The sequence below is a fragment of the Hymenobacter sp. PAMC 26628 genome (assembly GCF_001562275.1).
Classification (GTDB): domain Bacteria; phylum Bacteroidota; class Bacteroidia; order Cytophagales; family Hymenobacteraceae; genus Hymenobacter.
The window spans coordinates 114,161-168,185 of record NZ_CP014304.1 but is presented as its reverse complement, the minus strand read 5'-3'; the positions used below and the strand labels follow the sequence as shown (position 1 = coordinate 168,185).

Genomic DNA, 54,025 nt, shown 5'->3' with positions numbered 1-54,025 from the left:
TTCTTATCAAACGGCGCAATATCGGCTGCTATTAACGCCTCCATTGCCTGCACGTTAAGCAGAAATACACTTCGCTGCTCAAATCCTCGGTTCATTTTTCGAAAGAACAGCAAGCGCTCTAACCGCTTTTTTCGGTCGCTTTCCGGCGCGTCTAGATCACGAGTGACTACTATCAAATTAGGTCTTTGAAAACGATAGTTAGCCCGAATAATATGCTGAAATTTAGGGCTATCTAGCTGCGCACCCGTAATCTCAGGGCTGATAATGACGAAGCGCACCCACTCGTAGCGCTGCCCCAGCAACGCTTGTAGAGAGTCTGTATCGTTGGGCGACTCGCCCAGTAACCCCACCATAAAATTCGATTTTGCCTCCTCGTGCGTCATGAAACTATTCAGCCTCCGTTTCCTCCAGGTACGAATAGCGCCAGTAGTCGCTCAGGAAACCTACTTCTTTCATGTACACATGGGCCTGCTCCTGCTTTTCCTCACTCAGCTTGTGGAATTGAGTGCCCTTTTCGGGGTCGAGCGAACAGATGGTAATGCGGTCTAGCTCGTCGGCTCCCAGCATATCCAACACCTGGGGCGCATGGGTGGTCATAATAATTTGACTTTCACTTGATGCCTCGCGGATGAGCTGTAGTAGCTTATGTAACTGAGAATGGTGAATGCCCAGTTCAGGCTCTTCAAGGAGAATAATTTTCCTTTTGTCATACACCGTGATTTCGTCAGTATTTTTATTTAGCGCAACAACATCTGGCGCAAGGATCTCGGCTAATATGTAAACCAACCGCTTAGTGCCATCTGACAATAGCCCAAATGAAAGCCATTGGCTATTAACCTGGTATTCCAGCACCAGGCCTTTGATACTGTACTGGTCTTGCATCTCCTGGTAATAAACCTGAAAGTATTCAACGCACCGCACGGCTTGTACTGGGGAGTACAAAGGCAAATAATACGTGAGTCTTTCAGTGTAAGCTGCTATCAGCCGCGAAAGCTGGTACCGCACAGCTTCTCCCGTCATCGGCGGCACAGGTACACCTTGAATCGCCGTAAATCCAAGGCGAACTAATCGATAAAGCGCACGAAAAAGCGCTTGCACGAACTGACTGTTGAGGTCATTTATCCGTCTAGGCCCGTCCTTTAGCGTTACTGTTACGCTTCGTTTTTCTAATATTATTTCCGCGCTCTCGTCTAGAATGGGCAACCCTGTCGCAGGCGTACCGTGCCGTATCAAAATTGGCGCATACGAAGCCAGTAAATAGTTAAGTTGCTCCGGCTTTTCTACGTATTGCTTCTCATTGGCTGAAAGGGTATCGATGTGGACTACCGGTTTTACGAGTGCCTTTTGCGGTTCGAAGGTTAGACCATCACCGGCTTGCTCCTCAAACTCAATCTCGGCATCAACCTTCCCTCCGAATATTCCTCCAAATACGACTTTGCACCCCGCGGCGCCAAAATGCTCTTTTTGTTCGTGCAGGTCAGCCAGCTCGCTTAGCAACGTCAAAAACCTAGTTTTTCCCGCCCCGTTTTTTCCAATGATAATATTCAGCCCCGGCTTAAAATCCGCTTGCGCGTCGCGCAAGGGGGGATAGTTTTGTACCCGCGCCTGCTTGAGATAGGGCGACACGTCGGTAGCAAGCGCCTTCACTGATTTAGCCATTAGACAAAGGCAATAGGTTTCAAAGCGAAGGTAGCTCAGTCGTCTACGCCACCACCAAATCCTTCAAGTGCACCAGCATGTCCTGGGTCATCTTCGCCAAATCGAACGCCGGGGCCCAACCCCAGTCGGCGCGGGCGGCTGAGTCGTCGATGCTGGCAGGCCACGAGTCGGCAATGGCCTGGCGGCCGTCGGGTACGTAGCTGACCTGGAAGCCGGGGATTTCCTGCTGGATGGCGGCCGTGATGTCGGCCGGCGCGAAACTCATGGCGCCCAGGTTGTAGCTGGTGCGCACCTTGATGTGGCCGGCCGGGGCGTGCATCAGGTCCAGGGTAGCCTTCAGCGCGTCGGGCATGTACATCATCGGCAGGTAAGTGTCTTCTTTGAGGAAGCACTCGAAATCCTCGCCGGCCACGGCCTTATGGTAAATGTCCACGGCGTAGTCGGTGGTGCCGCCGCCGGGCAGGCTTTTGTAGCCGATGAGGCCGGGGTAGCGCAGGCTGCGCACGTCGAGGCCGTGGTGGCGGTGGTACCACTCGCACCACTGCTCGCCGGCCAGCTTGCTGATGCCGTACACCGTGTTGGGGTTCATAACGGTGGTTTGCGGGGTGTGCTCGCGGGGCGTGTCGGGCCCAAACACGGCGATGGAGCTGGGCCAGTACACCTGCGGCACGCGGTACTGCACGGCCAGGTTCAGCACGTTCAGCAGGCCGTCCATGTTCAGCTTCCAGGCAAACATCGGGTCCTTCTCAGCCGTGGCCGAGAGCAGGGCGGCGAGGTGGTACACCTGCACCGGCCGGTACTGCCGGATGAGGTCTTCCAGGCGGTCCTTGTCCAGCACGTCGAGCAGTTCGAAGGGGCCCCCGGCCAGGGCGTCCGGGTTTTTGGGGGCCCGCACGTCGGCCGCCACCACGTTGTGGGGCGCGTAGCGCTGGCGCAGGGCGGCGGTCAGTTCGAGGCCGAGTTGGCCGCAGGCGCCGATAACGAGCACGGTGCCGGGTAAGGTGGGGGTGTCGCCGGGGGTGGGGGCCATTGGGGTAGAATAAAGAATAGACGGGAGACGTAAATCGGCCGCAAAGATACCGCCGGCCCGCGCCCGTCAGGCAGGTTTGGTTGGCGGGGCCGCGGCCAGGGCCCCCAGCAGGGCCGCCCCGTTGGGACTGCCCCAGCCGGTGCAGGCATCCCAGCCGGCACGGGCGGCGTAGGCGCCGTTGGTGCCCGTGGTGATGTCGTGCAGCAGCCCGTGGCCCGCCAGCGAGCCGTACAGCAGCGGGTTGAGAAACCCGGCGGGCTTGGCCAGCTTTTGGTTGAAAAGCGCCACCAGCCCGGCCCAGAGTGGGGCCACGGCGCTGGTGCCGCCAATTACCAGGTCCTGGCCGTCCACGCGCACCTCGTACCCCGAGGCCGGGTCGGCGTTGCCGGCCACGTCGGGCAGGCCCCGGCCAGGCCGGGCGGCCTTGGCCTTCGTTGGCTTGGGCAGCGGCAGGCTTTTTTGGTAATCGGGCACCGGGAAGTGGGCGCTGATGCCGCCGCCGGTGGCGCTGTTGGGCCCCGCGTTCCACACCACTTCGCTACTAATTTTGGCGCCGGCCGCCGTCAGCTTGGTGCCGCCGCAGGCCAGCGCAAACGGACTGGAGGCCGGAAAATCGGCGTGCGGCTGCCCGTCGGCCACGCCGTCGCCCGAGCCGTTGTCGCCGGCCGCGCAGCACACCGTCACGCCCAGCAGAGCCGCCGCCTGAAACGCCTGGTTGAACTGGTCGAGGGCCCCCGCGGTCCAGGTATTCTCGGGCCCGCCCCAGCTGATGGAGATAACCGTCGGCTGGTTCACCTGGTCGTGCACGGCGGCCGTCACGGCGTCGAGGAAGCCCTGGGTGGTGTTGGGGGCGAAGTACACCGCGAGGCGGGCCCCGGGGGCCACGGCGGCGGCTACTTCGATGTCGAGCATCACCTCGCCGTCGGCGCCCTGGGCGGTGGTGGGCTGGTTGCGGCCGCCGTCGATGCTCACCGTGGCCACAGCCGGCACGGGCAGTTTCAGGCGGGTGAAGTAGGCCGTCAGGTCTTCCGGCCGAAACCCGCCGCCCAACTCGATGAGGCCGATGCACTGGCCGCGCCCGTCAAGCCCGGCCGGGAAGTTGTAGAGCTTGGCCAGCGCTGGCGGCGTGAACGAGGCCCCCGCCACGCGGGCCACCACGGCCCCCGCCGCGGGGCCCCGCACCTGGAAGTGCGCCCGGGCCTGGGGCCGGTCGTCGAGCCCAAACACGCCCTCCACGATGTCGCCCAGGGCCTTAGGTACCGTCAGGGGGCCCGTGCGGCCCCGGTAGCGCCCGGCCGGCGACTCGTACTGGTGCAAAGCCGTGCCGAAGGCGGTTTCCAACGCCGCTACGGGGCCGGCCAGCACCACGCAGCACTGGGCGGCGTCGGCACGCACCACGGCCAGGCCGTGGGCGGCGGCAAAAGCCGTGACGGCGGCCACGTCCTGCGGGGCGGCGCCCATGCGGGCGGCCAGCTCGGCGCGGGTGAGGTAGGTGCGGGCCGCCGGGGCCTGGTCGGCAAAGGCGCTGGGCGAGAGGGCTGCCGGGGCCCCCTGGGGGCGCAGGCGCACGGTCACTTCCAGCGGCTCGTCGGGCGCGATGGGCCGCACGGCGCGGGCCTGGGGCAAAGCCGTGCGCTCACTGCCGCGCACAATCGTTCGGTTTTGGGGGACTTGCATGGCGAAATGAAGGAGAGTGCAGGGTAGCTAGGGCCCCACGCGGCGAAGAAAAAACAACCAGCTGAGGGCGCGCACGCCCCGCCCGGCCCTGGCTCTACGGTATATTTGGCCACATGTTGGCCCTGTTAAATTGGTTTGTTGCCGGATTTATTGCGCTGGGGGCACTCTTTATTTTGGGATATCCCTACGCGCTGCATTTCGAGAGCCAGCGGCTCGACAAACCCGTAGTCGTGTTCACTGCGCGCATCTGGCGAGCAGCCCTCTGGTCGCTGCTGGTGCTTGTTTTCGCGGGTTTTTTGCTGGTAATGGCGGGCCAATTGGCCACCATGCCGGGTGGCCAGCCAGCGGCTACCCTGGGGGCCCTGGTTTTTGCACTGCTTGGTTTCGGACTGGGTTTTATTATTGGACGATTGCACTACACTTACTGGCGGCACGACCGGCACGCCACCCTGTCCATCAGGCCCCGGGAGCGAAGGGCCGAATACCGGAATGATGGCGTTCAATTCGCATTCGCGCTAGCCGACGTGGTGCAGATAACGGAGCACACCACCCGATCCGGAGGTTCAAAAGGTTCACTTTTCAGCCAGTACGGGTACCAGGTTTTCGAACTGCGAGATGGCACTGAATTGCTAGTGACTTGTTTACTCTATTCTTTGTTGGGGCCCCAGGAGCTTATTCCCGCGGCTCAACGCGCCACGGTGCAGCACCGCATCTGCTGGCTGCCCGGCGACGAATTAAATTCTCCAACTTTGTTCTAAAGTTATCCTCATACCCTCCCCGCCCGCATGTACGCCACCCTCCAGCCCGACCTTGAGCAGCAGCTCCAGGAAATCAAAGACAACGGCCTTTTCAAGAAAGAGCGCGTGATTACCTCGCCCCAGGGCGCGGAAATTAACACCCAGGAAGCCGGCGAAGTGCTGAACTTCTGCGCCAACAACTACTTGGGCCTCAGCTCGCACCCCGAAGTAATTCGGGCCGCCAAGCACGCCATCGACACCCATGGCTACGGCATGTCGTCGGTGCGCTTCATCTGCGGCACCCAGGACATCCACAAGGAGCTCGAAGCCAAGCTGGCCGAGTTTCTGGGCACCGAGGACACGATTTTGTACGCCGCGGCCTTCGACGCCAACGGCGGCGTGTTCGAGCCGCTCTTCAACGAGCAGGACGCCATCATTTCCGATGCCCTCAACCACGCCTCCATCATCGACGGCGTGCGCCTATGCAAGGCCCAGCGCTACCGCTACGCGCACAACGACATGGCCGACCTGGAAAAGCAGCTCCAGGACGCCCAGGCCAAGGGCACGCGCCACCGCATCATCGTCACCGACGGCTCGTTTTCGATGGACGGCACCATCGCCCAGCTCGACAAAATCTGCGACCTCGCCGACAAGTACCAGGCCCTGGTGATGGTGGACGAGTGCCACAGCAGCGGCTTTTTGGGCAAAACCGGCCGCGGCACCCACGAAATGCGCGGCGTGATGGGCCGCGTCGACATCATCACCGGCACGCTGGGCAAGGCCCTGGGCGGGGCCATGGGCGGCTTCACCAGCGGCCGCAAAGAGATTGTAGACATGCTGCGCCAGCGCAGCCGCCCCTACCTGTTTTCCAACACCTTGGCGCCTGCCATCGTGGGGGCCTCGCTGCGCGTGCTGGAGCTGCTGACGGAAAGCACCCAGCTGCGCGACCAGCTCGAAGAGAACACCAAGTACTTCCGCGAAAAGATGACGGCCGCTGGCTTCGCCATTCCCGCCGGTGAGCACCCCATTGTGCCCGTCATGCTCTACGACGCCAAGCTGGCCCAGGAATTCGCCGCCCAAATGCTGGCCGAGGGCATCTACGTGGTCGGCTTCTACTACCCCGTGGTGCCGCAGGGCAAGGCCCGCATCCGGGTGCAGCTCAGCGCCGCCCACACCCGCGCCCAGCTCGACCAGGCCATTGCCGCCTTCGTGAAAGTAGGCAAGGCCCTGGAAGTGTTGAAGTAAGCCGTTAATTATCAGTTGCTCGTTGTCAGTTGTCAGTCCCTTGATGAGCAACTGACAACGAGCAACTGACAACGAGCAACCTAAAAAAAGGCGTCGCCCCCGGTGGGGGCGACGCCTTTTTTTAGGGCCCTGGGGCCCCGGCTACGCGGCCCGGAAGCCGGTAGCCTGACGGATGCTGCGCTCATTGCCGGTGGCCGGGTCGGTGTAGCTGTGGTCGCTCACTTCCACCGACAAGTGCTTGCCAATTAGCTCCTTGGTGTCCAGGTCTTTGCCATCGTGGGGCTGGATGCCCACGGCCGCGTACAGCGACAGGATGATGGGGTGGCCGGCGGGCGAGTTGTAGAAGCGCTGGCTCACGAAGCCGTCGGCGCTTTCCATACGGGCGGCGAAAAAGGGCACGTTCTGGTGCTCGCTGGTGCCTTCTTCAATGCCGGTGATTTCGACTAGGTGGCGGCCGTCGGGCAGGAAGCCTTTGTCTTGGTTTTCGGTGGCAATTTTCATGGTGGGAATTAATTAAACAGGGCGCAACAGGCGCGGGCTTGCTAACGCAGGGCCCCGCGCAGGGTTGGGCCCCAGCCGCTGCTGCCCGCCCCAATTGCGGGCTAAGCACAACCATTAAATATTCAATAAATCTGTTATCTTGGCTACCCCGTTTGTTATTAACAACCAGCGTCATGCATACCCTCATCTTCGCGGCCGGCCGGTATTCCCGACGTGGGATTCCGCGCCCCACTTTTTTTCACCGGCGGCCATGACTCGCCTGTTCTTAGTCGACGATCATTCCATAGTGCGCACCGGCCTGCGGGCCCTATTGGCTACCGAGGCCGACCTGGTGGTGGTGGGCGAAGCCAGCCACGGCCAGGAGCTGCTCGACTGCCTGCCCTCTACGCCCGCCGACGTGGTAATGCTCGACCTTGCCATGCCCGTGCTCGACGGCCTGGCGACCACCACGCGCCTGCGCGCCGAGTACCCGGGCCTGCGCGTGTTGGTGCTCACGATGATGGCCGAGCCCCAGCGTATCGGGGAGCTGTTTGCGGCCGGCGCGCGCGGCTACATGCTCAAAAGCGCTGGGCAAGCTGAGCTGCTGCTGGCCATCCGGGCCGTGGCGGCCGGCGGGCTGTACCTATGTTCAGATTTGGGCCTCTATCTACTGCAGCAAGTACTGGCCCACGCCGCCAGTCCCGCGGCCAAAGCGACTAACAGCCGATATGCTGGCCACCTCACCGCCCGCGAATTGGAAGTGCTGCGGCTGCTGGCCACCGGCCTTACCACCAACGATATTGCCGCCAAGCTCTTCACGAGCAAGCGCACCATCGAAACCCACCGCCAGCACATTCTGGAAAAAACCCAAACCAAGAACACCGCCGCCCTCATTCACCGGGCCGTGACGGAAGGCTTGCTGGACTAGGTGTGGCGCAGCGGCACCCGCGGGGATTACGCAGGCTGCTCAATATAACCATCCAATTTTTCAACCATTTAAATAAAGCGGCTGGCGTAGCACCTCCAGAGCTCTTGCGCTGCCCTCCGTATAGTCCGCATACAAAATCAGTATATTCCCAGGTGAAAAAATTGTACTCGGCTGGTAAGTTTGCAATATCTTCTTCCCTTCAAGCGTTTGCCAGCCAATAGCAAATTCACGAAGCTTGGTTTGTCGCGTCGTCGTACCCAGCGCACCAGTCAATCCATCACCCTGCCCTGCGGAATGCCCGGGGGCCCGGCGCTTTCCCACCACAAGCCCAGCCGTTATGCGTGTCTACCAAGAAGTCTTGCCCAACAGCTGTCTACTCATTCTGACTGATAGCGACGGTTGGGCGGGCCTCGCTCCCCTCGCCCGCGCCCTGCGCTGGGCCATGCGGCAGCCCCAGCGCCGCGTGTGGGTCGATTGCAGCAGCTTGGCCGATTTGAGCGCCCACGCCCTGTTTCTGCTGCGCCAAGGTGCCGACCGCCTACGCCAGCGGGGCGGCTGCCTGGTGCTGTGCCACCCGCCGCCCTCCCTCAGCGAGCCCCGGGCTGAGGGCCCTCCCCCCGGCTACCAGGTAGCTGCCTCGCTACTCGACGCCGACCAAGTATAAATCAGCATTTTGCCACATTTGGAGGTTGCAGCACCGGCCGTTGAGCAAGGAGAAATCCTCTTTGCTCAACGGCCGGTGCTTTGTTCGCCGCAACTCACGCCGCAAACCCGGTAGGGCCCCGGGCTAGGTAGCCGTGGCCACGGCCACGGGCTGGCCGGCGGGGCGGTTGTCTACACCCAACCACTCGCTGAGGCGCGCGGCTAGGTCGGGCGCCTCGAGGCCGCGGTACACTTCGCCGTGGCGCACGAGGCTCATCTGGCCGGTTTCTTCGCTCACTACCAGCACAATGGCGTCGGTTATTTCGGTGAGGCCAATGGCGGCGCGGTGGCGCAGGCCCAGGGCGGCGGGTACACCGGGGTTGTCGCTCACGGGCAGGATGCAGCGGGCGGCTTGCAGGCGGCCATTGGCCACAATCACGGCCCCGTCGTGCAGCGGACTGGTTTTGTTGAAGATGGTTAGCAGCAAGCGCTTGCTTACTTCAGCGTCGAGGCAGTCGCCCGATTCGGCGTAGGTGCTCAGGTCGGAGGCCTGGCTGAAGCAGATGAGGGCCCCGGTGTACTTGTTGCTCAGGCTCTTGGCCGCTTCCACGAAGGGTTCGACGGCCAGCGGCGCGGCGGCTTTCGAGCCCCAGCGCCAGTGCCGCACCCGCTCGAAGGCCGTGGCCTGCCCCACCGTCAGCAAAAACCGGCGAATTTCCTGCTGAAACAAAATGATGGTGGCCAGCACGCCCACGCTCATGAACTCGCCCAGGATGGTGGTGAGCAATTCCAGGCCCAACGCCTTCACTACCAAGTATAACAGGTAAAGCGAAGCCCAGCCCACGGCCACGCTCAGGGCCACCGAGCCGCGCAGCAGCTTGTAGAGCTGGTAGAGCAGCACGGCCACCAGCAGCACATCGGCCGCGTCGGTCCAGCCGAAACGCAAAAAGTCGATGGGAAAAGGGCCGGACACGGGGAAGACGCTGAAGGGTGGGGAAATGACTCGGGGCCCGGCAAGACAGCTAGGCCCAGTAAAGACTCCAAAAACCGACGCCGCGTTGCGAAGAACGCAATTTTTTGCCAGCAAACCGCGGCTAAAATGCAAAAAATGTCCCTACTCAGGCCTTGCTGGCGTCTTCTGGCTTAAAGATATTCAAATAGAGCTGAATTACCTGCGTGGCCCCACCCTGCAAAGCCAGCACGTGCAGGGCCGCCCTGCCGTTGCCAGCAACTGTTCAAAAACGCTGCAAATGGCGGGGCCGGGCCCCGGGCTAGCAAACCACGGCTGCCAGCGCGGGAGGCCACTAGCCCATTGGCGCTTGGCCGGCGGCGCAACACTTTCCCGGCCTGGGCCGCGCGGAGCGCAGGGCCTTTGATGTCATCAAGTTACGGCCGTTATCAACGCAATAAAAGCCCCGGCTACAGATTTTTTTGCTTTTTTTCGCACGCTCTGCCCCAAGCGGTGCGCGCCCGGGGCGGCGTTGCCACCCCCGTTTCCCAACGCCGCGCTAGGTTTCGATGGCCTACGCCACGGGCACGCTGCCGATTACCTCTGACAGCGGCAGCTCCACCGTGAACGTGCTCCCCTGGCCTTCGGCACTTACCACCGAAATCGTGCCGCGGTGCCACTCCACCACCGTTTTGCACGTGGCCAGGCCCAGGCCAGTGGTGTGCTCGCCGCGCAGCCCGGGCCGGCGCGCCCGGGTGAACCGGTCAAACAAATAGGGCTGCATCTCCAGTGGAATCCTGATGCCGTCGTCGATGACGTGGACGCGGACGCAGCCGGGGCCCGGCTCGACCCGTACGGTGATGGTGCCGGCATCGGGCGTGAACTTGATGGCGTTGTTGACCAGGTTGATGAGCACCTGGGCAACCTTGTTCACGTCCAGGTCCGCGTACAGCGGCGCGGCCGGCAGCGAATACGAAAAATGGTGGCGCGTGAGCCGCTGGCCGTGTTCGAGCTGCTCCAGCGGGACGCCCAAAACGTCGCCGATGTTTACCCGGTCGCGCTTCAGCGCCGAGTTGGCCGAGGCCAGGAACTCCAGGTTGATGAGGTCCCGGATCATCTTCACGCTGTCCTGGCTGGTGCTGGCCAGCACGTCGAGCATCTTCAGCATCTCGCCGTCGGGCTCGGGCTTGATCTCCTGGCGGAGGTAATCCGCGATTTGTTCCACCATAATGAACGCGCCGCTCAAATCGTGCGAAAGCATGTCGAGCGTGGCGTTTTTGCGGCTGTTGAACAGGTCAGCGTTTTGCTGGTACTGCTTCGTCACGGTGATGTTGTGCAGCGTGCCGCTCAGCCACACTGTTCCGCTGGCCGTTTTGCGGTAGTACGGGGTGAGGCAAAACCATTCGTCCGGCTGGCCAGGGCTTTGCAGGCGCACCTCTACCTCGTCCGAAATCAGCCCCTTGGACCACATCCGCCAGTAGTGGGCGAGGTACACCCGGTCGTCGGGGTGCAGGCGGCCGAGCAAGGCGGGCAGCTCGTTGTTCACCTGGGCCTGCGTGCCGTGCAGCACCCGCTCGTACGCGGTGTTTACGAACGCAACATGGTGGTCTGTCAGGTTGTACACGAACTGGACCCGGGCGTTGGCTTCCGCTTGTTCCAGAAAAAAGCTGGCAAAATCAAACACAGTGCAAGTATTAGTTTTGGATATGGAGCGGGGCGTAATGAGCAGTATAATAAAGCGGCCCGATTGGGCACGAAGCTCCTCTTTTGTTGACAAAAATACCCACGCCAGATAGCATTATAACAGCGGCGGGCCCGATTCGCTTCCCAGTTCGGAGACAGGGCTGCGGGCGGGAGCCGAATCAAACCACAGCGCAGCTTTATTTAAATATACTTGTAAACAACCGAATTACCTGCGCGGCCTCGGCTGCGTCGTGCACGCGCAGCAGGCGGGCCCCGCCTTGCAAGGCCAGCATGTGCAAGGCCGTGGTGCCGTTGAGGGCGGCCTCGGGCGTGAGGCCCAGGGGCCCGTACACCATTTTTTTGCGCGAAAGGCCCGCCAGCACCGCCCCCCCCAGGGCCCCCAGCTCGGGCAGCCGGCGCAACAATTCGTAGCTCTGGGCGGGGGTTTTGGCAAAACCGAAACCAGGGTCGAGCACCACGTCGTGGGCCCCGGCGGCGCGCAAGGCAGCCAGTCCGTCGCGGAAGAAGCGGAGCAGCGTCAGCACCAGGTCGTCTTCATAATCCGTCAACGTGCTCATCGTCTGCGGGGTGCCGCGCATATGCATCAGCACATAGGGCACGCGCAGGCGGCCCACGGTGGCAAACATGTCGGCATCCAACGTGCCGCCGCCCACATCGTTCACCAGGTCGGCGCCGGCGTGCACGGCGGCCTCGGCCACGGCCGCCCGGAAGGTATCAACCGAGATAAACGCGTCGGGAAACTCGCGGCGCAGGGCCCCCACGGCGGGCAGCAGGCGGGCCAGCTCCTCGGCCACGGGCACGTCGGCGGCGCCGGGGCGGGTACTGTAGGCGCCCACGTCGAGCACGGCGGCGCCGGCCGCGAGCAGGGCCCCGGCACGGGCCAGCAGGTCGGCCTCGGTGGCCACGCGGCTGCCGGCGAAAAACGAGTCGGGCGTGGCGTTGAGGATGCCCATCACCCGTGGCTGGCGCAGGTCGAGCAGGCGGCCGTGGGGGCTCAGGAGTGAATGGGTGAATGAGCGAATGAGCGAATGGGCGGGGGCAAGCGGGTTGGGCAGCATGGGGCGGGTGGGAATGAGCCGGACGGGGCAAGGTGGCCCAATATCCGCCGGGCGGGGCGAACTTGCGGCGGTGAAGGGCCACCATGCCACGGCCACCTTCACGCATTCGCTCATTCACTCGTTCACCCCTTGACCGCCACCCCCGCGCACTACGACCTGCTGCTGGCGCGCTGCCGCCAGCTGTTCCTGGCCAAAACCCACGACTACGGCACCGCCTGGCGCATCCTGCGCCTGCCGTCCGTCACGGACCAGATTTTCATCAAGGCCAACCGCATTCGCACCATTCAGGAGGTTGGCAACCAGCAGGTTTCCGACAGCGTGGACGAGGAGTTTGTGGCCATCGTCAACTACTGCCTCATTGCCCTGATGCAGCTGCACCTGCCCGCTGATACGCCCCTCGACATGGCCCCCGACGCCGTGGCCGCCACTTACGACCGCGAAGCCGCCGAAAACCGCCGCCTGCTGCTGGCCAAAAACCACGATTACGGTGAGGCCTGGCGCCAGATGCGCGTGAGCAGCATTACGGACCTGATTTTGATGAAATTGCACCGCGTGAAGCAACTGGAGAACCTCGGCGGCGCGGCCCAGGTTTCGGAAGGCGTGGAGGGCAGCTACCGCGACATGCTCAACTACGCCGTATTTGCTTTGATTTTGAGCGGGGCCTAGCCCGGGGCCCCGGGCCCGCCGTTTCCTTACCGTCTTTCTCGCCATGCCCATTCCTGTCCCCCACGCCTCGGCTGCCAGCGTGCCGCCCCCGCCCCCGCCGATGGCCCCGCCCCGGCCGCTGCGCTACTTCACCCGCGTGTGCTGGGTGGCGCTGGGGGCCCTGTTCGTGTTTTCGGGGCTGATTAAATTGAACGACCCGGTGGGCACGGCCTACAAGCTGGAGGAATACTTCGAGGTGTTTGCCAAGGACATCAGCCCGTTCTTTTTACACTTTAAGGACGCTGCCCGGTTCCTGTCCATCTTTCTCAGCTCGCTGGAAGTGGTGTTAGGCGTGGCCTTACTGCTGCGCTGGCACCTGCGCAAAACGCTGTGGGTGCTGCTGGCGCTGCTGGTATTTTTCGGCTTCCTCACGTTCTACTCGGCCGCCTTCAACAAAGTGACGGACTGCGGTTGCTTCGGCGATTTTCTCAAGCTCACGCCCTGGGCTTCGTTCACTAAAGACTTGGTGTTGTTGGGGTTGTGGGGCGTCGTGTTCTGGAACCAGCGGTTTTTGCGGCGCACCTTCGCCCCCGGCACCATGGGCCTGATGATGATGACCGTAGCCACGGCCCTGGCCGTGGGCATCGGGATGCGGGCCCTGGGCCACCAGCCGTACTTCGATTTCCTGCCTTATAAGGTAGGCAATAGCATTCCGCAGTTGATAAAGGCCCCCGAGGCGGCCCGCTACCGTTACACCTTCACCCGCAACGGCGAAACCAAGGAATTCGACCAATTCCCAACCGATTCGACCTGGAAGTACCAGGCCATGACGGTGCTGAACCCCGCGCAGTCGCGCCCCACCATCACCGATTTTGCGGTGTATGACCTCGAAGGCAACGACGTGACCAAGCAAATCCTGACCGGCAACAAGCTGGTTATCATCGTCCAAAATAGCAATAAGGCTGACCGCGAGCGGTTCGCGCCCATCAACACCCTGCTGGCCGCGGCTGAGAAGTCGCGCAAGCACATCGACGTGCTGGCCATCACCAGCACCAGCCCGGCCAAGTTCGACGCCTTCCGCCACGACGTGAACCTGGCCGTGCCCTACTACACCGCCGACGCCACCGTACTCAAGTCCATGGTGCGCTCCAACCCGGGGCTGATGGTGCTGCGGGACGGTAAAATCCTGGCCAAGTACCATTACCACGACGTGCCGAACCTGTACGACGTGGAGAAATTGTATTAGGGCCCCATGCTCACCTTTTTCCTCCGCCGCCTGGGCCAGGGCCTGCTCGTGCTGGTGGGCGTGGCGTGCACGGTGTTCTTCCTGTTTAATGTGCTGCCCGGTGACCCCGCCGCCCTGCTGGCCGGCCAGCGCACCGACCTGGCCACCAAGGCCGCCATCAACGCCGACCTGGGCCTCGACCAGCCCCTGCCCCAGCGCCTGGTGGGCTACCTCAACGACGTGTCGCCGCTGGGCGTGCACCCACGCGACTCGGCCGGGCGGGCCCGCTACGGGGGCCTCGCGGTGCTGCCACTGGGGCCCCGGGCGCTGGTGCTGAAGGTGCCGTATTTGCGGCGCTCGTTCCAGAGCAACAAGGACGTGCTCAGCATCTTGCTCGATTATTTCCCCGGCACGCTGTGGCTGGCGCTGGCGGCCATGCTCATTGCCAGCGTTATCGGGGTAGGCCTGGGCGTGCTGGCGGCGCTGCGGCCCCAGTCGGCGCTGGACCGAACTCTGGTAACGACCTCGGTGCTGGGAATTTCAGTGCCGTCGTTCGTGGCAGCTATCCTCATCGCCGTCACGTTTGGCTTTTATTGGAGCCACTGGACGGGCCTGAGCCTGACCGGCCAACTGTTTGAAACCGACCCGTTCACGGGCGAGCAGCACCTGGTGCTGCGCAATTTGCTGCTGCCGGCCGTGGCGCTGGGCGTGCGGCCGCTGGCGGTCATCACGCAGCTCACGCGGTCCAGTATGCTGGATGTGCTGGGGCAGGATTACATCCGCACGGCGCGGGCCAAGGGCCTGAGCTACCGCGCCACCGTGCTGCACCACGCCCTGCGCAACGCCCTGAACCCGGTGGTCACGGCCGTGTCGGGCTGGCTGGCCTCGCTGATGGCGGGCGCGTTCTTCATCGAGTACATTTTCAACTGGAAGGGCCTGGGCACCGTCACGCTGCGGGCCGTCGAGAACCTCGATTTTCCAGTCGTGATGGGCGCCACGCTGTTCGTAGCGGCGCTGTTCGTGCTCATCAACATCGCCGTGGACGTGCTTTACGCCGTGCTCGACCCGCGGGTGAAAATCACGTAACATCGTTACCAGAGAGCAGTTAAAAGGAAGCAGTGGGCCCCCAGGGCGTCATGCTGAACGCAGCGAAGCATCTTTGCCGCGGCAGTAATCCAATCGATTGGGTTAGTTGCGCAAGGAAGATGCTTCGCTGCGCTCTGCATGACGCCCTGGGGCTCTATTGCTCACTGCTCACTGCTAATTAAAAATGCACCTTTCCTTACTCGGCATGCCCGGCTCGGGCAAAACCACGCTGGGCCGGGCCCTGGCCCAGCACTTCAACTGGCGGTTTCTGGACCTGGACGCCGAGATTGTGGCGCGGGCTGGGCAGGCCATTCCGGTCATTTTTGCCGAGCACGGCGAGGCCTATTTCCGGCAATTGGAGGCCGAGGCGCTGCGGGCCGTAGTGGCCCGCCCGGGGCCCCTGGTGCTGGCCACGGGCGGCGGTACGCCCTGTTTCCACGACAACATCAACGTGCTCAACGCCAATACGTTCACGCTGTGGCTGGATGTGCCGGCGGCCGTGCTGGCGCGGCGCCTGGAGCGCGGCGGCGCGGCGCGGCGGCCGCTGCTGGCCGCCGCGGGGCCCCAGTTGGCCGCGTCGCTGGCCGAAACCCTGGCGGCCCGCCAGCGGTTTTATTCGCAGGCCCGCTTACGCTTTGCGGAAACCCGCGTGCCGCTGGCCGCGTTGTTGCCCGCGTTGGCCCAAGCAGGCTTTCCGGCCGGGGCCCCCGTTTAGGCTGGGGCCCGTAAATTTGTGAGCCGAAGTGTTCGCGTAATTCCCTCTTTACCTATGCAATCAGCACCCGCAGCTCCTGCCCCCGCCGCCCCGCGGCCCAAACACAAAGGGTCGGCCCAGCTTTTCGAAAACCCGCTGCTCGAGCGGCTCTCGCACACCCACATTGCCTGGCCAGTGGGCATTTTCGCCGCCACTACGCTGCTGAGCCTGTACTACGGCTTCACCCACGGCTTTCTGTCGGGGCTCTCGGCGCTGGGGTTGTTTTTAGGCGGGCTGCTCCTGTTCACGCTCGTCGAGTACGCGGTGCACCGCTACCTCTACCACTTGCCGGCCACCACGCCGCGCAAGGCCAAGTTTCAGTACACGATGCACGGCGTGCACCACGAGTTCCCGAAGGACAAGACGCGGCTGGCCATGCCGCCCATCGTCACGGTGTTCGTAGCGTCGCTGCTGTTTTTCATTTTCCGGCTCGTGTTTGGTAGTTGGGCATTTGGCATTTTGGCTGGCTTCACGTTCGGCTACGCTTCGTACCTGTTTGTGCACTACGCCATTCACGCGTATTCGCCCCCCAAAAACTTCCTCAAGGTGTGGTGGACGCACCACAGCCAGCACCATTACCGGCAAGACGAGGTGGCCTTTGGCGTGAGCAGCACCCTCTGGGACCACATCATCGGCACCATGCCCAAGGCCCGCCAGGGCGAGTAGGGCCCCCGGCCCAGCCACAGAAAAGCGGCGCTTCCCAGCTGGGGAAGCGCCGCTTTTTTGTGGGTTACGAGTTGTCAAGTTGCTAGCTATCAATAGTTAGCTGGCAACTGACAACCAGCAACTGCTAACTAACGAAGCAATTTCTCGGGGCCCTAGGCGTTGTTGCCCCCGCCGCCGATGTTTCTGATAACGAAGATAACTAAGGCGATAACGAGCACCACGCCGATGATGCCCGTGTAGGCCCCGCCCTTAAAAATGCCGGCAATAGCGTCGGAGCTACTCAGGAAAGATGTGAGAACGCCAGGCAACAGGAACAGGGAAAACTGAAGGGGACGCATGGCGCTAAGGAGTGAAAGAAGGAGGGCACTAGCGCATCTGGCTCATCATAATGCTGTTACCATCGGCAAAAGGTTGAGCCTGGGGGCCCTACCAACTGCCGCTGGCGCCGCCGCCGCCGCTGTCGCCGCCCCCAAACCCGCCGAAGCCACCGCCACCTCCTCCGCCAAAGCCGCCGCCCCCGCCGCCAAAGCCCCCGCCGCCGCCAAAGCCGCCCAACCCTCCAAAGAGAATGGGCCCGAACCCGCCGCTGCGGCCACCCCCGCCGCCACCGCCGCGGCGGCTAATCTGGATGAAGATGAAAATAGCAATCAGGATGACGACGATCAGGCCGAAGCCGGGGCCCCCGCCGCCTTGGCCGCGGTCTTGCGCCTCGGCCGGGTTGGCCTTGTACTCGCCGCGGGCCAGGGCAATGAGCTGGTCGGTGCCGCGGTCGAGGCCGGCATAGTACTGGTTTTGCTTAAAGGCCGGCACCAGCGTGTTGCTGATGATGCGCTTGGCCAGGGCGTCGGGCACGGCTCCTTCCAGGCCCCGGCCGGTTTGGATGCGGGCGGCGTGCTCCTGCTGCGCCACCAGCACCAAAATGCCGTTGTTCTGGCCCTTCTGGCCAATGCCCCAGGCCCGGTACAGCTGCTGGGCATAGTCGGCAATCTCGTTGCCGCCCAGGTTGGGCACGGTCACAACGGCGATTTGCGACGAGGTGCTGTCGTTGTAGGCCACCAGTTTTTGCTCCAGGGCGTCGGCTTCCTGGGGTTGCATCAGGTGGGCCAGGTCGTTGACGAGGCGCGGCGGATCGGGGCGCGCGGGCAGGCCCTGGGCCAGGGCCCCGGCGGCAGCCAGCACAGCCAGCAGCAGCACGCCCAGCACGCGCCGCAGCCAAGGCTGCCTGGCGACCACTTGCAGGCAAGGGGCCCAGCTCATGAGCGGGGCGACGGCTCATCGCCGCCAATGGAGATGCTGTCGTCCAGCTCGTTCTGGTCGGTGGCCGCGTCGTAGGGGAAATAACGCTTCAGCTGCTCGCCCACTTGGCGGATGCCGTGCTCAAGGCCGGCCACGTACTTCTCCTGCCGGAAATCGCGGAGCACGGCCTCCTTGGTCGCCTCCCAAAAATCGTCGGGCACCACCGAGTTGATGCCCACATCGCCGGCAATGGCGAACTGGCGGCTGGTCCAGGCCAGGTAAAACAGCACGCCGTTGCGCTGGGCGGTGCGGTGCATGCCCAGCTCGCCAAACACCTGCGCCGCCCGGTCGAGGGGCTCGGGCGTGGGGCAGGTGTCTTCCAAATGCACCCGGATTTCGCCCGACGTGGTGACCTCCGCCTGCCGGATGGCCGCCACTAGGGCCGCGTCCTGCGCGGGGGTGAGGGGAGATTTCATAGCTTATCAGTTAACAATTAACAGTGAGCAGTGAACAGTTTGCCGGCGGGCAATCGTGCTGCCCGGCTTACTAACTGTTCGCTCTCACTGCTCACTGATAATTTAGAACTGCACCGTGGGGGCCTTACTGGCGGCGGCATCTGCCTCGAAGTAGGGCTTCTCTTTGAAGCCGAACATGTTGGCAAACAAGTTGTTCGGGAACGAACGGGTGAAGGTATTGTAGTCGGTGGTGGAGGTATTGAAGTCGTTGCGGGCTACGTTTATGCGGTTTTCGGTGCCTTCAATCTGAGCTTGCAGCTCCTGAAAGTTAGCGTTGGCCTTCAGCTCGGGGTAGTTTTCCGACACGGCCAACAGGCGGCCCAGGCCGGAGGATAGCTGGCTTTGGGCGGCCTGGAATTTCTGGATGTTTTCGGGCGTCAGCTGGTCGGCGTTCAACTGCACGCTGGTGGCCTTGGCGCGGGCCTCGATAACGCCCTCCAGGGTCGATTTCTCGAAGTTGGCGGCCCCCTTCACGGTGTTCACCAGGTTGGGAATCAGGTCGGAGCGGCGCTGGTAGGCGCTTTGCACAGCGGCCCACTTATTTTTCACTTCCTGGTCGCGGGTGACCATGCCGTTGTAGCCACACGACGATTGCGAGAGCAGGATAACAAAGCCGGCGAAGTAGAGGAGGAGGCGTTTCATGAGGAAAGCGGGTGAGGTGAAAGAGGGTGAAGACGAAAGAAAGTGGCGCGGGGCCCAACCGGACGGGCCCCAGGCCGGTTGAGGCCAGCGGCAGGGCCCCATACGCAACCGTGGCCCAGTGGTTGTTTGCCAGCCGGGGCCGTACTTGCGGGCCAGTGAAGCTGCAAGTACGGCCGGTTTCCTCATTTTTACTTTCTCCCGCTGTGAAAGCCATCATTCCCGTTGCCGGCATTGGCTCGCGCCTGCGCCCCCACACCCACACCCAGCCCAAAAGCCTGGTGCCAGTGGCCGGCAACACCATCCTGGGCCACATCATCGACCGCCTGACGGCCGCCGGCCTCACCGAGTTCGTGTTCGTGGTGGGCTACCTCGGCGACAAGGTGGTGAGCTACGTGCGCCGCCACTACCCCGACTTGAAAGCCACATTTGTGCTGCAAGAGCCCCGCGAGGGCCTGGGCCACGCCCTGTGGCTGGCGCGCGACACGTTCCGGCACGACCCCGACGGGGTGCTGATTTTGCTCGGCGACACCATTGTGGACGTGGACCTGCCCGCCCTGCTGGCCACGCCGGGCACGGTGCTGGCCGTGAAGGAAGTGAAAACGCCCTCGCTTTTCGGCCTGGTGGAAACGGGCCCCGGGGGCCGCGTGCGCAAAGTGGTGGAGAAGCCCACCATCCCCAAGTCCAACTTTGCCTTGGTGGGCCTCTACAAGCTGGCCGACGCAGGAAAATTGGCGGAGGCCCTGGAGTGGCTCATTGCCAGCAACGTGCGCACCCACGGCGAGTACCAGCTCACCGACGCCCTGATGCACCTCATCGAGGAGGGCGAGGAGATGACCACGGCCGCCGTGGACAACTGGTTCGACTGCGGCCGCAAAGACACCCTGCTCGAAGCCAACGCCCGCCTGCTCAACCGCCCCGAGTTCCTGGAGCCGCGCGACTACTCCGAGTTCGTGGGCACGGTCATCATCCCACCCGTTAGCATCGGGCCCGGCTGCCGCATCGAGAACTCCATCATCGGCCCCAACGTGGCCATCGGCGACAAAACCATCGTCGAGCACACCATCATTAGCAACTCCATCATCGGCTCGTACTCCGAGCTGCGCTCGGCCGTGATGCACGACTGCATCGTAGGCTCCGACGCTTCGTTCCGGGGCCTCAACCACAGCCTCAACATCGGCGATAACACCGAAATTGACTACAGCTAGGGACCCGGGGGCCCTATAACAGCGCCCGCGAGCAACCACTTTTCTTGTGGCGAGGTATTAATGCCCAATATTTTAGCTAAGCAAACTGGTCAAAGCTGTTATTGAGCAACAGTTGGAGAGGCTGTTCCGTTAGTTGACTTAAATCAAGATTTTGTTGTTTCAAAGAATCTGAGTGGTAGCTTGTTGCGTTAAAAATCAATTTTTACCCCCAATCCGCCGCCACTTTGGTCAAATTCGACACACTCTCTATTGTGGTGCCCGTTTACAACGAGGCCCGCACCATCCACCAAATCCTGGACTTGCTGCGCGAACTGCAGCTCCTCAACGGCATTGGCAAGGAGATTATTCTGGTAGACGACTGCTCGACCGACGACTCGGCGGCGGCCATCAACGCCTACGCGGCGCGCTACCCCGGCCTGGGCCTGCGCCTGCTCGCCCACCCCGTGAACCAAGGCAAGGGCGCGGCCCTGCGCACGGGCCTGCGGGCGGCCACCGGCGACTACGTCATCGTGCAGGACGCGGATTTGGAGTACGACCCGGAGGAATACAACTTGCTGCTGAAGCCCATTCTGAAGGGTTTTGCCGACGTGGTGTTCGGCTCGCGTTTTTTGGGCGGCAACCCACACCGCATCCTGTTTTTCTGGCACAGCATCGGCAACTACTGGCTCACGGTATTCTCCAACATGACCACCGACCTGAACCTGACGGACATGGAAACGTGCTACAAGCTGTTTCGGCGCGACATTATTCAGGGCCTCGACCTGAAGAAAAACCGCTTCGGCTTCGAGCCCGAAGTGACGGCCAAGGTGGCGCGGGTGCCGGGCGTGCGCCTCTACGAAGTGGGCATCAGCTACTACGGCCGCACCTACGCCGAGGGGAAAAAGATTGGCTGGCGCGACGGTTTCCGGGCCATCTACTGCATCCTCAAGTACGGCCTGCTCAAGGCCTAGCCCATGGCAAGCGCTGGTTTGGGGCCCCAGCGGGCCTTCGCGGGCCGGTCGGGGTGGTGGTGGCTGGCGCTGGGGGCCCTGCTGGTGGGCGCGGGGCTGCGGCTGTGGCAGTGGGCGCTGGGCACCACGTTTTTCATGGACGAGCTAGCCGTGCTGCACAACGTAGCCACTCGCTCGGCTAGCCAGCTGGTGCGACAGCCCCTGGCCGAGGCCCAAGTGGCCCCGCCGCTGTTCCTGCTGCTGGAAAAAGCCTGCCTCACGTGGCTGGGCCACTCGGAGCAGGCGCTGCGCCTGCCCGCGTTGCTGGCGTCGCTGGCGGCGCTGCCGCTGCTGTGGGCCGTGGCCCGGCGCGTGCTCGACGAGCGGGTGGTGCCGCTGGTGCTGCTCACGGTGGCCGTCGGGTTCACTTTCGTGTTCTACAGCAACCAGGCAAAGCAATACGCGGGCGACGTGGCGGCCGCCCTGCTGGTGCTGTGGCTGGCGCTGCGCCTGCGCGACGCGCCGGGCCCCCCGCCCCGCTTTCGGGCCCTGGCGGCGGCAATTGGCCTGGTGCTGCCTTTTTATTCGCAGGCTTCGTTGCTGGTGCTGAGCGGCTGCGGTGGGGCCCTGGTGCTGTTGGCCGCCCTTGATGCCGGCCGGCCGCGGCTGCACGCCACCGGGGCTGTGGTGGCGGCCTGGGCCCTGGGCAGCGGCGCGAGCCTGTGGCTGGCCCAGTCCCTGCTGCGCCCCATCGACCGCGCCTTCATGCATTTTTTCTGGCGCGAAGGGTTCCTGCCCCTCACATCCCGCCTGCCCGTGGTGCTGGCCGGCGAGCTGACGGAGCGCTGGGCCAACGGCCTGGGGTGGCCGCATCCGGCCATCCTCTGGGTGGTGGGGGGCGCGGTGGGCGCCGGGCTGCTGTGGTGGCAGCGGCGCGAAGCGGCACTGCTGCTGCTGGCGCCCTGGCTGCTGGCCGCGGTGGCCTCGGCCCTGCGGCAATTTCCGTTGCGCATGCGCCTGATGGATTTCCTGGTGCCCACGCTGGTTATCTTTCTCTTCGCCGCCTTGCAGGAAGTGGTGCGCGGAGCCTGGCGCCGGGGCCGGCCGCTGGGCGTGGCCGCGCTGGTACTCTGCGCCGCGCCCATCGGCTACAGCACCACCCGGCACAATTTGCCGCCCTTCAGCGTCGAAGACGTGGAGCCCTTGTTTGCCCAACTGGCGCGGGTGCGGCGCCCCACCGACGCGGTTTATGTGTACTACGGCGCGGGCCAGGCGCTGCGCTGGTACGGGCCCCGGTACGGCCTAGGGCCGGGCCGGGCCGTGCTGGGCCACTGCTACCGCCACCTGCCCGGGGCCGAGCGCCACTACCTGGCCGAGGCCGACGCCTTCCGGGGGCGGCGGGTGTGGCTGGTGATGGTGCACTTCGACCCGTACGAATCGCAGGTGCTGAATGCGTACCTGGGCAGCATCGGCCGCCGGGGCCCCAGCCTGCGCGTAGCCCAGCGAATGCCCGACGAATCGGTGGGCTACCCCGTGGTGTACGCCCAGCGCTACGACTTGACCGATGCCAAGCGAGCGGCCCGCTTTGCGGCGTCTACGTTTCCGTTGCCGCCGGCCCCGCTGCGGCCCGCCAACGAAATCTGCTGGAGCTGCTATGGCCCACAGGTCATCGGCGGGGGCCAGTAGGCCGGCCGCGCTAGGCCCCGGCCGGCGGCAGGTGCAGCTGCGCCACCGCCTGGTCCACCAGGGTTGCGGGCGGCGCGTCGTCGGTGAGGCGCAGGCCGTAGGTTGGCTTTTCGAGCGTGGCCAGTTGCGAGTCGAGCATGTCGGCCTTCATGTAGTGGCCCTGGCGGGCGGCCAGGCGGGCGCGCAGCACTTCCACGTCGGTGTCGAGAAATACCCAGCTGAGGGGGGCCCCGGCGCCGGCCTGCAAGGTTTGGCGGTAGGCTTCCTTCAGCGCCGAGCAGGCCAGCACGGCCCCGCCAGCCGCGCGCCACTGGCCCAGGTTGGCGGCCAGGGTGGCCAGCCAGCCGGCCCGGTCTTCGTCGGTGAGGGGGTAGCCGGCGGCCATCTTGGCCACGTTGGCGGCCGGGTGAAAATCGTCGCCGTCGTAAAACGGCAGGCCTAAGCGGGCGGCCAGCAGCTGGCCCACGGTGGTTTTGCCGCTGCCCGAGACGCCCATGACAATGATGAGGGGTGGGTTCATGGCCCTAACTAACGCCGTTGGTTGAGCTTGGGTTGGCGCGCCGGGCGCGGGCCCGGGATTATTTCACGGTTTGCCATAAGAGCGGCCGAGCGGCCGCGGGGCCCTGGCCGGATTAGGGCCGTGCGGTTCGAGCCGCGTTTTTTACCGTTCGGCAGGCGCGGGGGCCGCTCGCGGGGCGCGGCGTTGGGGCCCCGGGGGCGGGCCGGTAGGTTTGGGCCATTCTTTCACCACCCCAGCCACTTCACTGCCATGCGCACCGCTTTATTTACCCGTTATTTTTCGGTAGCCGCCCTAGGGCTCGCCACGGCCGCTGCCCACCCGGCCCCCGCCCAACCCGCCGCCGCGCCCATCGCCAACGCCGCCGCGCTGGTGGCTCCCGCGGTCCACCCTGCCTTTACGGTGCGCGTGGTGGGGCAGGGCCGGCCGGTGCTGCTCATTCCGGGCCTGACGTGCCCCGGCGCGGTGTGGGACGAAACGGTGGCCCGCTACCAGGGCCGCTACCAGTGCCACGTGGTGTCGCTGGCGGGCTTTGGCGGGGTGGGGCCCCAGCAGCCGGTGCCACCGGCGCTGCTGCTGGGGGCCCGCGACCAGCTGCTGGCCTACGTGAAGGCGCAAAAGCTGGGCCGGCCCGTCGTCATCGGCCACAGCCTGGGCGGCTTCCTGGCCCTGTGGATGGCCGCCACCGACCCCGGGGCCCTGGGCCCGCTCGAGATTGTGGATTCGCTGCCCTTTTTGTCGGCTATCCAAAACCCCGCCGCCACCGCCGAAACTGCCCGCCCGCAGGCCGAGCAAATGCGCCAGCAGGTGCGCCAGGGCCGCCTCACGCCGGCCGCCGAGCGTCAGCTGGTGGCCGCGCTCGTCACCGATTCGGCCCGCATCGCGCAGGTGGCGCGCTGGGGCCTGGCCTCCGACCCCGGCACCGTGGCCCAGGCCATGTACGACCTGTACACCACCGACCTGCGGGCCGACCTGGCGCGCATCCAGCAGCCGGTGATGGTGCTGGGCTCGTGGGCCGGCTACCGGCAGTACGGAGCCACCAAGGAGAGCACCCGTGCCATCTTCGCCCAGCAGTACGCCCGGCTGCCGCAGGCGCGCATCGAGCTGTCCGATACTGGCCGTCACTTCCTGATGTACGACGACCCGCAGTGGTTCTTCGCCCAAACCGACGGTTTTTTGCAGCAGCCGGGCGTGGTTAAAAAATAGGGCCCCGGGCGTCCCGGCACCTTTTCTTTCTCAGCTAAAAAACTCTTTCCCATGCACGCGCACGACTTGACGGCCCTGAAGCTGGAACTTTCGGTGAAGGCCAAAAACGGGGTCGACTTTATTGCGGCCGCCACGCTGCTCTGGGTGGCCATTGCCTTCGTGTGGGCGCAGCCCACCAGCCCGGCCCACCGCGGGTTTCTCACCTTTTGCCTTAGCGGGCTGATGCTGCCGCTGGCGTTCGGGTTCTCCAAGGTTTTCCGCACCACGTGGACCATCCCGGGTAACCCGTTGCAGCCGCTGGGGCTGTGGCTGAACGTGGCCCAGCTGTTTTATTTCCCTTTTCTGGTGTTCATTTACCTGCGGCAGCCGGCGTACTTCATCCTCGTGTACGGCGTCATCACGGGGGCCCACTTGTTCCCCTACGCCTGGTTTTACCACGAAAAAGCCTTCGCCGTGCTGGCGGGCGTCATGGCCATCGGCTGCCTGGTCATCGGGCTGAACACCAGCGTAGCGACGCTGTACTACCTCCCGGTGTTCATGGCGGGGGCCCTGGCGGTGCTGGGCGTAATGCTGTTCGCATCGTACCAAAAACGGGCGGCCCAACTCCCGTTGGGGGCCCCGGCCATTGCCTGATTTCCGCTTTTCTCACGTCACTTAGCGCGCCCCGTGTCCCTTTCCCGCCGACGGCTTTATTGGGTATTGCAGGTGGCCGGCTGGGCGCTGTACGGGGCCCTGGGGCTGCTGCTGATTCACTTATTTGCCTTCGCGGTGGCCATCACCTGGCACCTGGTGGCCATTCAGGTGGCGATGGTGGCGGTGCTGCTGCTCACCAGCCACGGGCTGCGCACGCTGTTTGGGCGGCGCGGCTGGCGGCGGCTGGGCCTGGGCGGGCTGCTGTGGCGCCTGGCGCTGGCCAACGGCGCGGCCGCCCTGGGCAGCCAGCTGGTGCTGGGGGCCCTCATTGCGCTCGTCATCCGGCCGCCGGCCAGCCTGGGCGGCCTGGCGGGCGGCAGCCAGTTTGTGGGCTACGTGCTGCAAACCTATTTCGTGCTCTGGCTGTGGACGGCCTGCTACTTCGGCCTGCACTACCTCGACCGCTACAAACAGGCCGAGGTGGACCGCTGGAAGCTGGCCGCCGCCGCCCGCGAGGCCGAGCTGCGCACGCTGCAAGCCCAGCTCAACCCGCACTTTTTGTTCAATGGGCTGAACAACATTAGGGCCCTGGTGATGGAAGACCCCGCCCGCGCCCGCGCCATGATGACGCACCTGGCCGAGCTGCTGCGCTACACCATGCAGCGCAACGGCACCGCGCAGGTGCCGCTGGCCACCGAGCTGGAAATCGTGGACAACTACCTCCAGCTCGAAGCCTTGCAGCTCGAAGAGCGCCTGCGCTACTCGCTCGACGTGGCCCCCGACGCCCTGCCCCTGCTGCTGCCGCCCATGACGCTGCAACTGCTGGTCGAAAACGCCATCAAGCACGGGCTGGCCCCGCGGCCGGCCGGCGGCTTGCTCAGCCTCAGCGCCCGTAGGGCCCCGGCCGACGGCAGCCTGTGCATTGCCGTGCGCAACACCGGCGTATACCAGCCCCGCCCCGGCCACCCCGGCGTGGGCGTGCGCAACGTGCAGGAGCGCCTGCACCTGCTGTTTGGGCCGGCCGCGGCCTTTGCCATCGGCCCCGACCCGCTGCTGCCCGACACCGTGCTGGCCGAGCTGCGCCTGCCCGCGCCCGCTCTTCAACCCCTTGCTGATGAACGCTCTGCTGATTGACGACTCGCGCCTGGCCCGCACCGAGCTGCGCCACCTGCTGCGCGCCTTCCCCGACGTGGCGGTGGTGGGCGAGGCCCGCCACGCCGACGAGGCCCGCCAGCAAATTGCCGCCCTGCGGCCCGACGTGCTGTTTCTCGACATCCACATGCCCGGCGAAACGGGGTTCGAGCTGCTGGCTTCGCTGGAAGGGCCGGCTCCGCGCGTTATTTTCACCACTGCTTACGACCAGTACGCCCTGCAAGCCTTTGAGGTCAACGCCCTGGACTACTTGCTGAAGCCGGTGAGCGAAACCCGGCTGGCGGCGGCGCTGGCCAAAATCCGGGCGCTGGCCGGGGCTGTTGGGGCCCCGGCGGCCGCGCCCGAGCCGGCGCTGCCCGCCCTCGCGGCCCACGACCAGGTGTTTGTGAAGGACGGCGAGCGGTGCTGGTTTGTGCGCCTAGCCGACATCCGGCTGTTCGAAATCAGCGGCAGCGCCACGCGGGTGTACTTCGAGCAGCACCGGCCGCTCATCCCGCGCAGCTTGCAGCAGCTGGAGGCCCGCCTCGACCCCAAGGTTTTTTTCCGGGCCAACCGCCAGCAAATCATCAACCTGCACTGGGTGGCCGGCATCGCGCCCTGGTTCAGCAACACGCTCAAAATCAGCCTCCGCGAGGGCCCCGACGTGGAAGTATCGCGCAGCCAGTCGGGCCTGTTCCGCGAATTGATGAGCCTATGAGCCGGCGCACAATGTAGCGTGGCCGCGCTACCCGTGGGGCCTAAGCCATTTCTAACCCGGCGCTGGCTGGCGTACTTTGCAGCTATTACCCGCCGTTTGCTCCGCATGATGTTTCGCCGATTTTCGCTCCTGCTTGCTTTGCCGCTGAGCTTACTCACCGCCCGGCCCGCGCCGGCCCAAACGCCCCTGGGCCAGCCCTCGCTTGACGAGGCCAAGGTGCAGATTTGGTGCGCCACGGCCCGCTTCGTGTACGACGACGCCGGCCGCGCTGGCCTCAAAAGAACCGTGCGCTGCGCCGGCGCCGATTTGCCCGCCCTGGCCGCCAGCCTGCGGCCCGACAGCCTGCGCGTGTTCAGCCTGCTCTACCAGCCCATCGAGAGCCGGGGCGCTATTTACCAAGGCAAAAAAACCACCGGCGCCCGGCTGGGGGCCCTGGTGAAGTCCATTGTGCAGAAACTGAAGGCCTCCCCCGCCCGCCGCCGCGACCCCGCCCGCCTGGCCCGCCTGCAAGCCCTCGAAACGGCCCTCACCAACTACGTGGCCAGCGGCACGCCCCTCGGCGACGTGCCCGCCGCCATGGTGCCCGCCACCGCCGACACCACCGCCACCGCCGGCAACGGGGCCCCCGGCCCCGCCGAAGCCGCTGAGGCCCAGGCCGTGCGCGACGCCAACCCCGGGGCCCTAACGCCGCCTGGCGCGGCCGCGCCGTCGGCCACGGCCAGCCTGCTCGACCGCTTCGCCGCACCCCTGGCCCTCATTTTGGGCATTCTCAGCCTGGTGCTGTACGTTATGCTGCGCATCAGCCTGGGGCAGTGGCGGCGGCAGCAGCGCCGCGAAACCCTGAGCGCCACCCACGCCGCCGCCGCCGCTAAAACCGCCGCCGAGCAAGCCGCCGCCGCCGTGGCCGACGCCACCGCCCGCGTGAAGCGCGCCGAGGCCCTGGTACTGGCCGCCGGGGCCCCCAGCGAAACCCCCGCCCCGCCCGCCGCCGCCGAACTCCTCACCCCCACCCAGCGCCTGGAAGTGGAGCGCCTTGTAAGCCAGCGCGTGGACGAGGAAATGGACTGGCTCCGCGGCCAGCTGCCCGGGCTGCTGGCCGCCGCCGCTGGGGCCCCGCCGGCGCCGAACACGGCGGAGTAGCCAGCTGCCGGGGAACGTCACGGGGCCCTTGGCAGCCGAATATTATATATTTGAAAAATACTACCGCCCTTCGGCTCTTCCCTTTTCGTATGAACCCCACCCACACGCTGGCCCTGCTGGGGCTGCTGGTGGCCCCGGCCGCCTGCCGGGCCACCTCGCCACCCCGCAACACGCTGCCCAACCACCAGGCCCTCACCGAAATGACGGTGCCCGAGCCCGGCGACCCCACCCACGCCAAGCGCCCCCAATACGTGCCCCCCCTTGCCCCGAACCCGCCCTTGAAATACCCCGTTGCCCGCAAAACCGACCAGGTTGACGACTACTTCGGCACCAAAGTGCCCGACCCTTACCGCTGGCTCGAAAGCCTCGACACGCCCGAAACCAAGGCCTGGGTGACGGCCGAAAACGAGGTGACCTTCGGCTACCTGGGCCAGATTCCGTTCCGCGACAAAATCCGCGACCGGCTCACCAAGCTCTGGAACTACGAGCGCTACGGCGTGCCCGAGCAGGTGGGCGAGCGGCTGGTGTTCAGCAAAAACGACGGCCTGCAAAACCAGGCCGTGCTGTACGTGCAAACCGGCGCCGGCGAGCCCCAGGTGCTGCTTGACCCCAACAAGTTCTCGGCCGACGGCACCACGGCGCTGGCGGGCACGGCCTTCAGCAACGACCACCGCTACCTGGCCTACGCCACCAGCGGCGGCGGCTCGGACTGGCACCAGGTGAAAATCATGGACTTGACGACGAACAAAACCCTGCCCGAAACCCTGGATTGGGTGAAGGTGTCGGGCACGTCGTGGGTGAAAAACGGCTTCTACTACAGCCGCTACGACGCGCCCAAGGCCGGCGAAAACGGCCTGGCCGGCAAAAACGAGTTCCACAAGGTGTACTACCACCAGCTGAACACGCCCCAGAGCGCCGATAAGCTGGTGTACGAGGACAAGAAGATGGTGCTGGGCTTCCGCATGGCCGACGCCACGGAGGACGAGCGGTTCCTGATCTTGTCCTTGACCGATGGCAAGGCCGACGGCAGCCGCCTGCTGGTGCGCGACCTGCACGACCCCAAGCAGGCCGCCACCTGGGCCACGCTCATCCCCTCCTACGCGTCGCACAACCACGTGCTGGGCAACGTGGGCGGCGAAGTACTGGTGTACACCGACTACAAGGCGCCGCGCTTCCGGGTGGTGCGCATCGACCCAAAGAAGCCCCAGGAAGCCAACTGGCACGACGTGCTGCCCGAGGCCAAAGACAAGCTGGAGGACGTAAGCCAGGTGGGTGGGCACCTGGTGGCCACGTACTTGCACGACGCCAGCTCGCAGGTGAAGGTGTACGACGAAACGGGCAAGTTCCAGCACGACGTGGCACTACCCGCCATCGGCACGGCCAGCGGCTTCGGCGGCCGGCGCACCGACAAGACGGTGTACTACGCCTTCACGTCGTTTGCTTACCCGACCACGATTTACAAGTACGACCTGGCCACCAACGCCAGCACCGTGTTTAGGGCCCCCACGGTGGACGTGAACCCGGACGACTACCTGACCACCCAAATCTTCTACGCCAGCAAAGACGGCACGAAGATTCCGATGTTCATCGTCCACAAAAAAGGCGTGAAGCTGGACGGAAAAAACCCGACTTACCTCTACGCTTACGGCGGGTTCAACATCTCGCTGACGCCGAGCTTCTCGGTGGCGCGCATGCTGTGGCTGGAGAACGGCGGCGTGCTGGCCATCCCCAACCTGCGCGGCGGCGGCGAGTACGGCGAGGCCTGGCACCAGGCCGGCATGACGCCCCGCAAGCAAAACGTGTTCGACGACTTCATCGCCGCCGCCGAGTACCTGAAAATCAGCCAGTACACCGACTACGAGCACCTGGCCATTGCCGGCGGCTCGAACGGCGGCCTGCTGGTGGGCGCCGCCATGACGCAGCGCCCCGACCTGTGCAAAGTAGCCCTGCCCGCCGTGGGCGTGATGGACATGCTGCGCTACCAGGACTTCACCATCGGCTGGAACTGGGCCCCCGAGTACGGCACGAGCAAGGACGCCAAGCAGTTCGCGAATCTCTACAAGTTCTCGCCGCTGCACAACCTGAAGCCCGCCGCCTACCCCGCCACGATGGTGACCACCGCCGACCACGACGACCGCGTAGTGCCGGCCCACTCGTTCAAGTTTGCCGCCGCCCTGCAAGCCGCCAACACGGGCCCCAACCCCACCCTTATTCGGGTGGACGTGAACGCGGGCCACGGCGCGGGCAAGAGCACCAAGCTCCAAATCCAGGAGTGGGCCGACGTGTGGAGCTTCTGCTTCGCCAACATGAACGTGGCGCCGAACGTGAAATAAGTTGGTGCCCGGGGCCCCACCGGCCCAGCCGATTACGTAAAGCCACGTGCCGCCGCCCGGCAACCGTGCGTAACTTGCGGCCCCAAACTGCTCATCTCTTTACATGAAAAAGCTGCTGTTCCCCGGCCTGCTGGCCGCCGCCCTGGTTTCGCTCTCGCTCACCTCCTGCGGCTCGTCGGCCGACGCCACCAATGACGATGCCCGCGTGACGGCCCTGCCCCCGCTGCCCCCGGCCCCCGACTCGACCAAGGGCGCCAAGCAGCCCGACGTCCTGCGCGAGTTGAACTCGGTGAACGCCACCCAGGACATCAAGAAAATGCAGCCCCATATGTAATTGCCTTGCCATCAGGCGCTCATGAGCAGTGCACGATGCCGTTGAACGGTGTTGTGCACTGCTCATTTTTGTTTCCCATCAACCCACCCAGCGGGGCCCCAGCCCTATCTTCGCCGCTCTCCGACGACTGACTATGCCCGATTTCCCCGTTCTCCGCCGCGGCACCGCCGCCGACTTGCCTCAGGTGCTGGCCCTGATTCAGGAGCTGGCCGTGTACGAAAAAGCGCCCGACGCCGTGACCAACACCCTGGCCGAAATGCAGCGCGACGGGTTTGGGCCCCAGCCCATCTTCGGGTTTTTCGTGCTCGAAAACGCGGCGCAGCAGCTCATCGGCCTGGCCCTGTTCTACACCGCCTACTCCACCTGGAAGGGCCGGATGCTGTACCTCGAAGACTTAGTGATTACCGAAGCGGCGCGCCGCGGCGGCCTGGGCCGGCTGCTGTTCGACGCCGTGGTGGCCGAGGCCCGCGCCACTGGGGCCCACCGCATGAAGTGGCAGGTGCTGGATTGGAACGCGCCGGCCATTGGCTTCTACCAAAAGCTGGGGGCCCAAATTGAAACCGAGTGGCTGAACGGCAACCTCGACGCGGCCCAGCTGGCCGCCTACGCCGTGGGGCCCGCTGCGCAAGCGGCAGCCGCCAACTCCTTGCCCAGCTTTTAGCGCCGGGGCCCTACCTTGGGAGCGTTATGCCCCTGATTGCTAACGCCTCTACCCCCCGCCCCCGTATGAACCGACCCGGTATGCTCCGTTGGGCCCTGGCCCTGTGCACGTCTTTTTCGGCCGCGGCCCAGGCCCCCGCGCCGCCCGCCCCAGCCCTTACTCTGGACGTGGCCGCGGTGGACGCCGTGGTGGCGCACGCCATGCAAACCTTCAAGGTGCCGGGCATGGCGGTGGCCGTGGTGAAGGACGGGCAGGTGGTGCTGGCCAAGGGCTACGGGGTGCGCTCCCTCGCCACCAAGGCGCCGGTGGACGCCAACACGCTGTTCGGCATTGCCTCGAACACCAAGGCCTTTACCACGGCGGCCCTGGGCCTGCTGGTGGACGAGGGCAAGCTGCGCTGGGACGACAAGGTGACGGACTACATCCCCGAGTTCAAGCTGTACGACCCCTACGCGACGGCCGAGTTCACCGTGCGCGACTTGCTGTGCCACCGCAGCGGCCTGGGGCTGGGCGCGGGCGATTTGATGTTTTTCCCCGACTCGACCGACTTCACTACCAAGGACATCATCCACAACCTGCGCTACTTCAAGCCCATGTCGTCGTTCCGCACCAAGTTCGACTACGACAACAACTTGTACCTGGTGGCGGGCGAAGTGGTGGCGCGCATCAGCGGCCAGCCGTGGGCCGCTTTTGTGGAAACGCGCCTGCTGAAGCCGCTGGGCATGGCCCGCAGCGCCGCGGGCTTTTCGCGCCTGCCCGACGCCACCAACTTTATTGACGCCCACGCCGAGGTGGACGGCCAGGTACTGGTTATCCAGCGCGACCAGGGCCTGGTCACCGGTGCGGCGGGCGGCATCTACAGCAGCGTGAACGACTTGAGCAAGTGGGCCCTGATGCTGCTGGGCGGCCCGGGGCCCCAGCTCCGCTGCTGAAGCCGGCCACCCAGTTCGAGCTGTGGTCGCCCCAAACCATTCTGCGGGTGCGGGCCACGCCCACGCCCACGCCCTACAACACGCACTTCGGGGCCTACGGCCTGGGCTGGTTCTTGCGCGACGTGCGCGGCTTCAAGGAAGCGTCGCACACCGGCGGCCTGCCCGGCATGGTCACGCAGGTGGTGCTGGTGCCCGAGCAGCACCTGGGCATCATCGTGCTCACCAACCAGGAGAGCGGGCTCGCCTTCACGGCCGTCAACAACTTTATTGAGGACCAGTACCTTGGCCTGCCCGCACACGACCCCGTGGCGGAGCTAGCCGAGCGCGCCAAGGGCTACGTCGGCGGCTACGACCGCGACCTGGCCGCCGCCATGAAGCAGGTGGCCCTGGCCCAAAAAGCCGCCCCCAAGCGGCCCAACTACGCGCCCTTCTTGGGCCGCTACCACGACGCCTGGTTTGGCGACGTGACCCTCGCCGCCCAGGGGCCCCAGCTGTGGCTGCGGGCCGCCCGCTCGCCGCGCCTGGTGGGCCAGCTGCTGCCCTACCGCGGCAACACCTACGTGGTGCGCTGGCGCGACCGCACCTTCCACGCCGATGCCTTCGCCACCTTCACCCTCGACGAGCAAGGCAAGGCCACCAGCCTGAAAATGAAACCCGTATCGGAGGAAACTGATTTCAGCTACGACTTCCAGGACCTGGATTTGCAGCGCGTGCCGTAGGCCCCGGCGCGCGCCCGCAGCACTATAGCCGCAGGAATTTGCGGCTCTGATTGTTGCCCTGCCCGTCCTGCCAGCGGAAGATGTAGAAGCCCCGCGGCAGGGCCCCCACGTCGAAGGTGAGCACGTTGAGGCCGGGCTGCACGGCGGCGGCGGCCAGGCGGTAGCGCCGGCCCAGCTCGTCGTAGATGCTGTAGGTCAGGGCCGTGACATTGGCTCCGGCTGGGTACTGGAGGCTAAGCTGGGTGCCGGTGACGGGGTTCGGGAACAGGTCGGCCATGGGCGCGGCGTCGGGGGCCACGGGCAGGGGCGCGGCGTAGTCGCGGGTGCCGTCGGGGCGCAGCAGGGCCAGGCGGTAGTACACGAGGCGGGCGGTAGGCTGGGCATCCGTTACCTGGTAGGCGCCGCCGGGGGCCCCCAGCGCCACGGTGGCCACGGGCTGCCAGCCGGCGGTGGCCGCGGCGGTGTCGAGGCCGGCGCTGCGCTCCACCACGAAGCCAGAGAGGAAGCATTCGGCCTGGGTGGTCCAGCGCAGCACGGGGCCCGCGCCGGTTTCCACGGCGGCGCTGAGGGCCGTGAGCGGGGCCGGCAGCAGCGCCGGCCCACCGCAGCCGCGGCTGCGGAAGCTGCGGGTGCGCAGCACCAGGCGGCCGCCGGCCACGTCGCTTTCGGGGGCCAGGCGGCGCGAGTTTTGGCCCCGGGCCACGGCGTAGTGCATGATGGCACCCGGCCGGATGAGGTGGCTGAGCTGCTGGGCGTGGCCCAGCTCGTGCACCGCCACCGTCTCAAAATCAATGGCTAAGCCCAGCGCCAGCGCCGGCCCAAACTGAAACGCCGCCGCGGTGCTGAACTGCATGTCCACCTCGCCCACGTAAAAGATCACCGAGCGGTCGGCCGCGAAGCAGCCCTGGTAGTAGCTGGTGGTGCGGCCCAGCACGCCGGCCGGCAGTGCGGCACTGGCCAGGTCGAAGGCCACGGTGCTGCGGCCGTCACTGGCGATGTCGTTGGCGGGGGCGGCGTCGCCCAGGGCCCAGTTCATGCCGGTCTGGCAGCGCCAGTTGGCCAGGGCCCGCTGCCAGGCCGCGCCGGCCGCGGCGTTATCGCCAAAGTTGGGGGCGAAGTGGAACGTGAGGCCGCCCAGGCCATTAGTGGCCACGTGGTTGGGGCGTTGCACGGTGGGCTGCGCGTCGGTACTCTTGACGTTGCTGAGGGCGTACACCACCGTGAACAGCTGGGGGCTGGCGCCCACCGTGCCGCCGTCGGGCGTGACGCGCACCGGCCCCGAGCCCGCCGGATGCCCGCCCATGCCCGACGATGGCACCCGCACCTGGATGGCGCCGTCAGCCCAGGCCACGTAGTCGGCGGCCAGCGGCTGCTCGAAGGTGCGCCCGCCGTCATCGGCGTTAGCAAACTCGACGAAGCCCGCGCCCCGCGCATCGCCAAACCCGCTGCCCCGGATGGTGAGCACCGCCCCGGTGCCCGCCGTGAGCTGCGCCGGCTGGATTCCCGTGATGGTGGCTACCGCCGTGCCCTTGGCCGCCACCAGCTGGTGCAGTTGGGCGGCGGCCAGGGCGGGGTTGGGCTGCAAGGCGCGCCGCACCTGGGCCCCTTGCGGGTCGAGGGCCCGGTAGAACGCGGCGTCGATGGCCGGGTAGGCGCGCACCGGGTCGGCAGCGGTGGCATGGGCTAGGTCGTAGGCCACGAAGCCCTGCGCGCTGCCGTAGGCCGCGTAGGCCGGCCCCGCCAAGCCCAGCCCGGGCCACGGGGAGGGCGCCAGAAACAGCACGCCCTGCTGGCCCGGCGCCAGGCGCAGCGTGTTGGTAAGCACTTGCTGGTCAAGCCCCAGCCGGCCACCCTCCGTCACCACCACCAGGCCGGCGGTGTCGGCCGCGCTGCCTTTCAGCAGGCTGAATACCCGCAGCCGGTGCCGGGTGAAGAGGTGGCGGTGACCGGCGTCCCAGAAACCTTGCGCGTCCAGTACCTGCGCCTCTACGATGAGTGGGGCCCCGGCGGCCCGGGCGGCGGGCGCCAGCGGCACCAGCCCGCAGGCAACCTCAGCAACTTCGGCGACAGGTGCCCCGGGGCCCTGGGCGGCGGCAGGCCCGGCGAGGGCCCCGGCGGCCAGCGCCAGCAGCGCCGCCCGGCGGCAGGCATTCCTAATAGAAGACGGCATAAACGGCGGCGTGAGGGTGGGAAAGCCTAAGGTACGAGGGGCCCGGCGGGGGCGGGTTGCGGCTGCCACGAGGGGCCCCCGCCGGCCACGCGCGGCCAGCCGTCGGAGCCGTAGGTGAGGCGGTCGAGGAGCAGGACGCGGCGGGCGTAACCCTCCGAGTCGTCGATAGCGGCGAAGGTGGGCCGGGCCGGGTCGATGGCGTGGTAGGCTAGCCAGTCGTGCCCGTGGGCGTCGGTCACGACGCAGTTGTGGCCCGGCGCCAGCCAGTGCGCGTTGGCCGCCACCACGGGCGCGGGCTGCACCGCGTAGGGTCCCGTGGCGGCGCGGCTGCGGGCCACCAGCACGGCGTAGTGTGCGTGGGGCCCGCAACAGTTATCGCCCGAAAAAAACAGGTAGTACCAGCCTGCGTGCCGGTGCACCCAGCTGCCCTCGATGAGGCGGTGGTAATTTTCTGCATCGTCGGCCGGGCCGCTGGGCCAGATAAGCGCTTGCGGCTCACTGTCAGGCGCGAAGCTCACCCGGTCTTCGGCCAGCGCCTGCACCCACAGGGGCCCGAAGCCCGAGCCCCAGTACAGCAGGCGCTGGCCGGTGGCGGGGTCGTCGTAGGCCATCGGGTCGATGCAGGTGAAGCCGGGGCCCCGCCGCAGCGGCCGGCCGGCGTCCACGAACGGGCCGGCGGGCACGTCGGCCACGGCCACGGCCAGCGCCAGGGCCCCGTCGGGCGCATCGTCGGGCCGGGCCGAGTAATACAGGTAGCAGCGGCCGGCGGCGTGGCTCACGTGGGGGGCCCAAAACTTCTGGGTACCCACGGCCCAGGCGGGCTTTTGGGGCAGGGCGTCGCCGAGGTATTCCCAGGCCAACAAGTCGCGCGAGCGGGCCACCTGGATGTTCACGATGCTACCATCAGCGAGCCGGGTTTGGGTGCCGTAGGCGTAGTACCAGCCGTCGGGGGCCCCAATAACGGTGGGGTCGGGAAAGTTGTCGTCGAGGATGGGGTTGGTGTACATCTTGGAAAGTGAGGAGTGGAGCCGGGTTGCTGGCTTTTCGCCGGCTGCCCGGTAATCGTTGAATCGTAGCCAAGCCGTGGCGCGCACCGCCCAGCAATTACCGATAAGAACAGCAAGGGTTACCGGGCAGCCGGCAAAATGCCTGCAGCCCGGCGCCGGGGCCCCCAAACCACTTACGCAAGTCGCGCCAACCTGCGCCGGCGCTGCCGATCTTTGCGCCTGCATTTTCCCACTCATTCCCGTTTTTTCTTTGAAAACCTCCTTTTTCGGCTTGGCCGCGCTGCTGGCCGCGGCGCCCGCCGTGGCTGCCCCGGCCCCCAAAGAGCTGACCTACACCGTGAGCATGGACCCCGCCGCGGGGCCCCACCAGTTCCAGGTGCGGCTCGAAACGCCCAAGCTCGGCAAGGAGCAGGCCGTGTACCAGTTTGCCGCCACCGCGCCCGGCACCTACCAGGTGATGGACATGGGCCGCTACGTGCGCCAGTTTGAAGCCTTCGACGCCAAGGGCAAGCCCCTGGGCAGCAAGCAAATCGGCCCCAACCAGTGGGAGCTGGCCCAGCCCACCAAAACCCGCGAAATCCGCTACACCATTGCCGAAACCTGGGCCACGCCCGTGCCCGAGCACAGCATCTACCGCATGTGCGGCTCGTCGCTCGAGCCCGACCACGCCTTGGTGAACGGCCAAACGGTGCTCGGCTACCCGCAGGGCTGGCAGGCCAAGCCCTTGCGCCTCAAGCTGAACCACCCCGCCGCCTGGACGGTGGGCACCGTGCTTGTGCCCGACGGCGACGGCTACTTCCACGCCAAAAGCTACGACCAGGCCGTGGACTCGCCCATCCTGCTCGGCAACCTCACCAACGCCCAAACCAAGGTTGGCAACGCCGACGTGGCCCTGTACTGCTACTCGGCCACCGGCCTGGTGCAGGCCACGCCGCTGCTGGCCGACATGCAAAAGATGCTGGGCGCCGCGCAGGCCTTCCTGGGCGGCGACTTGCCAGTGAAGCGCTACGCCTTCCTGTACCTGTTCAGCGACAAAAGCGCCGGGGCCTGGGAGCACTCCTACAGCTCGGAGTACATTTTGCGCGAAGGGGCCCTGACGCCGGAGTTCGCGCAGGGCGTGGTGGACATCGCGGCGCACGAGTTTTTCCACATCGTGACGCCGCTCAACATCCACTCCGAAATCATCGAGCGCTTCAACTTCGTGCACCCCACCGGCTCGCAGCACCTGTGGCTCTACGAGGGCGTGACGGAGTGGGCCTCGCACATGATGCAGCTGCGCGGGGGTCTGGTGCCGCTCGCCGACTACCTGGCCGTGCTGCACAACGAGGAGCAGTACGACCGCACCCGCTCCGACACCACCTACGCCCTCAGCAAGCTGGGCCTCAACTCGTTCTCGGATGAGGGGCAGCGCCAGTACAACAACATCTACCAGCGCGGGGCCCTCACCGCCAGCGCCCTCGACCTGCGCCTGCTGGAGCTGAGCCACGGCACCCGCGGCCTGCGCGACGTGCTGCTGCAACTGGCCAAAAAATACGGCCCCGATAGCCCCATTAGCGAGCAAAACTTCTTCCAGGACTTCACCGCCCTCACCTACCCCGAAATCGGCGACTTCTTCCGGCGCTACGTGCAGGGCACCGAGCCGCTGCCGCTGAAGGAGTACTTCGGCCGCATCGGCATCCGCTACGACGCCGTGCTGCACACCGGCCGCCAGGTGGCCACGCTGGGCCCCGTGGCCTACGACGTGCGGGAGGGCAACGTGTACTACAAGCAGGTGGGGCCCGCCCTGCAAGCCGCGGGCGTGGCCGTGAGCGACCAGCTCGTGGCCCTCGGCGGGGTGCCGCTGGCGGGCCCCCGCTACCTGGCCCTCGACCCCGACCAGCTGGCCGCCCGGCCGCCCGGCTCCGACTTGGCCTTGAGCATCCGCCGCGCCGGGGCCCCTGCCAAAGAGGTGCGCGTGAAGCTGGCCGCCGCCGAGGACGTGCAGCGCTACCACTTTGCCCCCGACCCCGCCGCCACCCCCGGCCAGCTGGCCGCCCGCGCCGTGTGGTTGAAAAACCTGTAGGGCCCCCAGCCCGCAACCAAAAGAAGCCCCGGCCACAGCAGTTGCCGGGGCTTCTTTTGGTTTATGGAGCCTTGTTGTTTACCGGCCTTAATTGGCCACTTCGCGGTGATAACGCCTCCCTCGATAAACGACGCGAAGAGCAGTAAATACAATTGCTGGCAACAAACTTCCAACCAATATGATAAGCCACCAAATAGGAAATACCCAAGAATAGTAAAATTCGAATCGACTTAAATTATGCAGCGGGTCTTTCGTATAGTCATGGTTAACGGCCATGTCAAATACAGCACCGATAACGCCTGGCGTCAGCCAAAACGAAAGGCAAATAAAAATGAGTCACAAACAGTCTTTAAGGTTTGGAGCACAGGTAATCACTTTATACTTCAACAGAACTAACCTTTTCTAATTCCAGAAAACTAGCAATACTCGCGTTCGATTGGCTGCTAAAATGAAAATTATTCGCGCCCATTCGAACAGAGCCAATAAAAATGCCCCCACTTTATTTAAAAGCGGGGGCATTTTTATTGGCAGTTGGTCGGCTTATTCTGCCGTTTTCTTTGGGCGGCCGGGCTTTTTGCCCGTTGCGCTGGAGGCCTCACCGTCCGTTTCGGCTTTGGGGGCCCGGGCCTGGCGCGGCTTGCGCTCTTTTGGCGTGGCCACGTAATCGTCGGCGAGAACGGTTTCCATTTCGCCAAGGGCGCCTTGCAACGCATCAAGCGCCCCCGTAACTTTTTTCAAAGCACGTTTGAGGTCCGCTTTCACCGCGTCTGCCTGCTGGGCAGACTCAACTACTTTCTGAAATTCGTCAAAATTCAAAGCCATGCTGTCGAAAAATAAAATTACGTAATTATTGTGGGGCAAAAGTAATGCAAATAAGCAGTAAATCGGCACCTATTTTTACTACGTATAAATTATTGCGGCTAGCCGAAATAATGTGGAAAAATGTGGTGCTTTCGCTGGGCCCACGCGTTAACACCACCGTTGCCGGCTGGCCAAAGCCCCGAAAATACGGATTTAGCAGCGGCGTTATTGGGCCGGGGCGGCGCTGCTTATTCGGTAATTACTGCTAGAATAGAACTGGAAGTAAATAAACGGTTGAAGTACGGTCGATTTTACTTGGACCACTAACCAGATAGCCGCCGTGACGGGCACCACCTGGGTGAGTACCGAGCGGCGGCTCGCGCAGGCGCTTGAATTAGAAGGTGAAGCCGTTGGGGAGGAAGCGCAGGAGGTAGCCCAGGGCCCCGGGGTAAACATGGCCCGGAACGCGTCTAACACGGCCGGCAGCGAATCGGGCCGCAGCGCGTGGCTGCGCTGGGCTAGGCGCTACTTGGCCGCCATCAGCTGCGGCACGCTGGGGCAGGGAAGTTGGCCGAACTGGCGCTGGCAGCGGCGGCGCTATCGGCCGGCACTACGCGGGGCACAAAAACGTAGTTCGCCACCCCCAGGCGCCAGGGGCCCGGCAACGCGTGCGTGCCGTGCAAGAATGCAAGCGCTCCACCGCGCGCCGGGCCAGGCCGCGCGTCGCCGGGGCCCTAGCTTACTCGCCAGTGTGCACCGGCTGGGGGCTCGGCGTGGTGAGGGTGGCGCCCGCGCTGGCCACCCCAATGAAGCCCACCGCCAGCCACTGCCCCACCGTCAGCCGCTCGCCCAGAAACAGCCAGCCCGATAAGGCCGCCGCGACGGGCTCCAAGCTCATCAGGATGCTGAACGTGCGGGTGGGCAACAACCTGAGGGCCTGCATTTCCAGGGAAAAAGGCAGCACGCTGGAGAACAGCGCCAGCAGCCCCCCCAGCAGCAGCAGCTGCGGCGTGAGCCCGAGCAAGCTGCCGCTGGCTATGCCGAAGGGCAAAACCGGCAGCGCGGCAAACAGCATCCCAACCGCCACGGCCACCGGCCCGGGCAGCACCGCCGCCGTGCGCTGGCCCAGCACGATGTACACAGCCCAGCACCCGCCAGCGGCCAGCGCGAAGCCCAGCCCCAGCAGGTCCACGCCCGCGCCGTGCCACGGGGCAATGAGGGCAATGCCGGCGGCGGCCAGCAGCACCCACACGCCGTCGAGCCAGCGCCGCGAGCCGGCCAGCGCCAGCCCCAGGGGCCCTACAAACTCCAGCGTCACGGCCAGGCCGAGCGGTATGCGGGCCAGCGAGCAGTAAAACAGGAGGTTCATGGCTCCCAGCGCCAAGCCGTAGGGCACCACGGCCCGCCACTGCGCGAGCCCCAACTTCCCCAGCCGGGGCCGCACCACCGCCAGCAGCACCAGCGCCGACAAGCCGATGCGCAAGCTGGTGGTGCCCGCCGCCCCCAGCACCGGAAACAGGCCCTTGGCAATGGCCGCGCCGCCCTGCACACTCACAATGGCTAGCAGCACAGCCGGCACGGCAGGCAGCGAAGAACGAACAGAACGCGGCATAACGGAACAAGGCAAGCCGCCGCGGAACCAGCGGCGCAAGCGCAGGCAAAATTCGGCCGCCCGATGCGCCCGGCCCAAACCCCCGCGGGGCCCCACGGCCGCATTGCGCCGAAACGGGAGAAGCTCCGGCCGCCGTAGTAGCTGGGCTTCTTCTGTTTCGGGGCAATTCTATCACAGCATGAGCTATTGGCCGTCTATATTCTTCAACCGATGAATAAATAAGTATATAATTCTGCTACCTTTCCTCTGTTTCTAACGCCCTTTTTATATGCCTGGCTTCAAAGATAACTTGCTTCAACTCGCCCGTAGCTCAGGTATATCGCCTAAATATTTTGAGGCTGTTGGCATACATGTATGGCCGGCTATACTACACAAAATAGAAGCTGCTTTTATCACCAAGACTTCTTCTAATATGCACTTCAATTGGTGGTGGGAAAATTTCAAGGGTCCACAGTACAGTATTTTCTTTGAAACTGTTTGGCGTTTGATTATTTAATTCCGCTACTTGATGCGCAAGAGCGGGTTTGGTTTGTGGCTTGTGACATCGACCATGATCCTAGTAAATTTTGGCTTTTCCAAGGCACTGTGGAAGCTATTCAGTTGCTTCTACAAGAACATAGTCACTTTGAATATTACTTAGTCAGCAAAGAATATACGTGGCTACTTTGTCATACAGACCACGATGCATTGGTCGGATTAGGGAGTATAATTCCTAAAATGAAAGAATTGAATTTTCCAGGCGCCACTGTTTTAATAGAAGCTAAAAAAGAGAATTAACCTGACCGCCAACCCCTCCTCCACTACGGTCGCAGCATGTGGATGTGCGCGATGTCATCCTCCAAGTACCCGTCGCCTACTTGCTCGAAGCCGAAGCTGCGGTAGAATTCGCGCAGGTAAAGTTGGGCGCCGATTTGGATGGACTGGGGCCCCCATTGCGATTCGCACCGGGCCAGGGCCTCGCGCATGAGCTGCCGCCCTAGGCCGTGGCGGCGAAACGCCGGGGCCACCGCCACTCGCCCGATACTGGCCTCGGGGTAGCTGCGGCCCGCCGGAAACAGCCGGGCGTAGGCCGCCAGCTCGCCGGCTGCGGTGTGGCCCAGCAGGTGCAGGGCGTCGGCGTCGTGGCCGTCAATGTCTTGAAATGCACAGGTTTGCTCCACCACAAACACGGCGCTGCGCAGCTGGAGCAGCGCGTAAAGCTCGGGCACCGATAGGGCGGCGAATGGCTGGAGGGTCCAGGCGAGGGTCATGGGCGGGGCGCTAGGTGAGGCGCAAAGATGCGCCGCCGGTGGGCCCCCGGGGCCCCACCGGCGGCGCATCTTTGCGCCTCACCTAGCGCCGGGGCCGGTTTAGTGCAGTGAGGCCAGGTACGTCAGGTTAGGGCCCAGCAGCTTGCTGCTCGCCAGGTCCTGGAACTTGGCAAACTGGGCCTCGGTAAGCACTGGGCGCAGCAGGGTGGCCAGCTCGTCGGTGGTGGGCGTGCCCAGGGTGTGGGTTTTAAGTACTTGCTGGATGGCCAGCGCCTGGCGGTCGCGCACGCGCAGCGTGGCCACAAGAAAGCGTACCAACGGCCGGGTGCCTTCGTGGTGGGGCCACGGGATCCGTACACAGGGCGCGGCCACGGCGGTTCCCAGGGCCAGCATCGACAAGCAGAAAGCCAACAGTGCAGTTTTCATGAAACAGGCAAAAATTCAATCGTAAAGAAGATGTGGCTAAACCCGCCCGCCCTTAGTAGCATTTATTGGCGGTTGATTTGTATTACAAAAATGCTTGCGTTTCCCCGGGCCACTGGCGCGTACCCGGCGGGCAGCGGCGAAAACCCGGCCAACGGCGCTCCGGCCCCGGCGAACCAAAATGGGCCCCGGCCGGCCCAGCCGGCCAAGGCATCGTGCAGCCCCGGCTGGGCATTGTGCAACGGCGGGCGGTGCTACGGCAAGTGCCGCAGGCGGGCCGTGGCGCTGGCACCGCCGGGGCGGATGAGCAGCGTGCGGTTGTAGCGGGCGCGGGCCTCGGCTTTTTTGCCCAGGCTGGGGTAGGTAGAGGCCAGCGAGAGGCGGGTGTCGTAGTCAAACGGGTAGCGGTTGACCACCTTTTTAAAGTAGCGGCCAGGTAAGGCCGTGAGAGCTGGCCCGGCGGCAGGCAATACATTTGCCCAGCCCCGGCCGCCGCGGCCGGGGCCCTATTTCCCGTCTTTTTCGCCTTTCCTGTATGTCGCTTTCCGCTGCTTTCGACCTTACCGGCCAAACCGCCCTCGTTACGGGCTGCAACAAGGGCATTGGCCTGGCTATGGCCGTGGGCCTGGCCGAAGCCGGCGCCGACGTCGTGGGCGTATCGGCCACGCTGGCCGCCGACGGTGGCGAAGTGGGCCGCCAGGTGCGGGCCCTGGGCCGGCAGTTCAGCGCCTACCAGGCTGATTTCAGCCAGCGCGCCTCGGCCGATGCCTTCACCACGAAAGTGCTGGCCGACTTCCCCGAAATCGACATCTTAGTCAACAACGCCGGGACCATCCGCCGGGCCCCCGCCGCCGAGCACCCCGACGCCGATTGGGACGACGTGCTGGCCATCAACCTCGACGCGCCCTTCCGCCTGGCGCGCGCCGTGGGGGCCCGGATGCTGGCCCGCGGCCGCGGCAAAATCATCTTCACGGCCTCGCTGCTCACGTTTCAGGGCGGCATCAACGTGCCGGGCTACGCGGCCAGCAAGGGTGCCATCGGCAGCCTGGTGAAGGCCCTGGCCAACGAGTGGGCCGGCCGCGGCGTGAACGTGAACGCCATTGCCCCGGGCTACATCGCCACCGACAACACCGAGGCCCTGCGCCAGGATGCCGGCCGCTCGGCCGCCATCCTGAGCCGCATCCCCGCCAACCGCTGGGGCCAGCCCGACGACTTTAAGGGCCCCACCGTGTTCCTGGCCAGCGCCGCCGCCGACTACGTGCACGGCACCATTTTAACGGTGGACGGCGGCTGGATAGGCCGATAATTGATTGGCTGACAATTCGTTTATTGATTAAAAAGGCCGTCATGCTTCGCTGCGCGCTGCATGACGGCCTTTTTAATCAATGGCCCTGCCGCATGACATGCTTTTTGCGTGACGGCCTTTCTACACAGTAGCTCTTCTATAGGCTATCCTTACAACATAACTCTTCCTTTCCCATCCTCTCCTTACTGCAATGACCCAACGCTATGCCATCGGCCCGCGCGAAACGGCGGCCATGAACACCGCCGAGCTGCGCGCGAATTTCCTCATCGAAACCCTGTTTGTGCCCGGCGAGGTGACGCTTGTGTACACCCACTACGACCGCATGGTGGTGGGCGGCGCCGTGCCCACCGCGGGGCCCCTGGCCCTGCCCTGCCCTGACAACCTGAAGGCCGACTTTTTCCTCCAGCGCCGCGAGCTGGGCGTCCTTAACACCGGCGCCGCCGGCACCGTGACGGTGGACGGCACCGCCTACGAACTGGGGCCCCAGGACTGCCTGTACGTGGGCCGCGACGCCCGCGACGTGCAGTTTGCCAGCGCCGACGGCGCCCAGCCGGCCCGCTACTACCTGCTCAGCACGCCCGCGCACCGCGCCTACCCCACCACCCGCCGCACCCAGGCCGAGGCCACGCCCGTAACGCTGGGGGCCCTGGAAACGGCCAGCCAGCGCACCATCTACAAATACATTTACAACGAAGGCATTGCGAGCTGCCAGTTGGTGATGGGCCTCACGCAGCTGCACCCCGGCAGCGTGTGGAACACCATGCCCGCCCACACCCACGACCGGCGCATGGAGGCCTACCTCTACTTCAACCTGCCCGAGGGCCAGCGCGTGTTGCACCTAATGGGCCACCCCCAGGAAACCCGCCACCTGTGGGTGGGCGAGGGCCAGGCCATCCTCTCGCCGCCGTGGTCCATCCACGCGGGCTGAGGCACGGCGGGCTACACCTTCATCTGGGGCATGGGCGGCGAAAACCTGGAATACACCGACATGGACCCGGCCGCCATCAGTGAGCTACGGTAAGCAGCTGGTGCATAGGCTAACCTGGAATCGACTAGGGAATTCTTTAGGTCGTCATGCTCATCTGGCGTCCGCGCAGCCGAAGCATCTCTCCCGCAGCAGTGATCATAATTAGTTACGCGGGAGAGATGCTTCGGCTGCGCGGACGCCAGATGAGCATGACGACTTATGTTTCATTGTAGCGGTTTTTATGACAACGCTTTACGCATCACTTCCCCCGTCGTCCTTTACTTCCCAACCGGCGCCGAGGGCCAGGGCCACGTGCGCTGCGGCACCGGGGGCCAGGGCGGCGGTGGCGGCGGGCAGGCGCACGGTGGTCCCGGCGAGCTGGATTTCCAGTTCATAGCAACTGCCCATGAAGCGCACGGCCCGCACCGTGCCAGGGGCCCCGCTGCCGGGGGCCCCGAGGCGCAGGTCCTCGGGGCGCACGAGCAGGGCGGTGCCGGGGGCGGGGGGCCCCACGGCGGGCAGCAGGGCCTGGCGGTCGGCCCCGCGCACCAGGTAATAGTCGCCGAAGAGGGCGGCGGTGTAGGCGTCGGCCGGCCGGCGATACAAGTGCTCTGGGGGGCCCTGCTGCACCAGCTGGCCGCGGCGCAGCACCAGAATCTCATCGGCCCAGGGCAGCGTGTCGGCCGCATCGTGCGACACCAGCACGCTGGTAATGCCCAGGCGTGCGCCCACGCCGTCGAGCACGGCGCGGAGCTGGCGCTTGTGGGTGCGGTCGAGGTTCGAGAAGGGCTCGTCGAGCAGCAGCAGCTGCGGGGCCCCCAGCAGCAGCCGGGCCAGGGCCACCCGCTGCTGCTCGCCGCCCGAGAGCTGGTCGGTGCGGTTGGCCAGCAGGTGGTCGATGCGGCAAAGGGCGTACAGGGCCGGGGCGTCCACGGCGGGGCGGGCCTGGGCGTAGCGCAGCACCTGCTCCACGCGCAGGTGCTGCGGCAGCTCGGAGCGCTGCGAGAGGTAGGCCACGCCCGGGTGGCCGGCCACCAGCACCTCGGCGGGGCCCCGCACGCGGCGGCCGGCCACGTGCACGGTGCCAGCGCTGGGCTGCACCAGGCCGGCAATGAGCTGGAGCAGGGTGCTTTTGCCGGCCCCGCTCTCGCCGGCCAGGGCCAGGCGCTGCCCGGCGCGCAGCCCAAAGCTGAGGGGCGCCAGCACGGCCCGGCCGCGCTCCGCAAGGCCAAGGCCCGATACCGTTAGCAAATCCATTCCGGCGGGTTGAAGCAAAGGGGGAAAGCGAATCGTTCGCGGCAAAGGTCGGGCTCCTGGCTCGAAGCCCCGGCGCGGCGGGCTCGGGCTGGGGCTGGGGTATATTGCCGGCCCCTTTTTCCTCCTGCTCCCGCCCCACCCGATGAAACGGCACTTTGAAATTCTCGACGGCTTGCGGGGCACGGCCGCGCTGCTGGTCGTCGTCTTCCACTTGTTCGAAGCCTTCAATCCCGCCTACGCCATCAACCCGCTGCGGCACGCCTACTTGGCCGTCGATTTCTTCTTCTTGCTCTCGGGCTTCGTGGTGGGCTACGCCTACGATGCGCGCTGGCCCGCGCTGCGGGTGCGCGATTTCTTTCGCCTGCGCCTCGTGCGCCTGCACCCCATGGTGCTGCTGGCCGTGGCCCTCGGGCTGGGGTGTTACTGGCTCGACCCGTACGTAGACCACCAAAGCATCAGCACGCGCTACCTGGTGGTAGTGGGGGCCCTGGGGGCCCTGCTGCTGCCCGCCCCGCCCCTGCCCAACCACTACGGCGAAACCCACTCGCTCAACGGCCCGTGCTGGTCGCTGTTTCAGGAGTACTTGGCCAACATCGTGTACGCCCTGGTGGGGCCGCGGCTGGGGCCCCGGGCGCTGGCGGCGGCGGTGGGCGTGGCGGCTATGGCACTGGTGGCCGCGGCCGTTCGCCACGGGCACTTGCAGGGCGGCTGGGGCTGGGACACGTTTTGGATGGCGCCGGTGCGGGTGGCGTTCCCGTTTTTTGCCGGGCTGCTGGTGTTCCGCCGGGGCTGGCGCCTGCGCCTGCGCTGGGCCTACCCGCTGCTGTCGCTGGGCTTGCTGGCGCTGTTCGCCGCGCCGGCTTTTCAGCCGGCCGCGTACTACGAGGCGTTTTGCGTGGTGGTGCTGTTTCCGCTGGTGGTGGCCACCGGGGCGGGCACGTACACGGCCGGCCGGCTGGGGGCCCTGTGCCGGTTTTCGGGGCGCCTCTCGTACCCGCTCTACTTGGTGCACTACCCGTTCATCTACATTTTCACGCACTGGGTGGCCGCCACGCGCCCCACGCTGGCCCAGGCGGCCCCCGTGATGGCGGGCCTCCTGGTGTTTTTCCTGGCCTTGGCTTGGGCAGCCCTGCGCTTCTACGACGAGCCCGTACGGGCCTGGCTCAGCGCCCGTACCCGCCGCGCCGCGCCGGCGGCAGCGTAGCCGGGCGGGGCCCCGGCCAGCAGCAGGGCCCCGGCCCGGAACCACACTGTCGCCAGCTTGCGCAGGTGGCCCTTGGGGCCTGTGGGCTACCCGGGAAAGTGAAGGTGGAAGGCGGTACCCTGCCCCACAGCGCTGTCCACTTCCACACGGCCGCCGGCTTGGTGCATCAATCGTTGCACCAAGTACAGGCCCACGCCCGAGCCGGCCACGTCGGGGTGGAAGCGGCGGAAAAGCTGGAACAGGTGGCGGCGGTGGCGCTCCAGGTCGATGCCGCGGCCGTTGTCCTGTACCGTCAGCACGGTGCCGGTGCTGGCCCGCGCGGTACTGACGCGCACGCGGGGCCGGCGCCCGGGCTGAGCGTAGCGCAACGCATTGCTGAGCAGGTTGTAAAGCAGGCTTTGCGCGCCCGGGCGGGCCATGTGCAGCACAGGCGCGGCGGCAAAGTCCAGCTCAAATTCGGCTTCTGCCTCGCTGGCCTGTGGCTGGAGGCTGCGCACAATTTCCTCGGCCAGGGGCTGGAGCGCCACGGTTTCGGCGGTCGTTTCTTCCAGCTGCCGCTGCACCTGCACCACCTCGGCCAGCCCGTTGATGGTGCCCAGGATTTGCTGCAAGGCTTCGGCAAACATGCCCACCATGCTCGCCGCTTCGGGGTCGGCGAAGGTGGCCGTGCGCTTGAGTTCCTCAAACAAGCCCGTCATGTTGTCGATGGGCTGCTTGAGGTCGTGCGAAGCCGTGTACACGAAGCTGTCGAGGTCGGCGTTGGTGCGCGTGAGCTGCTCGTTCTGGGCCGTAAGCTGGGCGTTGGCGCGGGCCAGCTGCGCGCCCCGCTCCTCCGCCAACGCCTTGGCACGCAACAGTTCCTGCTCGTACTTGCGGCGCTCGGTGATGTCGAACAGCGTGGCGCGCACCACCAGGGGCATGCCGTCGGCGTCGCGCACCAGCACGGCGCTCAGCAGCACGGGCAGCGCGGTGCCGTCTTTGCGGCGCAGCGAGTAGCTCAGCTCGTGCACCTGGCTGTGGAGCAGCAGCAAGGGCACGCCGTACGTTTCGAAATGGAGGCGGCCGCCCACCGTGAGCAGCTGCGGCAGGGCCTGGCGCGCCACCAACTCTTCGCGAGCATAGCCCAACCAGCCGAGCAGGGTCGCGTTGAGCTTCACCAGCGTGCCATCGGGTAGGCACGAGCAGTACCCGCAGGGGGCGTGCTCGTACAGGTCCTCCGGGTCTTCCTGGGTTAGGCGCAAGTCCAGCTCAGGCAAGGGCTCATCGGCGTCGGGGCTCATGCCCTTAACGTACGGGCGGGGGCAAAAACTGTTCTATGGCCCCGGTGGTGGCCTGCGGGGCGCTCAGGTGCGGGCAGTGGACCAAGGTATTGAGCACCACCGGCTGGCTGCCCCGCAAGTGCTGGTTGAGGCAGGCCCCACCGCCAGCGGCACCAGCGCATCGCGGGCGCTTTGCAATATCAGCTTCGGGGTGCGCGCGTGGGCCACGTCGGCCCGGTGCTCGCTCCACAACGTGACGCGGGCATGGTGTCGGGCGATAACCGGGTCGGTGCGGCAAAAGCTGCGGGTGGGCTCGGTGGCCAGCGCTGGCCGGCCGGGCAGCCCATCCCCACCGGAGCCAAGTCGGCGGCCCAGGCCAGGCAGTTATCGTTCAGGGCCCAAACAGTTCCTCTAAGTCGGCCGGCTCGAAGCCGCCCAGGTAGCCGTCGTCGTTGAGGAACCGGGGCGTGGGCGCTACCAGCACCAGCTGGGCCACCCGCGCCGGCTCCTGCGCAGCGTCCAGCCCCCCGGTGGTGGCGCCCACCGAGTGGTCCACAAGCACAACGCCGTGCAAGGGCCCGCAGCACCGCCAGCACGTCGACCGCATGGGCGCCCAGCGCGGCGTAGCGGGCCGGGTCGTAGGCCGCCAGGTCCGACTGGCCGGCGCCCACCAAGTTGAGCACCACCCGGTTGTGCGCCCCAAAGGCCGGGGCTACTAACCGCCACATGTGCTGGCCGCAACCGAAGCCGTGCACAAACACGACGGCCCGCGTGCCTTACCCCGAAACCGCGGTGTTATTGCCTTGTAAAGCAGTCATAATGAAGTGCCCCAACGCCGCCGCTGCCGCTCCCAAGGCACGGGTTGCGCAGTTAAAAGGTAGGCGAACGGCCAATATTTTCAGCATCGCCCCCCGCCGTGCCTAGTGGCCTTGCTGCGCAAAGCGACCTGCGTGACACCGGATACCTTCATCATTAAGGCAATAATTAACAGTATTTTTCGCGCCTTAAAATCAGTGTTTAACCAAGCGCTGGGGATTTATTCGCGGCCGACCTTTACGGATGCAATTCACACACGCGTTGCTTCCCACTTTATGGCACACAACCCGAAATTTGGGCCCAGCGCCCAAACGCCGCAGCAACGAGCCTGGGTACTGGAGCAGATGCAAACAGTAATTCCCAGCTTGAAGGCCAAGGCCCCACCGCACGCGCAGCAGCTGTACCGGCGCTACGTGGCCGGCGAACTGAGCTGGGGCGAAGTGCGGCAGGCCCTCGACGGGGCCCCGCGCTAGCCGCTCTGGAGCCTCGGCTGGGGCCAGCGGGGCGGGGCGGCCGTGTGGGGGCGAGTTGTCCTCTCTTTGCGTTTCCGACCATTTCTGCGCTTTCCATATGCCCGCCGCCCCGGCCCCGCTCGCCGATTTATTTGCCTCCGCCGACCTACTGGCCGGGCTGGAGGTGTCGTTCGCCGCCATTCACTTGGTTAGCCCCGTGCACGGGCCCAGCGGCAAGGTGGTCGATTCACTTTGGCTACCTCCCCGGCCGGCCATCGCCTAGCGGGCCTGCCGTAGCGTCCGGGCGGCACCGTACTGGGCCGCTTTCCTCACGCGGCGGCCACCGGCATTTTTACCTAATACCAGCACGTGTTCGAAACCGGTAAGGCCCTGCTCTACAAAACCAATTACCAGGCCGACGGATTCGATGGATACGTCCGCTGCGCCGCCCGGCGCAGAGGGCCCCGGCTGGTGGTGAGCTTCACCGACGCCAGCCCTGACTGCACGGCCGCGGAAGAATCCCTGCGCGCCAACTAGGCGCGCGCGCTGCCCTGGCCGCCGCCGCGCACGAGCGCGGCCTGCTGCCGGCCATGCTGGCACAGGCGCCGGTAACCATCGGCCTGTTTCAGGGCGTACCCGAGTTGCGCGGCCAGGGCGTCGAAGACTTCCTGGCCGAAGTAGCCTGCACGTGGGTGCCGTTTAGGGCACGGAAGTACCCGCGCAACTGGGGCCATCCTACCAGTTGGCCACCCACTACTTCAACTTTGTGTACCAGCCCCCGCAGGGCCCCAAGGCGAGGTATCGGGGGTAATAGACCTAGCGATAAACGTGACGGAGCAGGTGCGGGCCCACCAGCGGGTTGTGCAGCTCAACCACGCTTTGGAGACCCGCGTGGTCGAGCGCACCTAGCAGCTAGCCCTGGCCTTGGCCGAGGCCCAGCAACGGGCCACCGTCATGCTTACCACTTGGATGCGCGCCAACGAATTGGCGCGCATCCAAGAATTGCCCATCGCCGGCTTGGTCAGCAAGCCCCTCGCCCGCGAAAAAGTTAACCCCATCCTCCAGCTGCATTTCCAGCGCTACTTGCCGCTCGAAGCCTAAGCCAGCCCGCGCTGGGCCCCATGTGCGCGCAGCACGAATAAATTATTTTTTTTGCCGCGCACAACGCTGGGTTATTGCTCAAGCAATGTATATTAACCGCGTGAATGCGGACACCGGCACCCAGCCAAGCCGACGCCCAGAAACTGGAGCCATAAAAAAGAGGGCCCCGACCAATTGGTTGGGGCCCTCTTTTTTATGGCCTTTCCCTAACTCAGTACCCAAGCAAAACGCCCCGCAAACACATGGTCTACGGGGCGTTTGTAATATTTGCGCTCCCTCCTGGGCTCGAACCAGGGACCCTCTGATTAACAGTCAGATGCTCTAACCGGCTGAGCTAAGGAAGCATTTCGTTCCGAAACCGGCGTTTTCGGACTGCAAACTTACGGCACCGTACCGGTTAGCGCAAGATGAGAACAGAAAAAAGTTAAAAAAATGCGCCAAGAGCCTAGTTCACAATGCTTAATTGCGTGCCTTGCAAGCTGGTAGCGTACGCGCGCAGGGGCCGCACCGCCGGGCCCCCAATGACCTGGCCGGCGAGGCTAAAACGCGAATCGCAGCAGGAATCGCGCAAAAAAAGGCTCGACGAGCGGTCAAGGCTCACCAGCGAGCAAGCGTCGTAGGGATGGTAGGGGCAGTTGCGCTCGAAGGCTAGGTACCGGCCAGCGTCCTGGCGCACCACCAGCACGCCCTTCACGCCCCCGGTGCCGGCGGGGCCCTGCACGGGCAGGCTCACCACGCCGTTGTCGAAGCGCAGGGCGCGGTACTGCTGGTTGGTGAGGTCGATGACGAGGTTGACCGGGGCGTAGGGAATCAGCGGCTCGGCGTCGCTGCCGCCGGAGCTGCACGAGGCCAGGGCCCCCACGAACAGGGCCGGCGCAAGGAGCGAAGCAAGAATGTGGCGCATGGCAAAAGGGCTTTGCGGCCGCAACGGCCGGCCGGGGCAGTTTAGTGCCCGCGGCTACTTGCGAAACAGCGAATTGACGTAGGTGTGCTTGTCGAAAAGCTGCAAATCGGTCATCTTCTCGCCCACCCCAATGTAGCGCACTGGGATGCTGAACTGGTCCGAAATGCCAATCACCACCCCGCCCTTGGCCGTGCCGTCTAGTTTGGTGATGGCCAGGGCCGACACCTCGGTGGCTTTGGTGAACTCCTTGGCCTGCAAAAAGGCATTTTGGCCCGTGCTGCCGTCCAGCACCAGCAGCACCTCGTGCGGCGCGTCGGGAATCACCTTCTGCATCACGCGCTTGATTTTGGTGAGCTCGTTCATCAGGTTCACCTTGTTGTGCAGGCGCCCGGCGGTGTCGATAATGACCACGTCGGCCCCTAGCTCCACGCCCTTGCGCACGGCGTCGTAGGCCACCGATGCGGGGTCGGTGTTCATGCCGTGGCTCACCACGGGCACGCCCACGCGCTGGCCCCAGATGATGAGCTGGTCGACGGCCGCGGCCCGGAACGTGTCGGCGGCGCCCAGCACCACCTTTTTGCCGGCGCTGTGGAAGCGGTGGGCCAGCTTGCCGATGGTCGTGGTTTTGCCCACGCCGTTCACGCCCACCACCATAATTACGAAGGGCCCCGCGCCCTGCGCGGCGTCGCCGCGCTCGAGCACGGCCGTCGAGCCGGTGTTGTTGTCTTCGAGCAAGGCGGCAATCTCCTCGCGCAGGATGCGGTCCAGCTCGCTGGTGCTCACGTATTTGTCACGGGCCACGCGTTGCTCGATGCGGTCAATCACCTTCACCGTCGTGTCAATGCCCACGTCGGCGTGCACCAGCAGGGCCTCCAGGTCATCGAGCACGGCCTCATCGACCGTGTTCTTGCCGACCACGGCCTTGCTGAGCTGATTGAAAAAGTTGGTCTTGGTTTTTTCCAGGCCCGCGTCGAGCGAGGCCTGTTGCTCCTTGCTGTCCTTGTCTTTCTTAAAAAAATCGAAGAGGCCCATGCGGTACGACGGTGCGCTCGGCCGGGGCCGGGCGGTGTAGAAGGGTGAAAACTAGGGCCCCGGGGCCCAACAACGGACGGGCCTGACACGAAAAAAGTCCCACAAAGGCGGGACTTTTTCATTGTTCAGCGGCCGGCGGCTTACTTGTTGCCCGTGGTGATGAACTCCTGCACTTTGTCGAGGAGCACCATTTCTTCCTTGAAGGTATAGGCCCCGGTCTTCTCCGATTTCACGGCGCGAATGACTTTTGCCCAGTTCTTGGCGTTCTCCGTGGTTTTCAGAGTTGCTACTACTTTCTTAGCCATAACGCAGGTTATTTAATCTCTTTGTGAACGGTCATTTTGCGCATGATCGGGTTGAATTTCTTCAGCTCGATGCGCTCGGGGGTATTCTTGCGGTTCTTGGTGGTGATGTAGCGCGAGGTGCCCGGCAGCCCCGAGTTCTTATGCTCGGTGCATTCCATGATAACCTGCACCCGGTTTCCTTTCTTGGCCATCTCGACGGGGTTGTTTTTGGTTTTAGGATTGCAAAGGTACGGCCTTTTAGGGAATCCGCAAAAGACCAGGTACCAATTGCTTATTTATAGTCTTATCAGCCAAGGCATTTCCGGCCACGCCGGGGCCCTGGGGGCCCACCAAAGCCAGCGCCGATGCCCGGCCCGGGGGCTGGCGCATCGGCGCTGGCTTTGGCAGTAAGTGCCGTCGGCGGGCCGGTCGCTAGTGGCCCGGCCCGCCGACGGCGCGCTCAGTTAATATACTACGAAACCTTGCTCCTTGGCCTTTTTCAACACGGCCATGATGCCGTTTTTGTTGATGGTGCGGATGGTGGAAGTGGCCACTTTCAGCGTCACCCAGGCGTCTTGCTCGGGGATGTAGAAGCGCTTCTTCTGCAGGTTCGGGTAGAACTTGCGCTTGGTTTTGTTATTGGCGTGCGACACGTTGTTGCCAACGCGGGTGCGCTTGCCGGTCAAATCACAAACTCGGGCCATGATATCGGGGGATTAGAAATTACAAAGCAGGGAAACGGGCCGCAAATATCGGTAAAAGTCTGCCAATTACCAACTACCCGTTTCATTTTCCTGCCGGCGGGGGCCCTGGGGGCCTAAAATTCCAAGGGCAGTGGCGGCAGCCGTTGCGGCAGCAGTAGCCCCGCCGCTGGTGGTACTGGGCCGTGAAAACCAGGTAGCCCTCGGGTGTGGTGTAGTGGTCGCCGGGGAGCAAAGGCCGGGCGGCAAACTCTTCCAGCGTGGGGCGCTTGGGCTCAGCGGGCATCGGTGGGCAGCACGGCGATGCACTCGATTTCGACCAGCGCCTCCAGCGGCAAGCGCGACACCTCGACGGTGGTGCGGGCCGGGCGGTGGGCCCCGAACACCTCGGCGTA

At 65.1% G+C, this 54,025-nt stretch carries 62 protein-coding genes and 1 tRNA gene (2 of these 63 cut by a window edge); 32 read left to right on the top strand and 31 right to left on the bottom strand.

The genetic code is table 11. From position 1 onward, the window contains the following. The 4 genes from AXW84_RS01120 to AXW84_RS01105 all read right to left on the bottom strand — a co-directional run. Nucleotides 1–383 carry the 5' portion of a DUF4276 family protein gene (locus tag AXW84_RS01120; protein ID WP_068227511.1) on the bottom strand. It extends 217 nt beyond the left edge of the window, so 383 of the gene's 600 nt are visible here — the first part of the coding sequence; the start codon lies at nt 381–383; its stop codon lies beyond the left edge, outside the window. Between the two features lie 4 nt (nt 384–387). Then, nucleotides 388–1,659 carry an AAA family ATPase gene (locus AXW84_RS01115; protein ID WP_068227507.1) on the bottom strand — a complete coding sequence of 424 codons (1,272 nt, stop codon included), beginning with the start codon at nt 1,657–1,659 and terminating at the stop codon, nt 388–390. A 43-nt stretch (nt 1,660–1,702) separates the two neighbouring features. Continuing rightward, nucleotides 1,703–2,689 (bottom strand): NAD-dependent epimerase/dehydratase family protein, encoded by a 987-nt coding sequence (locus tag AXW84_RS01110; RefSeq protein ID WP_068227503.1) that lies wholly within the window; start codon nt 2,687–2,689, stop codon nt 1,703–1,705. 66 nt (nt 2,690–2,755) lie between these two features. Beyond that, nucleotides 2,756–4,366: a S53 family peptidase gene (locus tag AXW84_RS01105; protein WP_068227498.1), complete on the bottom strand. Its 1,611-nt coding sequence runs from the start codon at nt 4,364–4,366 to the stop codon at nt 2,756–2,758. A 113-nt stretch (nt 4,367–4,479) separates the two neighbouring features. On the opposite strand from AXW84_RS01105, the gene AXW84_RS01100 reads away from it, so the two are divergent. Both AXW84_RS01100 and kbl read left to right on the top strand, forming a co-directional pair. After that, complete coding sequence (locus AXW84_RS01100; RefSeq protein ID WP_068227495.1) at nt 4,480–5,124, top strand: hypothetical protein; 645 nt, start codon at nt 4,480–4,482, stop codon at nt 5,122–5,124. Nucleotides 5,125–5,151: 27 nt separating this feature from the next. Next, nucleotides 5,152–6,348 (top strand): glycine C-acetyltransferase, encoded by a 1,197-nt coding sequence (gene kbl, locus AXW84_RS01095; protein ID WP_068227492.1) that lies wholly within the window; start codon nt 5,152–5,154, stop codon nt 6,346–6,348. Nucleotides 6,349–6,489: 141 nt separating this feature from the next. Here kbl and AXW84_RS01090 read toward each other — a convergent pair whose 3' ends face one another. After that, complete coding sequence (locus tag AXW84_RS01090) at nt 6,490–6,849, bottom strand: hypothetical protein (RefSeq protein ID WP_068227489.1); 360 nt, start codon at nt 6,847–6,849, stop codon at nt 6,490–6,492. A 250-nt stretch (nt 6,850–7,099) separates the two neighbouring features. Between AXW84_RS01090 and AXW84_RS01085 the strand changes: the two genes are divergently transcribed. Both AXW84_RS01085 and AXW84_RS01080 read left to right on the top strand, forming a co-directional pair. Then, on the top strand, nt 7,100–7,756 hold the full coding sequence (locus AXW84_RS01085; RefSeq protein ID WP_068227486.1) for a response regulator transcription factor: 657 nt from the start codon (nt 7,100–7,102) through the stop codon (nt 7,754–7,756). 337 nt (nt 7,757–8,093) lie between these two features. Continuing rightward, a complete protein-coding gene (locus AXW84_RS01080) occupies nt 8,094–8,420 on the top strand; it encodes an STAS domain-containing protein (protein WP_068227484.1) in 327 nt (108 codons plus the stop codon). A gap of 123 nt (nt 8,421–8,543) precedes the next feature. On the opposite strand, the gene cdaA is transcribed toward AXW84_RS01080, so the two are convergent. The 3 genes from cdaA to folP form a co-directional block, all read right to left on the bottom strand. Next, nucleotides 8,544–9,371 (bottom strand): diadenylate cyclase CdaA, encoded by an 828-nt coding sequence (gene cdaA / locus AXW84_RS01075; RefSeq protein ID WP_068227477.1) that lies wholly within the window; start codon nt 9,369–9,371, stop codon nt 8,544–8,546. A 550-nt stretch (nt 9,372–9,921) separates the two neighbouring features. Beyond that, the gene (locus AXW84_RS01070; RefSeq protein WP_068227473.1) at nt 9,922–11,031 is read right to left on the bottom strand and encodes a PAS domain-containing sensor histidine kinase; all 1,110 of its coding nucleotides are present in this window, start codon (nt 11,029–11,031) and stop codon (nt 9,922–9,924) included. A 196-nt stretch (nt 11,032–11,227) separates the two neighbouring features. Then, on the bottom strand, nt 11,228–12,109 hold the full coding sequence (gene folP / locus AXW84_RS01065) for a dihydropteroate synthase (RefSeq protein ID WP_068227471.1): 882 nt from the start codon (nt 12,107–12,109) through the stop codon (nt 11,228–11,230). 129 nt (nt 12,110–12,238) lie between these two features. On the opposite strand from folP, the gene AXW84_RS01060 reads away from it, so the two are divergent. From AXW84_RS01060 to AXW84_RS01040, 5 genes are all read left to right on the top strand, one after another. Further along, nucleotides 12,239–12,775: a DUF1599 domain-containing protein gene (locus tag AXW84_RS01060; RefSeq protein ID WP_068227469.1), complete on the top strand. Its 537-nt coding sequence runs from the start codon at nt 12,239–12,241 to the stop codon at nt 12,773–12,775. Nucleotides 12,776–12,818: 43 nt separating this feature from the next. Further along, the gene (locus tag AXW84_RS01055) at nt 12,819–14,000 is read left to right on the top strand and encodes a BT_3928 family protein (protein ID WP_236943215.1); all 1,182 of its coding nucleotides are present in this window, start codon (nt 12,819–12,821) and stop codon (nt 13,998–14,000) included. 6 nt (nt 14,001–14,006) lie between these two features. Beyond that, entirely contained in the window at nt 14,007–15,065 is a 1,059-nt protein-coding gene (locus AXW84_RS01050) for an ABC transporter permease (protein WP_068227467.1), read from the top strand. A 184-nt stretch (nt 15,066–15,249) separates the two neighbouring features. Then, on the top strand, nt 15,250–15,780 hold the full coding sequence (locus tag AXW84_RS01045) for a shikimate kinase (RefSeq protein ID WP_082773615.1): 531 nt from the start codon (nt 15,250–15,252) through the stop codon (nt 15,778–15,780). A 54-nt stretch (nt 15,781–15,834) separates the two neighbouring features. After that, a complete protein-coding gene (locus tag AXW84_RS01040) occupies nt 15,835–16,485 on the top strand; it encodes a sterol desaturase family protein (RefSeq protein WP_068227463.1) in 651 nt (216 codons plus the stop codon). Between the two features lie 152 nt (nt 16,486–16,637). Here AXW84_RS01040 and AXW84_RS01035 read toward each other — a convergent pair whose 3' ends face one another. The 4 genes from AXW84_RS01035 to AXW84_RS01020 form a co-directional block, all read right to left on the bottom strand. Continuing rightward, nucleotides 16,638–16,823, bottom strand: coding sequence for a hypothetical protein (locus tag AXW84_RS01035; protein WP_068227461.1), 186 nt, complete (start codon nt 16,821–16,823; stop codon nt 16,638–16,640). 88 nt (nt 16,824–16,911) lie between these two features. After that, nucleotides 16,912–17,742 (bottom strand): TPM domain-containing protein, encoded by an 831-nt coding sequence (locus AXW84_RS01030; protein WP_068227460.1) that lies wholly within the window; start codon nt 17,740–17,742, stop codon nt 16,912–16,914. Next, the gene (locus AXW84_RS01025; RefSeq protein ID WP_068227458.1) at nt 17,739–18,197 is read right to left on the bottom strand and encodes a TPM domain-containing protein; all 459 of its coding nucleotides are present in this window, start codon (nt 18,195–18,197) and stop codon (nt 17,739–17,741) included. Before AXW84_RS01025 ends, AXW84_RS01030 begins: the two co-directional genes overlap by 4 nt. A 102-nt stretch (nt 18,198–18,299) precedes the next feature. Beyond that, nucleotides 18,300–18,878, bottom strand: a complete 579-nt coding sequence (locus tag AXW84_RS01020) for a LemA family protein (RefSeq protein WP_082773614.1) — start codon at nt 18,876–18,878, stop codon at nt 18,300–18,302. Between the two features lie 203 nt (nt 18,879–19,081). On the opposite strand from AXW84_RS01020, the gene AXW84_RS01015 reads away from it, so the two are divergent. The 3 genes from AXW84_RS01015 (at nt 19,082) to AXW84_RS01005 (ending at nt 22,698) form a co-directional block, all read left to right on the top strand. After that, nucleotides 19,082–20,083 (top strand): sugar phosphate nucleotidyltransferase, encoded by a 1,002-nt coding sequence (locus AXW84_RS01015; protein WP_068227455.1) that lies wholly within the window; start codon nt 19,082–19,084, stop codon nt 20,081–20,083. A gap of 224 nt (nt 20,084–20,307) precedes the next feature. Continuing rightward, a complete protein-coding gene (locus AXW84_RS01010; protein WP_068227453.1) occupies nt 20,308–21,033 on the top strand; it encodes a glycosyltransferase family 2 protein in 726 nt (241 codons plus the stop codon). A 3-nt stretch (nt 21,034–21,036) separates the two neighbouring features. After that, nucleotides 21,037–22,698, top strand: a complete 1,662-nt coding sequence (locus tag AXW84_RS01005) for a glycosyltransferase family 39 protein (RefSeq protein ID WP_082773613.1) — start codon at nt 21,037–21,039, stop codon at nt 22,696–22,698. A gap of 10 nt (nt 22,699–22,708) precedes the next feature. Here AXW84_RS01005 and AXW84_RS01000 read toward each other — a convergent pair whose 3' ends face one another. After that, nucleotides 22,709–23,218 carry a gluconokinase gene (locus AXW84_RS01000; protein WP_068227448.1) on the bottom strand — a complete coding sequence of 170 codons (510 nt, stop codon included), beginning with the start codon at nt 23,216–23,218 and terminating at the stop codon, nt 22,709–22,711. A gap of 249 nt (nt 23,219–23,467) precedes the next feature. Between AXW84_RS01000 and AXW84_RS00995 the strand changes: the two genes are divergently transcribed. The 10 genes from AXW84_RS00995 to AXW84_RS26125 all read left to right on the top strand — a co-directional run bounded on the left by AXW84_RS00995 (nt 23,468) and on the right by AXW84_RS26125 (nt 33,022). After that, nucleotides 23,468–24,421, top strand: coding sequence for an alpha/beta fold hydrolase (locus AXW84_RS00995; protein ID WP_068227447.1), 954 nt, complete (start codon nt 23,468–23,470; stop codon nt 24,419–24,421). 51 nt (nt 24,422–24,472) lie between these two features. Next, nucleotides 24,473–25,054 carry a DUF7010 family protein gene (locus AXW84_RS00990; protein WP_068227445.1) on the top strand — a complete coding sequence of 194 codons (582 nt, stop codon included), beginning with the start codon at nt 24,473–24,475 and terminating at the stop codon, nt 25,052–25,054. A gap of 33 nt (nt 25,055–25,087) precedes the next feature. After that, nucleotides 25,088–26,188 carry a sensor histidine kinase gene (locus AXW84_RS00985; protein ID WP_071889714.1) on the top strand — a complete coding sequence of 367 codons (1,101 nt, stop codon included), beginning with the start codon at nt 25,088–25,090 and terminating at the stop codon, nt 26,186–26,188. Beyond that, nucleotides 26,169–26,903 carry a LytR/AlgR family response regulator transcription factor gene (locus AXW84_RS00980; protein ID WP_068227441.1) on the top strand — a complete coding sequence of 245 codons (735 nt, stop codon included), beginning with the start codon at nt 26,169–26,171 and terminating at the stop codon, nt 26,901–26,903. Before AXW84_RS00985 ends, AXW84_RS00980 begins: the two co-directional genes overlap by 20 nt. A gap of 105 nt (nt 26,904–27,008) precedes the next feature. Beyond that, nucleotides 27,009–28,043 (top strand): hypothetical protein, encoded by a 1,035-nt coding sequence (locus AXW84_RS00975; protein ID WP_068227439.1) that lies wholly within the window; start codon nt 27,009–27,011, stop codon nt 28,041–28,043. A gap of 89 nt (nt 28,044–28,132) precedes the next feature. Continuing rightward, nucleotides 28,133–30,376, top strand: a complete 2,244-nt coding sequence (locus tag AXW84_RS00970) for a prolyl oligopeptidase family serine peptidase (protein ID WP_236943214.1) — start codon at nt 28,133–28,135, stop codon at nt 30,374–30,376. Between the two features lie 103 nt (nt 30,377–30,479). Next, nucleotides 30,480–30,710, top strand: coding sequence for a hypothetical protein (locus tag AXW84_RS00965; protein WP_068227437.1), 231 nt, complete (start codon nt 30,480–30,482; stop codon nt 30,708–30,710). Nucleotides 30,711–30,843: 133 nt separating this feature from the next. Further along, nucleotides 30,844–31,371 (top strand): GNAT family N-acetyltransferase, encoded by a 528-nt coding sequence (locus AXW84_RS00960; RefSeq protein ID WP_068227435.1) that lies wholly within the window; start codon nt 30,844–30,846, stop codon nt 31,369–31,371. A 65-nt stretch (nt 31,372–31,436) separates the two neighbouring features. Beyond that, nucleotides 31,437–32,303 (top strand): serine hydrolase domain-containing protein, encoded by an 867-nt coding sequence (locus AXW84_RS25630; RefSeq protein ID WP_250636926.1) that lies wholly within the window; start codon nt 31,437–31,439, stop codon nt 32,301–32,303. Next, complete coding sequence (locus AXW84_RS26125) at nt 32,255–33,022, top strand: DUF3471 domain-containing protein (RefSeq protein ID WP_068227431.1); 768 nt, start codon at nt 32,255–32,257, stop codon at nt 33,020–33,022. The genes AXW84_RS25630 and AXW84_RS26125 overlap by 49 nt, the downstream gene beginning before the upstream one ends. Nucleotides 33,023–33,044: 22 nt before the next feature. Here AXW84_RS26125 and AXW84_RS00945 read toward each other — a convergent pair whose 3' ends face one another. Both AXW84_RS00945 and AXW84_RS00940 read right to left on the bottom strand, forming a co-directional pair. Next, on the bottom strand, nt 33,045–35,192 hold the full coding sequence (locus AXW84_RS00945) for a T9SS type A sorting domain-containing protein (protein WP_068227429.1): 2,148 nt from the start codon (nt 35,190–35,192) through the stop codon (nt 33,045–33,047). A gap of 26 nt (nt 35,193–35,218) precedes the next feature. Next, nucleotides 35,219–36,199 (bottom strand): glycoside hydrolase family 43 protein, encoded by a 981-nt coding sequence (locus tag AXW84_RS00940; RefSeq protein ID WP_068227427.1) that lies wholly within the window; start codon nt 36,197–36,199, stop codon nt 35,219–35,221. Between the two features lie 250 nt (nt 36,200–36,449). Between AXW84_RS00940 and AXW84_RS00935 the strand changes: the two genes are divergently transcribed. Continuing rightward, the gene (locus tag AXW84_RS00935) at nt 36,450–38,261 is read left to right on the top strand and encodes a M61 family metallopeptidase (RefSeq protein ID WP_236943213.1); all 1,812 of its coding nucleotides are present in this window, start codon (nt 36,450–36,452) and stop codon (nt 38,259–38,261) included. Between the two features lie 540 nt (nt 38,262–38,801). Here AXW84_RS00935 and AXW84_RS00930 read toward each other — a convergent pair. Together AXW84_RS00930 and AXW84_RS00925 are read right to left on the bottom strand one after the other, a co-directional pair. Next, on the bottom strand, nt 38,802–39,083 hold the full coding sequence (locus AXW84_RS00930) for a hypothetical protein (protein WP_162268238.1): 282 nt from the start codon (nt 39,081–39,083) through the stop codon (nt 38,802–38,804). Between the two features lie 718 nt (nt 39,084–39,801). Beyond that, nucleotides 39,802–40,674: an EamA family transporter gene (locus tag AXW84_RS00925; RefSeq protein WP_068227422.1), complete on the bottom strand. Its 873-nt coding sequence runs from the start codon at nt 40,672–40,674 to the stop codon at nt 39,802–39,804. A gap of 268 nt (nt 40,675–40,942) precedes the next feature. Here AXW84_RS00925 and AXW84_RS25345 point away from each other — a divergent pair, with 268 nt between their 5' ends. Then, complete coding sequence (locus AXW84_RS25345; protein ID WP_162268237.1) at nt 40,943–41,170, top strand: DUF6756 family protein; 228 nt, start codon at nt 40,943–40,945, stop codon at nt 41,168–41,170. After that, nucleotides 41,152–41,451 (top strand): DUF6756 family protein, encoded by a 300-nt coding sequence (locus AXW84_RS24315; RefSeq protein ID WP_157886739.1) that lies wholly within the window; start codon nt 41,152–41,154, stop codon nt 41,449–41,451. Before AXW84_RS25345 ends, AXW84_RS24315 begins: the two co-directional genes overlap by 19 nt. 23 nt (nt 41,452–41,474) lie before the next feature. Here the strand turns inward: AXW84_RS24315 and AXW84_RS00920 are convergent, their stop codons facing one another. The 3 genes from AXW84_RS00920 to AXW84_RS24310 all read right to left on the bottom strand — a co-directional run bounded on the left by AXW84_RS00920 (nt 41,475) and on the right by AXW84_RS24310 (nt 42,763). Beyond that, on the bottom strand, nt 41,475–41,924 hold the full coding sequence (locus AXW84_RS00920; protein WP_068227419.1) for a GNAT family N-acetyltransferase: 450 nt from the start codon (nt 41,922–41,924) through the stop codon (nt 41,475–41,477). A 99-nt stretch (nt 41,925–42,023) separates the two neighbouring features. Further along, complete coding sequence (locus AXW84_RS00915; RefSeq protein WP_068227417.1) at nt 42,024–42,350, bottom strand: hypothetical protein; 327 nt, start codon at nt 42,348–42,350, stop codon at nt 42,024–42,026. A gap of 251 nt (nt 42,351–42,601) precedes the next feature. After that, the gene (locus tag AXW84_RS24310; RefSeq protein ID WP_157886738.1) at nt 42,602–42,763 is read right to left on the bottom strand and encodes a hypothetical protein; all 162 of its coding nucleotides are present in this window, start codon (nt 42,761–42,763) and stop codon (nt 42,602–42,604) included. 119 nt (nt 42,764–42,882) lie between these two features. Between AXW84_RS24310 and AXW84_RS00910 the strand changes: the two genes are divergently transcribed. Together AXW84_RS00910 and kduI are read left to right on the top strand one after the other, a co-directional pair. Next, a complete protein-coding gene (locus AXW84_RS00910; protein WP_068227415.1) occupies nt 42,883–43,653 on the top strand; it encodes an SDR family NAD(P)-dependent oxidoreductase in 771 nt (256 codons plus the stop codon). Between the two features lie 190 nt (nt 43,654–43,843). Next, nucleotides 43,844–44,581, top strand: a complete 738-nt coding sequence (gene kduI / locus AXW84_RS00905) for a 5-dehydro-4-deoxy-D-glucuronate isomerase (RefSeq protein WP_335339479.1) — start codon at nt 43,844–43,846, stop codon at nt 44,579–44,581. 291 nt (nt 44,582–44,872) lie between these two features. On the opposite strand, the gene AXW84_RS00900 is transcribed toward kduI, so the two are convergent. Further along, nucleotides 44,873–45,877 carry an ABC transporter ATP-binding protein gene (locus AXW84_RS00900; protein ID WP_068227412.1) on the bottom strand — a complete coding sequence of 335 codons (1,005 nt, stop codon included), beginning with the start codon at nt 45,875–45,877 and terminating at the stop codon, nt 44,873–44,875. A 142-nt stretch (nt 45,878–46,019) separates the two neighbouring features. Here AXW84_RS00900 and AXW84_RS00895 point away from each other — a divergent pair, with 142 nt between their 5' ends. Further along, on the top strand, nt 46,020–47,081 hold the full coding sequence (locus tag AXW84_RS00895; RefSeq protein WP_068227410.1) for an acyltransferase family protein: 1,062 nt from the start codon (nt 46,020–46,022) through the stop codon (nt 47,079–47,081). A gap of 86 nt (nt 47,082–47,167) precedes the next feature. Here AXW84_RS00895 and AXW84_RS00890 read toward each other — a convergent pair whose 3' ends face one another. Then, nucleotides 47,168–48,361 (bottom strand): sensor histidine kinase, encoded by a 1,194-nt coding sequence (locus tag AXW84_RS00890; RefSeq protein WP_068227408.1) that lies wholly within the window; start codon nt 48,359–48,361, stop codon nt 47,168–47,170. A gap of 370 nt (nt 48,362–48,731) precedes the next feature. Then, complete coding sequence (locus AXW84_RS25420) at nt 48,732–48,902, bottom strand: hypothetical protein (RefSeq protein WP_204248410.1); 171 nt, start codon at nt 48,900–48,902, stop codon at nt 48,732–48,734. A 529-nt stretch (nt 48,903–49,431) separates the two neighbouring features. Here AXW84_RS25420 and AXW84_RS00885 point away from each other — a divergent pair. The 4 genes from AXW84_RS00885 (at nt 49,432) to AXW84_RS24295 (ending at nt 50,709) form a co-directional block, all read left to right on the top strand. After that, complete coding sequence (locus AXW84_RS00885; protein ID WP_068227406.1) at nt 49,432–49,629, top strand: hypothetical protein; 198 nt, start codon at nt 49,432–49,434, stop codon at nt 49,627–49,629. A 97-nt stretch (nt 49,630–49,726) separates the two neighbouring features. Further along, nucleotides 49,727–49,891 carry a hypothetical protein gene (locus tag AXW84_RS24305; RefSeq protein WP_157886737.1) on the top strand — a complete coding sequence of 55 codons (165 nt, stop codon included), beginning with the start codon at nt 49,727–49,729 and terminating at the stop codon, nt 49,889–49,891. Nucleotides 49,892–49,977: 86 nt separating this feature from the next. After that, a complete protein-coding gene (locus AXW84_RS24300) occupies nt 49,978–50,145 on the top strand; it encodes a hypothetical protein (protein ID WP_157886736.1) in 168 nt (55 codons plus the stop codon). 417 nt (nt 50,146–50,562) lie between these two features. Then, complete coding sequence (locus tag AXW84_RS24295; protein WP_157886735.1) at nt 50,563–50,709, top strand: hypothetical protein; 147 nt, start codon at nt 50,563–50,565, stop codon at nt 50,707–50,709. A gap of 270 nt (nt 50,710–50,979) precedes the next feature. On the opposite strand, the gene AXW84_RS00875 is transcribed toward AXW84_RS24295, so the two are convergent. The 8 genes from AXW84_RS00875 to AXW84_RS00850 all read right to left on the bottom strand — a co-directional run. Then, nucleotides 50,980–51,053, bottom strand: a tRNA-Asn gene (locus AXW84_RS00875). Nucleotides 51,054–51,154: 101 nt separating this feature from the next. Then, entirely contained in the window at nt 51,155–51,613 is a 459-nt protein-coding gene (locus AXW84_RS00870; protein WP_068227402.1) for a hypothetical protein, read from the bottom strand. Between the two features lie 54 nt (nt 51,614–51,667). Beyond that, complete coding sequence (gene ftsY / locus AXW84_RS00865) at nt 51,668–52,645, bottom strand: signal recognition particle-docking protein FtsY (protein ID WP_068227400.1); 978 nt, start codon at nt 52,643–52,645, stop codon at nt 51,668–51,670. Nucleotides 52,646–52,785: 140 nt separating this feature from the next. Continuing rightward, the gene (locus tag AXW84_RS22905) at nt 52,786–52,950 is read right to left on the bottom strand and encodes a DUF4295 domain-containing protein (protein WP_071889711.1); all 165 of its coding nucleotides are present in this window, start codon (nt 52,948–52,950) and stop codon (nt 52,786–52,788) included. Between the two features lie 8 nt (nt 52,951–52,958). Beyond that, nucleotides 52,959–53,141, bottom strand: a complete 183-nt coding sequence (gene rpmG / locus AXW84_RS00860; RefSeq protein ID WP_068227398.1) for a 50S ribosomal protein L33 — start codon at nt 53,139–53,141, stop codon at nt 52,959–52,961. Between the two features lie 252 nt (nt 53,142–53,393). Beyond that, a complete protein-coding gene (rpmB, locus tag AXW84_RS00855) occupies nt 53,394–53,633 on the bottom strand; it encodes a 50S ribosomal protein L28 (protein WP_068227396.1) in 240 nt (79 codons plus the stop codon). Nucleotides 53,634–53,715: 82 nt separating this feature from the next. Then, the gene (locus AXW84_RS22900; RefSeq protein ID WP_071889708.1) at nt 53,716–53,916 is read right to left on the bottom strand and encodes a DUF5522 domain-containing protein; all 201 of its coding nucleotides are present in this window, start codon (nt 53,914–53,916) and stop codon (nt 53,716–53,718) included. Next, a protein-coding gene (locus AXW84_RS00850; RefSeq protein ID WP_068227394.1) for a RidA family protein crosses the window boundary here: on the bottom strand, nt 53,906–54,025 show its final stretch. 270 nt of this gene lie beyond the right edge of the window; the window shows 120 of its 390 coding nt (coding positions 271–390); its start codon lies off the right edge, out of view; the stop codon is at nt 53,906–53,908. Before AXW84_RS00850 ends, AXW84_RS22900 begins: the two co-directional genes overlap by 11 nt.

Coding starts and splice junctions, on each gene's coding strand:
- ftsY (WP_068227400.1), bottom strand. CDS start 52,645: ATGGGCCTCTTCGATTTTTTTAAGAAAGACAAGGACAGCAAGGAGCAA.
- AXW84_RS01005 (WP_082773613.1), top strand. CDS start 21,037: ATGGCAAGCGCTGGTTTGGGGCCCCAGCGGGCCTTCGCGGGCCGGTCG.
- AXW84_RS00900 (WP_068227412.1), bottom strand. CDS start 45,877: ATGGATTTGCTAACGGTATCGGGCCTTGGCCTTGCGGAGCGCGGCCGG.
- AXW84_RS00980 (WP_068227441.1), top strand. CDS start 26,169: ATGAACGCTCTGCTGATTGACGACTCGCGCCTGGCCCGCACCGAGCTG.
- AXW84_RS01050 (WP_068227467.1), top strand. CDS start 14,007: ATGCTCACCTTTTTCCTCCGCCGCCTGGGCCAGGGCCTGCTCGTGCTG.
- folP (WP_068227471.1), bottom strand. CDS start 12,109: ATGCTGCCCAACCCGCTTGCCCCCGCCCATTCGCTCATTCGCTCATTC.
- kduI (WP_335339479.1), top strand. CDS start 43,844: ATGACCCAACGCTATGCCATCGGCCCGCGCGAAACGGCGGCCATGAAC.
- AXW84_RS01045 (WP_082773615.1), top strand. CDS start 15,250: ATGCACCTTTCCTTACTCGGCATGCCCGGCTCGGGCAAAACCACGCTG.
- AXW84_RS00940 (WP_068227427.1), bottom strand. CDS start 36,199: ATGTACACCAACCCCATCCTCGACGACAACTTTCCCGACCCCACCGTT.
- AXW84_RS01085 (WP_068227486.1), top strand. CDS start 7,100: ATGACTCGCCTGTTCTTAGTCGACGATCATTCCATAGTGCGCACCGGC.
- AXW84_RS22900 (WP_071889708.1), bottom strand. CDS start 53,916: ATGCCCGCTGAGCCCAAGCGCCCCACGCTGGAAGAGTTTGCCGCCCGG.
- kbl (WP_068227492.1), top strand. CDS start 5,152: ATGTACGCCACCCTCCAGCCCGACCTTGAGCAGCAGCTCCAGGAAATC.
- AXW84_RS24305 (WP_157886737.1), top strand. CDS start 49,727: ATGCCCGCCGCCCCGGCCCCGCTCGCCGATTTATTTGCCTCCGCCGAC.
- AXW84_RS01030 (WP_068227460.1), bottom strand. CDS start 17,742: ATGAGCTGGGCCCCTTGCCTGCAAGTGGTCGCCAGGCAGCCTTGGCTG.
- AXW84_RS25630 (WP_250636926.1), top strand. CDS start 31,437: ATGAACCGACCCGGTATGCTCCGTTGGGCCCTGGCCCTGTGCACGTCT.
- AXW84_RS01055 (WP_236943215.1), top strand. CDS start 12,819: ATGCCCATTCCTGTCCCCCACGCCTCGGCTGCCAGCGTGCCGCCCCCG.
- AXW84_RS00965 (WP_068227437.1), top strand. CDS start 30,480: ATGAAAAAGCTGCTGTTCCCCGGCCTGCTGGCCGCCGCCCTGGTTTCG.
- AXW84_RS00995 (WP_068227447.1), top strand. CDS start 23,468: ATGCGCACCGCTTTATTTACCCGTTATTTTTCGGTAGCCGCCCTAGGG.
- AXW84_RS01025 (WP_068227458.1), bottom strand. CDS start 18,197: ATGAAATCTCCCCTCACCCCCGCGCAGGACGCGGCCCTAGTGGCGGCC.
- AXW84_RS00925 (WP_068227422.1), bottom strand. CDS start 40,674: ATGCCGCGTTCTGTTCGTTCTTCGCTGCCTGCCGTGCCGGCTGTGCTG.
- AXW84_RS25345 (WP_162268237.1), top strand. CDS start 40,943: ATGCCTGGCTTCAAAGATAACTTGCTTCAACTCGCCCGTAGCTCAGGT.
- AXW84_RS00970 (WP_236943214.1), top strand. CDS start 28,133: ATGAACCCCACCCACACGCTGGCCCTGCTGGGGCTGCTGGTGGCCCCG.
- AXW84_RS01115 (WP_068227507.1), bottom strand. CDS start 1,659: ATGGCTAAATCAGTGAAGGCGCTTGCTACCGACGTGTCGCCCTATCTC.
- AXW84_RS01105 (WP_068227498.1), bottom strand. CDS start 4,366: ATGCAAGTCCCCCAAAACCGAACGATTGTGCGCGGCAGTGAGCGCACG.
- AXW84_RS00870 (WP_068227402.1), bottom strand. CDS start 51,613: ATGCGCCACATTCTTGCTTCGCTCCTTGCGCCGGCCCTGTTCGTGGGG.
- AXW84_RS01000 (WP_068227448.1), bottom strand. CDS start 23,218: ATGAACCCACCCCTCATCATTGTCATGGGCGTCTCGGGCAGCGGCAAA.
- AXW84_RS01110 (WP_068227503.1), bottom strand. CDS start 2,689: ATGGCCCCCACCCCCGGCGACACCCCCACCTTACCCGGCACCGTGCTC.
- AXW84_RS01035 (WP_068227461.1), bottom strand. CDS start 16,823: ATGCGTCCCCTTCAGTTTTCCCTGTTCCTGTTGCCTGGCGTTCTCACA.
- rpmG (WP_068227398.1), bottom strand. CDS start 53,141: ATGGCCAAGAAAGGAAACCGGGTGCAGGTTATCATGGAATGCACCGAG.
- AXW84_RS00885 (WP_068227406.1), top strand. CDS start 49,432: ATGGCACACAACCCGAAATTTGGGCCCAGCGCCCAAACGCCGCAGCAA.
- AXW84_RS01040 (WP_068227463.1), top strand. CDS start 15,835: ATGCAATCAGCACCCGCAGCTCCTGCCCCCGCCGCCCCGCGGCCCAAA.
- AXW84_RS00930 (WP_162268238.1), bottom strand. CDS start 39,083: ATGGCTTTGAATTTTGACGAATTTCAGAAAGTAGTTGAGTCTGCCCAG.
- AXW84_RS00895 (WP_068227410.1), top strand. CDS start 46,020: ATGAAACGGCACTTTGAAATTCTCGACGGCTTGCGGGGCACGGCCGCG.
- AXW84_RS00910 (WP_068227415.1), top strand. CDS start 42,883: ATGTCGCTTTCCGCTGCTTTCGACCTTACCGGCCAAACCGCCCTCGTT.
- AXW84_RS01020 (WP_082773614.1), bottom strand. CDS start 18,878: ATGAAACGCCTCCTCCTCTACTTCGCCGGCTTTGTTATCCTGCTCTCG.
- AXW84_RS01090 (WP_068227489.1), bottom strand. CDS start 6,849: ATGAAAATTGCCACCGAAAACCAAGACAAAGGCTTCCTGCCCGACGGC.
- AXW84_RS01080 (WP_068227484.1), top strand. CDS start 8,094: ATGCGTGTCTACCAAGAAGTCTTGCCCAACAGCTGTCTACTCATTCTG.
- AXW84_RS00945 (WP_068227429.1), bottom strand. CDS start 35,192: ATGCCGTCTTCTATTAGGAATGCCTGCCGCCGGGCGGCGCTGCTGGCG.
- AXW84_RS00920 (WP_068227419.1), bottom strand. CDS start 41,924: ATGACCCTCGCCTGGACCCTCCAGCCATTCGCCGCCCTATCGGTGCCC.
- AXW84_RS00915 (WP_068227417.1), bottom strand. CDS start 42,350: ATGAAAACTGCACTGTTGGCTTTCTGCTTGTCGATGCTGGCCCTGGGA.
- AXW84_RS22905 (WP_071889711.1), bottom strand. CDS start 52,950: ATGGCTAAGAAAGTAGTAGCAACTCTGAAAACCACGGAGAACGCCAAG.
- rpmB (WP_068227396.1), bottom strand. CDS start 53,633: ATGGCCCGAGTTTGTGATTTGACCGGCAAGCGCACCCGCGTTGGCAAC.
- AXW84_RS00990 (WP_068227445.1), top strand. CDS start 24,473: ATGCACGCGCACGACTTGACGGCCCTGAAGCTGGAACTTTCGGTGAAG.
- AXW84_RS00890 (WP_068227408.1), bottom strand. CDS start 48,361: ATGAGCCCCGACGCCGATGAGCCCTTGCCTGAGCTGGACTTGCGCCTA.
- AXW84_RS24295 (WP_157886735.1), top strand. CDS start 50,563: ATGCTTACCACTTGGATGCGCGCCAACGAATTGGCGCGCATCCAAGAA.
- AXW84_RS01100 (WP_068227495.1), top strand. CDS start 4,480: ATGTTGGCCCTGTTAAATTGGTTTGTTGCCGGATTTATTGCGCTGGGG.
- AXW84_RS00960 (WP_068227435.1), top strand. CDS start 30,844: ATGCCCGATTTCCCCGTTCTCCGCCGCGGCACCGCCGCCGACTTGCCT.
- AXW84_RS00975 (WP_068227439.1), top strand. CDS start 27,009: ATGATGTTTCGCCGATTTTCGCTCCTGCTTGCTTTGCCGCTGAGCTTA.